Raw genomic sequence first — 48,202 nt, 5'->3', positions numbered from 1 at the left:
ACAACGCCGCTGGGGGTACCCCCTGCTCGAAGAGCTTGGGGGAGTGCGTGCCCTGCCCCGCGACCCGCCACATGATCCAAACGACACGCCCTAGGTCACGTCCGAGCGCCCCGCGCCGTGGGGGCGCGCGGGGCGGACGGCCGGAGCCCCGCGCCGGGCGGTGCTCGCCGGCGCGGGGCTCCGAGGGTGGGCAGGACCGGGTGTCAGAACCCGGCGGGCTCCGTGTACACGCCCCATTCGTCGCGCAGGACCCCGCAGATCTCGCCGAGGGTCGCCTCCGCGCGGACCGCGTCCAGCATGGGGGCGATCATGTTGGAGCCGTCGCGGGCGGCGGCGAGCATCGCGTCCAGCGCACCGCGCACCGCGCCCTCGTCCCGGCCCTGCTTACGGGCGCCCAGCTCCCGCACCTGCTCGCGCTCCACCTCGTGGCTGACCCGCAGGATCTCCAGGTCGCCGGTGACCGAGCCGTGGTGCACGTTCACCCCGACGACCCGCTTGTCGCCCTTCTCGACCGAACGCTGGTACTGGAACGCCGACTCGGCGATCTCCCCGGTGAACCAGCCGTCCTCGATACCGCGCAGGATGCCCGAGGTGATCGGACCGATGGGGTGCCGCCCGTCGGGGTGCGCCCGCAGTCCGCGCTCCCTGATCTGCTCGAAGATCTTCTCCGCGTCGGCCTCGATCCGGTCGGTGAGCTGCTCGACGTACCAGGAACCGCCCAGCGGGTCGGCGACGTTGGCGACGCCGGTCTCCTCCATCAGGACCTGCTGGGTGCGCAGGGCGATCTCCGCGGCCTGCTCGGAGGGCAGGGCGAGGGTCTCGTCCAGGGCGTTGGTGTGCAGCGAGTTCGTCCCGCCGAGGACCGCGGCGAGGGCTTCCACGGCGGTCCGCACGACGTTGTTGTACGGCTGCTGCGCCGTCAGCGAGACACCGGCGGTCTGCGTGTGGAAGCGCAGCCACTGCGCCTTCTCGGTCTTCGCGCCGTACACCTCGCGCATCCAGCGGGCCCAGATCCGCCGGGCCGCCCGGAACTTGGCGATCTCCTCGAAGAAATCGACGTGGGCGTCGAAGAAGAAGGAGAGCCCCGGCGCGAACACGTCCACGTCGAGCCCCCGGGACAGGCCCAGCTCCACGTAGCCGAACCCGTCCGCGAGGGTGTAGGCCAGCTCCTGCGCGGCCGTCGCACCCGCCTCGCGGATGTGGTAGCCGGACACGGACAGCGGCTTGTAGGCGGGGATCTTCTCGGCGCAGTGCTCCATCAGGTCGCCGATGAGGCGCAGATGCGGCTCGGGCTGGAAGATCCACTCCTTCTGCGCGATGTACTCCTTGAAGATGTCGGTCTGGAGCGTGCCGTTCAGCACGGCGGGGTCGATGCCCTGGCGCTCGGCGGCGACCAGGTACATGCAGAAGACGGGGACGGCGGGCCCGCTGATCGTCATCGACGTCGTGACGTCGCCGAGCGGGATGTCCCCGAAGAGGACCTCCATGTCGGCGGCCGAGTCGATGGCGACCCCGCAGTGCCCGACCTCGCCGAGCGAGCGGGGGTCGTCGGAGTCGCGGCCCATCAGCGTCGGCATGTCGAACGCCACGGACAGGCCCCCGCCGCCGTTGGCGAGGATCATCTTGTAGCGCTCGTTGGTCTGCCGGGCGTTCCCGAACCCGGCGAACTGCCGGATGGTCCACGTCCGTCCGCGGTACCCGGTGGCGTACAGCCCGCGCGTGTACGGGTACTCGCCGGGCCAGCCGATGCGCTCGAAGCCCTCGTAGTGGTCCCCGGGCCGGGGGCCGTACACCGGCTCCACGGGGTCGCCGGAGAGCGTGGTGAAGTCGGCCTCGCGCTTGCGCGAGGCGTCGTAGCGGGCCTGCCAGCGTCGGCGGCCTTCCTCGATGGCGTCAGCGTCCATACCCCCGAATTTACTAGGACGTCCTAGTAAATGTCGATGGCAAACCGCCGTACGTTCCCGTACGGCGGTGCGGGTCCGGAAGTGGATCAGGCCTTGGCGACCGCGGGGGAACCGTCCGCGACCCGGGACTCCAGCTCCTGGCTGATCCGGCGCTCCACGAAGAACGCGGCCGTCGGGATGGTCCCCGCGAGCAGCACCCAGAGCTGCTTGCCCACCGGCCACTTGGCCTTCGAGCCCAGGTCGAACGCGAAGACCAGGTACACGACGTACAGCCAGCCGTGGGCGATGGCGACGACACGGGTGAAGTCGGCGGCGCCGTCGACGCCCAGGCCGTACTTGGCGATCATGCCGAGGCACAGCAGGACCAGCAGCACACCGGTGACGTAGGCCATGACGCGGTAGCGGGTCAGCACGCTCTTCTTCATGGCTACGAGGGTAACCACCCCATTTGCGCGATCTTCGCGCACCCCCGCGCATCCCCCGGATGCCGCACAGGCCCCGGCCGCGCGGCCCCAGCGGCGCAGGCCGCGACCGCCCCGGACCGCCCTACGCGTCCTTACTCGTCACGCGTCCTTACTCGTCACTACTCGTCGCTACTCGTCACTACTCGTCCTTGAAGTCGTGGGCGGCCACCCGCAGCGGACGCAGCATCGCGAAGATCTCCGCGCACTCCTCGGCGTCGTACGCCCCCAGCCCGAAGTCCATCTCCATCAGGTCGCGCGTCGCCGCGTCGCACACCTCGCGGCCCTTGTCCGTGATCGAGGCGAGCGTGCCGCGCCCGTCGTTCGGGTTGGGCCGCTTGTCGACCAGGCCCGACCGCACCAGCCGGTCGACCGTGTTCGTGACGGACGTCGGATGCACCATCAGACGCTCGCCGATCTTCGACATCGGCAGCTCGCCCGCCTTGGAGAAGGTGAGCAGCACCAGCGCCTCGTACCGCGCGAAGGTCAGCCCGTACGGCTTGACCACCGCGTCCACCTCGGCCAGCAGGATCTGGTGCGCGCGCATGATCGAGGTGATCGCGGCCATCGACGGCACGGACCCCCAGCGCTGCTGCCAGTGTTCGTCGGCACGGGCGATGGGATCGAAAGCAAGACTGAGCGGCTTCGGCACGCCAAAGACCTTACCGGCCGGTCACATCGTGGTCAGCCCCGTCTCGCGTTTCGGTCCCCCGCCCCACGGACACGGCGGCCGGCGCCCGCTCGGCGGAGCCGTCGGCACCCGGTCCGCGCCCCGCTCTGGCGGGCGGTCCCGTGCGCTCGGTACGCCGTGCCGCCACCGCGAGGGCCACACACAGCGCCGCCCCCAGCACACCCGCGCCCGCCACCGTCGCCCGCACCCCGGCGAACTCCGCGGCCACACCCGACAGGGCCATCCCGAGCCCCTGAACGGTCATCAGGCCGGCCGTGTTCAGCGTCATCGCGCGTCCGAGCAGGTCCTCGGGCACCGACCGCACGAACCACTGGTCCAGGCCGAGCGTGTACGCCGATCCGGCGCCGGCCGCGACCAGCAGCACCAGCGACCAGCCGAGCCCCGGCCGCAGCGCGTAGCCCAGGTACGGGAGCAAGGTCACGCACACCAGCGGCAGGGTGATCCGGTGCCGGGTCGCCGGGCGCAGCCGTGATCCGGCGAACAGTTCGCCCGCGATCGTCCCGACCGGCAGCGCGCACATCAGCAGGCCGAGGCCCGTGGACCCGACGCCCAGGTCCGCCGCGTACGGGGCGGCCAGCGCCTCCGGCACCACCGCGAACGCCGAGGGCACCCAGAACAGCAGGAGCAGCACCAGCACCCTGCGGTCCGCCAGCACGCGACGGGCGCCCCGCAACGAGTCCCGCACCAGCGCCTGGCCGCCGGCCGCCCGCGCGGGCCGGCGCCGCGTGCCGAACCGGAGCGTCAGGGCCGACACCAGGAACGTACCGACCGTCACCAGCAGCGCGTGCCGCGGCGACACCACCGTGAGCAGCAGTCCGCCGAGCCCGTACCCCGTCAGCAGCGCGCTCTGCGACACGATCCGCAGCAGCGACCGGCCCAGCACGAACAGTTCGCCGTCGCCGAGGACGTCGGCCAGGGTCGCGGTCCGGGTGCCCTGGAACACCGGGGACACCACGGCGAGCGCCGCCCGCATCGCCAGCAGCACCGCGATCGGCGCCCCCGGCACCACCATCACGGCCACGCACCCCGCGCACACCAGGTCGCACACCACCAGCACCCGGCGCGCCGGGAAGCGGTCGGCGACCCCGGCCAGGAACGTTCCGCCGACCAGGTACGGGAGGAAGCCCAGCGCGAACGTCAACGCGCTGAGCAGCGGAGACCCCGTCAGGTCGTAGACCAGGACGGACAGCGCGATCTCACTGACGACCAGGCCCAGCAGGGAGAAGGCGTGCGCGGCGAACACGGCACGGAACTCGGGCACGGCGAAGACCGGGCCGTAGCCGGTGCGGGCGGCGGGCGAGGGCGCGGGTGAGGGCGTGTTCGCGGCGGCGGCCCCGGGCGTCGCCTGCCCCGCCGTCAGCTCGGCGGGCAGTCCGGTCGGCGGCGCGGTGGAGGGCCCGGTCGATGGCCCGCTGGAGGACCCGGTGGACGCGGCCGTCGCGGGGTCGGTCGTCCGGCCCGCTGGGGGCTCGGTCGGTGTGTCTGGCATGTGCGGCAGCGTGCCGGGGCGGAGACGGCCGGCGTAGAGTTTCGGCTCCAGCCGAATCTTCGCCACAACTCCGCCCGCCGGGCGCCGGTATCGGCACTGGTGCCGGGTCCGGTCCGGAAACTGGCACCGGCACCGGCACCAGCACCAGCACCAGCACCAGCAGGACCGTCCCACCCCAGCCGCCGCCCCCGGAGCCCGTGCCCATGCCCTCCCTCCTCCACTTCGGCGAGGACGACCTCCTCAACTGCCGCTTCGCGATCTCGCCCCTGTGGGAGACCCAGGAGGCGGTCCGCACCCTCAACCGGCCCGCCCGGCACGGCTATCACGCGCACTGGCTGCGCCGTATCCGCACCGCCGCCGCGGGTCTCGACCTCACCCCGCTCTGGCTCCTCATGCCGCGCACCGGCTACTCCCCCGACTGGCTCGGCCCGCCCCCGATCGGCCCGGCCGCGACCATCGGCGAGGAGATCGCCGCCGTCCGCACCGCCGACCCCGCCGTGGCCCGCGAGGAGATCGCCCGCTCGCTCGCCGACACCCCCGGAGCCCTCGACTCCCCGCAGGGCCGTGCCCTCCTCGCCGACCCGGCGCGCACGGTCGCCCGGCTGTCGGACCTGCTCGAACAGGCCTGGCACACCCTGGTCGAACCCGACTGGCCCCGGTTGCGCGCCCTGCTCGAAGCCGACATCGCCTTCCACTCGCGCCGGCTCGCCGAGGTGGGCCTCGGGGGGCTCCTGCCGGAGATCGACCGGCGGCTCGGCTGGCGCGCCCACACCCTCACCATCGAGGGAAGGGGCCGCCACGAACGCCACCTCGCCGGACAGGGCCTCGTCCTCATGCCGAGCGTCTTCTCCTGGCCGGACGTGATCAGCGGCTTCGAGCCGCCCTGGCAGCCCACCCTCGCCTACCCGGCCCGGGGCATCGGCGGCCTGTGGGCCGAACCCGGCGACCGCGCCCCCGAGGCCCTGGTCCGTCTCCTCGGCCGCGGCCGGGCCGCCGTCCTCACGGCCCTGGACGAACCGGCCACCACCACGGCCCTCGCCCACCGCCTCCGCCTCGCCCCGTCCTCCGTCTCCGCCCACCTCACCACCCTCCGGAACACCGGCCTCCTCACCTCCCGCCGCTACGGCCACCAGGTCCTCTACGAACGCACCCCCCTGGGCATCACGCTGGCTTCGGGCGGCGGGGGTGAGCAGCCGCCGTGACACGGTGAGGTGCGGCGAGGTAAACAGCCCCTTGTGCCACGATTGGTGACCGTTCGTCACCTTCGCGTAAGGAGCGGCATGGCTCGGCTGATCCGCGTTCTCGCGGGGCTTGTGGTGCTCGGGGTCGTCGTGGGGTGCTCCGGCGGGGCCGAGGACGGTGAGGCGGCGCGGACCGTCGTCGCGCCGGGGCGGGGCGGCGGGGGCGGTTCGGCCTTCTGGGTGGACCCCGACGGGCCCGCCGCGGCGCAGATCCGGACGTGGCGGCGGGAGGGGCGTACGGAGGACGCCGCGCTGTTGGCGCGGATCGCCGAGCAGCCGGTGGCGTTGTGGCCGGCCGGTGAGGCCGATCCGGGCCCGGCCGTGCGGGCGGCGGCCCGGGCCGCCGCGCGGGAGGACCGGGTCGCGCTGTTCGCGGCGTACGACATCCCGCACCGGGACTGCGGTCAGCACTCGGCGGGCGGGGCGGCGGACGCGGACGCCTACCGGCGGTGGATCGGGCGGTTCGCGGACGCCCTCGGCGACAGCCGGGCCCTGGTGGTCCTGGAGCCGGACGCCATCGCCCATATCGCCGACGGCTGCACCCCCGGCGAGTACCACGACGAGCGCACCCAACTGCTCAGCGACGCGGTCAACCGGTTCAAGCGCCAGCCGCGCACCAGGGTCTACGTCGACGCCGGCCACCCGGCCTGGATCCGCGACCCCGGCCAACTGGTCGAACCCCTTAGACGGGCCGGCATCGCGAACGCCGACGGGTTCGCGCTGAACGTCTCGAACTTCCAGACGGACGACGCGACCAGGCAGTACGGCGTCGAGCTGTCGCGCAGGCTCGGCGGGAAGCACTTCGTCGTGGACACCAGCCGCAACGGCAACGGCCCCCTCCAGGGCGCCTGGTGCAACCCGCCCGGCCGCGCGCTCGGCACCCGCCCCACCACGACAACCGGCGAACCCGCCCTGGACGCCTTCCTGTGGATCAAACGGCCGGGCGAGTCCGACGGCCCGTGCGCGGGCGGCCCGGCGGCGGGCCGGTGGTGGCCGCAGTACGCGCTGGAGCTGGCCCGCAACTCCGGCGGCTGACGATCCCCCGCCCCGCCCCCACGGCACCCGCCACGCCTTCCGCTACGGCACCCGCACCCACTTCGCCTCGGAGGGCGTCCCCTGGGCGTCCGTCACGAACAGCATGTACCAGCCCGGCGGCACCAGGGTGGAGTCCTTGGGCGCCGTCACGGTGACGGAGTTGCCGGCCTTGGTCACCTCCAGGGCGATGGAGCGTTGTTCGACGTCCGTGGTGTGGGTGACGGCGCTGGGGCGCATCAGGCGGGCCTGTGCGACGCGTTCGGGATGGCCGGTGGTGAACGTCGCCCGGCCGTCCGGGTCCAGGGTGTCGGGTCCCTTCCCCAGGGCGGGCCGGTTCTTCCCGTTGCGGTGCAGCGCGGGCGGCGTGTAGATCTCCATGCGCTGTTCGAAGTGGCCCAGTTTGGTGTTCCGCTGGTCGTCGAAGAGCGGGTCGGAGCCGAAGGTGACGACCCGGCCGTCGGGCAGCAGCAGCGCCTCGGAGTGGTAGTTGCGGCCCACCGTCGGGGAGGCGGCTTCGCGGAAGGTGTTGGACTTGGGGTCGTAGAACTGGGCCTTGAGGATGTTGCTGGCGCTGCGGCCCCGGTAGTCCCGGGAGCCGTTGGTGGTGAACACGGTGTCGTCCGGCATGATCACGCTGTTGAGGTAGCGGGTGCCCTGGGGGAGGTCGGGTCCGTCCTCGAAGACGGGGTTGTCCTTCTTCAGGTCGACCACGGCGGTGCGCGGGGTGGACCTCTTCGACTCCCCGACTCCTCCCCCGCCGAGGATCATCACCTTCTGGTCCTGTGCGGGCGGCAGCAGCAGCGAGGCGGAGGTCTCGGTCTCGTCGGCGTCCCGCAGTCCGGGGACCTTCTGGAAGGTGTTGGTGCCGAGGTCCCACAGGCCGGCGTCGCGGCCCTGGTCGGCGGGCCCGTAACCGGCGTTGGAGGCCGGGTAGAAGAGCTTGCCGCCCTGGGTGAGGAAGAGGGCCGGATAGGTGGGGAAGTAGCGCTTGGGGCCCGGGGTCCACTTCTTGGTGCGGGGGTCGTAGATCTCGTTGTCGCCGGGGTCGATGGTGCCGACGTCGTCGAGGCCGGAGACGGCGAGGACCCGTCCGTCGTCCAGGCCGACGAGGGTCGGGTACCAGCGCGCCTTGTCCATCGGGTCGACGGGGACGTACCTCTCGGCGCGTGGGTCGAACTCGTAGGCGGCCCTGATGCCCTGGAAGTCCTGCTTGTCGAGGGTGATCTTCTCGGAGAGGCCGTAGGTGTTGGCCGCGTCCTCGCCGCGCAGGCCGACGATGGCGTACTGGGCCTGGCCGCCGGTGACGGAGCGGGGGCCCTTCTCGGTGGCCTCCACGAAGACGCGGGCCTCGCCGGCGGTGACGGTGGTCCGCCAGGGCCGCATGACGCCGGCCCGGTCGTAGGTGACGGTCTGGTCGCGCCGGGCCCGCGGCACGGTGACGTCGAACCGGCTGACGTACTCGACACCCGCCGGCGAGCGGAAGACGGTGCCCTTCTTCAGGACGACGTCCTTGTCGGGGTTCTCGTTCTTCACCCGCATGCCGCCGCCGGCCCGCCGCACCTCGCCGTCGAGCTGTTCGTAGCGGGCGGTCCCTCCGGCGACCAGCAGCCGGCCGTCGGGGAGCTGGGCGTGTCCGGAGCAGAAGAAGTCGTCCGGGGTGGGGATCTTCTTGAACGTGTTGTTCCGCGGGTCCCACAGGACGGTGTCGAAGGACCCCTTGTCGAACTTGCGCTGTTCGTTCCCGGACCCGGCGACGATGAGCACTTTCCCGGAGTGCAGCAGGGCGGCGTGGATGGCGTTGGTGCGGTAGGCGCGCGGGATGTCGACGGGCGCCCAGGAGCCGTACGCGGCCTGGTAGGCGGGCCGGGAGATCTTGTACTGGTGGTAGGTCTGGCCGGCGAAACCGACCGCGGCGGGGGCGTTGAGCCCGGCGAGGACGGCGATCGCGGCGACGCCGGCCAGCTTCTTCCTGGCTTTGGCGCCGGTCTTCCCGCTGGGCGCGCCGGTGTTCTTCGAGGGCTGGCGGGCCATGGCCTAGGTACCTCCTGGGGTGCGGCCGGTGGCCGGGGCGGGAGCGGCGAGCGCCGGTTCCTTGGGGACGGGCGCGGGAACGCGGACGCGGGCGGGGTGCGGCCGGCGGGCCCGGTGCCGCGTGCGGAGGGTGGTGAGCCATACGGCGACGGGCGCGAGGCAGACGGCCAGGGCGATCAGGGCCCAGGCGCGCATGGCGGGGTGGGTGTGGCCGAGGACGGCGGAGGCGCCGAGGGAGAGCGCGAGGAGCGCGGCCCAGCCGAGGTGGATACGGAAGGTGCGCGGCCGGTCGGCGCTGGTGTCGCCGCCCTTGGGGGTGACGACGAAACGGCCGGGGCGGCGGGTGACGGCGTCGGCGAGGGCCTTGAGATAGACGGGGGCGGCGAGCGCGGACATGGCCATGCCCGCCAGCCCGGCGGAGCCCTCCGGTTCGTGGGGGGAGACGTTGTGGCGCCGGTTCCACAGGTAGAGGCCGACGCGCAGGGCGGCGGCGTCGCTGTAGAGCATGAGCCACAGGGAGGCGGTGACCTGGGTTCCGGAGGCCCCGAACCAGAGGTAGAGGACGCAGCTCGTGACGCCGAGGAGCCAGTTGAGGGCCGTCATCGGGTAGTAGACGAGCATCAGCGTGTAGTTGAGGAGGCGGCCCGCGGGCATGGTGAGCGGGGCCTTCCCGTACTGCCGGAGGAGGGTTTCGCAGGTGCCGCGGGCCCAGCGGGTCTGCTGGGTGAAGAAGTCGGTCCAGGAGGCGGGGCCCTCTCCGACGGCGAGCACGTCGGGGGTGTAGACGGACCGCCAGTGGTTGCCGGTCCTGGCGTTGCGGTGGCGGTGCAGTTCGAACCCGGTGGCCATGTCCTCGGTCACGGAGTCCTGGAGGCCGCCGATCTGGCGCAGGGCCGCGATGCGTACGACGTTGTTGGTGCCGACGAACATGGGGGCGCCGTAGCGGTTGCCGGCGCGCTGGATCAGGGCGTGGAAGAGGAACTGCTGTGATTCGGCGGCCTTGGTGACGGGGTTGTCGTCGTAGTTCCCGTAGACCTGGGGGCCGACGACGAAGGCGACGTCGGGGTCGCGGAAGTAGCCCATCATGCGGTCGAGGAAGCCGGGCAGCGGGGCGTGGTCGGTGTCGACGGAGGCGAAGTACTCGTAGGCGTGGCCGTGCAGGGTGAGCCAGGCGTTGTAGTTGCCGTGTTTGGTGCGGGCCTTGTGCGGGCCCGTGGGGCGGTTCCACTCGGGGACGCCGTGCCGGGTGAAGTGCCGCACGCCGAGTTCCGCGCACAGGGCCTTGGCCCGCTCGTCGTCGCCCTCGTCGAGGAGCCAGACGTGCAGGAGTCCGGGGTGGGTGACGCGCAGGGCGGCTTCGAGGGTGGCGCGGACGGTGGCGAGGGGCTCCTTGCCGGGGACGTAGGTGGTCAGGAAGGCGACCCGGGTGCCTTCCTCGGGGGTGAGGGGGACGGGGTCGCGGGCGGTGAGGGTGGCGTGGGCGATGCCGAGGACGTTGACGACCATGAAGAGTTCGACGAGGCCGACCGTCACGAGCATGCTGGTGTCGAGGGCGGTCAGCCAGGTCTCGCCGTTCTCCCGGTGGGTCCAGTGGGTGGGCCACAGGAGGTAGCCGAGGAGGGTGACGGTGAGGGCGGGGGCGAGCGTCAGGAGGAGGAGGGCGCCTATTCGCCGCGGTCCGCTGGACAGGAGCCTGGTGTACCGCACCTGCCGGGCCGTGCCGGAGGGGTCGGTCAGGGGTCCCGCGAGTCGGCTGTAGGTGTCGTAGTCGTAGCCCTCGGGCCGCACGTCGCCCTCCGGTCGTCTGGGGTGGTCAAGCTGGCCGATATCCACACACAAGGTGAGTTTCGGGTGCGTGTCGAACGGGGTGCGTCCGATGGGGTGTGGGGGCCGTGCGGGCGGGTGGTCTTTGGTCCGGGTACGCGAGAACCCCGGTCCAGGGGACCGGGGTTCTCGGGTGGTGGCGCGGCGGCCGGGTCAGGCGGACAGGTGCCGTTCGACCGTCTCGACCTTGGCGGTGAGGCCGTCGGTGACGCCGGGCCGGATGTCGGCCTTGAGGACGAGGGAGACGCGGGGCGCGCGTTCCTCGACGACCGCGACGGCGCGCTTGACGACGGCCATGACCTCGTCCCACTCGCCCTCGACGGAGGTGAACATCGCGTCGGTGCGGTTGGGGAGGCCGGACTCGCGGACGACTCGGACGGCGTCGGCGACGTACTCCCCGACGTCCTCGCCGACGCCGAGCGGGGTCACGGAGAAGGCGACGATCATGCGTTGACGATCCCTTCCTGGCGGGCGCGGGAGGCGATCACCGCGTCCTCGGCCTCGCGCTTGAGCTTGCGCTCGGCGAAGAAGCCGCCGGTGGGCAGGACGGAGAGGACGAGGTAGAGCAGTCCGAGGCCCGCGCTCCAGCGGGCGCGGTACCAGGCGTCGGCCCAGAAGATCACGTAGAGGATGAAGAGGACGCCGTGGATCGCGCCCATGACCGGGACGGCGTTGAAGTCCGTGGTCCGCTTCAGCACCGAGCAGACGAGCAGCAGCAGGAAGGAGACGGCTTCGGGGGCCGAGACCAGGCGGAGGCGGCGGAGGGCGCTGGCGGTCTTTATGTCCACGGGTCACCTTCGGTGGGAGTGTCACTGGCGGGGGGACGCTGCTTTGTGAACGCAAGCACAAGCGTCGGTCCCATTGTGGCATCCGGCGCCGGGGACACCGGGCCGAGGGTCCGGCTCGGGGCGTGCCGCCGCTCCCCTAGGGGGCGGGTCGGGGGTGAGATCCACCCGGAGACTCTGTCGGCGGGGGCGGGCTGGGGTTACCTTCGCTTCGTGGCGATGTTCCGACTTCAAGGCAGCAAGGTGCTGGCCGTCGACATGACCGGGGACGCCGTGAAGGCGAAGAACGGCTCGATGGTCGCGTACGACGGGCAGATGGCCTTCAAGAAGCTGAGCGGCGGCGGTGAGGGCGTCCGGGGGATGGTGACCCGGCGGCTGACCGGCGAGCAGATGACGGTGATGGAGGTGCGGGGGCACGGGACGTGCTGGTTCGCGGACCGGGCCTCGGAGATCAACCTGGTGGGGCTTCAGGGGGACAAGCTGTACGTGGAGTCGAGCAACCTGCTGGTGACGGACGCGGGCCTGCGGACCGGGACGACCTTCACGGGCCTCCGCGGCGCGTCCCAGGGCAACGGGCTGTTCACGACGACGGTGGAGGGCCACGGCCAGGCGGCGATCATGTCGGACGGCCCCGCGGTGGTGCTGCGGGTGAGCGCGCAGTACCCGCTGACGGTGGACCCGGGGGCGTACATCGCGCACCAGGGGAACGTACGGCAGTCGCTCCAGTCCGGTGTGACGTTCCGCACGCTGCTCGGCGAGGGCGGCGGGGAGGCCTTCCAGATGCGGTTCGAGGGCGACGGGCTGGTCTATGTGCAGCCCAGCGAGCGGAACACGATCGCGGGGGATGTGTGAGATGCCGTTCCGCGAGGTGAACTCGAAGATGGTCGAGGCGACCGTGGTGCCTGGGCAGCGGCTGTTCAGCCAGCGGGGCGCGATGCTCGCCTACAAGGGCGAGGTGTCGTTCACCCCGAACATCCAGGGCGGGCAGGGCGGGGTGATGTCGATGATCGGCCGCCGGCTGGCCAACGAGGCGACTCCGCTGATGACGGTGGAGGGTTCGGGCACGGTGCTGTTCGGGCACGGCGGCCATCATGTGCAGGTGATCGAGCTGTCCGGGGACACCCTGTACGTGGAGGCGGACCGGCTGCTGGCCTTCGACGGCACGTTGCAGCAGGGGACGATGTTCCTGGGCTCGCAGGGCGGGGTGATGGGGATGGTCCGGGGCCAGGTGACGGGCCAGGGGCTGTTCACCACGACGCTGAAGGGGCACGGCGCGGTGGCGGTGATGGCACACGGCGGGGTGTTCGAGGTGCCGATCACCCCGCAGCGCCCGGTGCACGTGGACCCGCAGGCGTACGTGGCGCACCACGGGGAGGTGCGCAACAAGCTGTCGACCGCGCTGGGCTGGCGGGACATGGTGGGCCGGGGTTCGGGCGAGGCGTTCCAACTGGAGCTGAGCGGCAGCGGTTCGGTGTTCGTGCAGGCGTCGGAGGAGAAGCTGTGAGCGGGTACGGGGCCCCGGGCGGGCCGGTGATCCATGATCCGATGTCGCTGCCGGTCGACGACAACGTGAACAACTACACCTTCTGCGTGGAGCTGCGGGGCAGCCAGTGGTTCCTGCAGAAGGGCAAGATGATCGCCTACTACGGGTCGATGGAGTTCAACGGGATCGGGCACGGCCGGCTGGACCGTCTGGTGCGTACTTCGTTCCATTCGCCTCTGCACGCGAGCGACTGGGTCGTGGCGGAGGGTTCGGGCAAGATGCTGCTCGCCGACCGGGCCTTCGATGTGAATTCGTACGACCTGGACGACGGCAACCTGACCATTCGCTCGGGCAACTTGCTCGCTTTTCAGCCAAGTCTCGCGCTGAAGCAGTCGATCGTGCCGGGCTTCCTGACGTTGATCGGAACGGGCAAGTTCGTGGCCGCGTCCAACGGGCCGGTGGTGTTCATGGAACCGCCGATCCGGGTGGACCCGCAGGCCCTCGTCGGATGGGCGGACTGCCCCTCTCCGTGCCACCACTACGACCATGGGTACATGACAGGCGTGCTGGGCGGTCTACGTGCGATGACGGGGCTCGGCGGGGCCTCCGGCGAGGAGCACCAGTTCGAGTTCGTGGGGGCGGGTACGGTGCTGCTCCAGTCGACCGAGACCCTGATGGCGGAGCAGGCCGTCGGGGCGCCTCCGCAGCAGGCCGGAGTGCCGGGTGCGGGCGGGCCGGCGGGGCAGCACGGGCAGCAGTCGGGGGCACCGCGCCTTCCCGGACAGCTCGGAGACCTCCAGCGTCGCTTCGGGCTGTGAGCGGTAGTCTGCGGAGTGTGACATCGAACGCGTGCGCACCGTCACACCACCCTCACTAGTTCGCCTTTCAACATTTTAGGTAGACTTCATTTATGGAGACCGAGACGGCCACGCGCTGGCTGACCGATGCGGAGCAGTGCGCCTGGCGCACCCACCTGGAGGTCAACAGGCTGTTGACGTATCAGCTCGAAAGGGATCTTCAGCCCTTCGGGCTGACCCTGAACGACTACGAGATTCTGGTGAACCTCTCCGAGTCGGAGGGCGACCGGATGCGGATGAGCGACCTGGCGTCCGCCACCCTCCAGTCCAAGAGCCGCCTCTCGCACCAGATCACGCGGATGGAGAGCGCCGACCTGGTGCGCCGCGAGAACTGCGAGTCCGACCGGCGGGGACTGTACGCGGTCCTCACCGAGCATGGCTTGGAGACCATGAAGAAGGTCTCTCCACACCATGTCGCCTCCGTGCGCAGGCACTTCATCGACCTGCTGTCGCCTGAGGCGCTGGAGGACCTGCACAAGTCGCTGCGGCCCATCGCCGAGCATCTGCGCGGCCAGCGCGGCAAGCCGTAGCACCCGCCGTACCCGCCGGGGAGACCCGGACCGAGCCGCGGCGCACCCACCGGGAGCGCCGCGGCTCTGTCGTGGGCCGGCCCGCTTCCCGGAGCGCCGGACGCCTCAGGACGCCGGGCGGGGCAGCCGCAGCACGAACAGCGCTCCGCCCGAGGGCGCCTCGCCCAGCGTGAGGGTGCCCCCGTGCCGTACGGCGACGTCCCGGGCGATGGCGAGACCGAGGCCCGCTCCCCCGTCGTCCCGGCTGCGGGCGTCGTCGAGCCGTACGAACCGCTCGAAGACCCGCTCGCGCTGGGCGGCCGGGACCCCGTCGCCGTCGTCGGCCACGGTCAGCTCCGCCCAGCCGCCCGCCGCGCGCACCCGCACCTCGACCCGTTCCCGGGCGTGACGCCGGGCGTTGTCCAGCAGGTTGGCCAGCACCCGCGCCACCTGGCCACGGGACCCGGACACCTCCACCCCGTCCTCGACGTCGACGGCGATCCCGGCCCTGCGGCCCGCCTCCTCGGCCGCGAGCGCGCCCAGGTCGAAGCGCCGCCCGTCCGCGGGCCGCTCCCCCGCGTCCAGCCGGGCGAGCAACAGCAGATCGGCGGCGAGCCGCTGGAGCCGTACGGTGTCCTCGACCGCGCCCGCCACATCGAGCAACTCCGGGTGCGCGGCGCCCACTTCGAGCTGGGTGCGCAGCGAGGCGATGGGGCTGCGCAACTCGTGGGAGGCGTCGGCGACGAACCGGCGCTGGCGCTCCACCGACTCCTCCAGCGCGGACAGGGTCTCGTTGGTGGTGCGGGCGAGCCGGGCGACCTCGTCGTGGGTGTCGGGGACCGGGACGCGGCGCGCGAGGTCCTGGGAGGCGGTGATGGCGGCCATCTCGCCCCGGATGCCCTCCACGGGCCGCAGGGCACGCCGGGTGACCCGCCAGGTCACCGCCGCGACCGTCGCGAGCAGCAGGGGCAGGCCGATCAGCATGGCGGTCAGGGCGGTGCGGACGGCGCCCTGTTCGGCGGCGAGCGGGGCGCCGGCCCAGACGGTGAGGGTGACGTCCTGGGGTGTGGTGACCTCGACGGCGGCGAACCGGTAGTCGGCGGTGCCGCCGTCGACGGTGGCGGTGCCCTGGCCGGTGCGGACGTTCTCGGAGATCTCCCCGACGGCGGGATCGTCGTCGCTGTCGCCGCTGTCGTCGTCCCCGCCGCTGTCGTCGTCCCCGCTCTCGTGGTCGCTGCCGCTGCCGCTGCCCTTGCCGCTGCTGTCGTCGTCGCCCTCGGTCTTGCCGCTGCCGCTGCTCCCCTTTCCACTGCCGCTGTCACGGCCGCGCCCGCCGTGGTCGTCCCCGCCGCGGTCGTCGCCGCCGCGGTCGTCGTCCTCGTCGTCGTCCGGGGTGCTCGCGGACGGAGAGGGAGGGGTGGAGCGTAGGGACGGTTTGGTGGACGGGGTGGACGGGGTGGACGGGGCCGGCGCCGGCGCCGGGCGGACGGTGGTGACTCCTGTGCCGCTGATGCTCTCCAGGTCGTCGCTCGCGGCCACGAGGCGTTCCCGCTCGTCGGCGACCTGGACGGGGTGTTCCTCGGCGTCGCCGAGTTCGAGGTCCTGGTAGGCGATGCCCGCCGCGAGCTGCGCGGCGACGTGCCGGGCGGCGGTGTCGGCCTGGGAGTCCGCCTGGCCGACGAGGTCCGCGCGCAGCGAGAGCAGCACGGCGGCACCGGCGACGACCAGTACGACGGCGACGACCAGCGTGGCACCGAGGGTCGCCTTGGCCCGTACGGAACCGAACACCCGCCTCACGGCCGCGCCTCCAGGCGGTACCCGGCACCGCGCACGGTCCGGATGAGGTCGGCGCCGAGTTTGCGGCGCAGCGCGCTGATGTAGACCTCGACGATGTTGGGGTCGCCGTCGTAGGCGAAGTCCCAGACGTGTTCGAGGATGTCGGCCTTGGAGACGACCTCGCCGGGCCGCAGCACGAGGTGTTCGAGGACGGAGAACTCCTTCGCGGTGAGGGCCACTTCGGTTCCGTCGCGCTGGACGCGGCGGGCGGCGGTGTCGACCCGCAGCGGTCCGAGGACGTGCACGGGGGACGCTCCGGCCGGTCCGCGCCGGCGCAGCAGCGCCTTGACCCGGGCGACCAGGACCACGTAGGAGAACGGTTTGGTGAGGTAGTCGTCGGCGCCGGTATCGAGCCCCTCGGCCTCGTCGTACTCGCCGTCCTTGGCGGTGAGCATCAGGATCGGCACGTCGTGGCCGCCGGCGCGCAGGGCGGCGCACACGCGGTAGCCGTTCATGCCGGGGAGCATGATGTCGAGGACGACGAGGTCGTAGCCTCCCCCGGCGGCCCGGTGCAGTCCTTCGAGGCCGTCGTGCACGACGTCCACGGCGTAGCCCTCGGCCCGCAGGCCCGCGGCGAGCGACAGGGCGAGCCGCTTCTCGTCCTCCACGATCAACAGGCGCATGGAGACAGGGTCGCAAACCGAACCTGAAGACGGCTTCAGGTTCTCCTTCCTGAAGCCGTCTTCAGGTTCCTTCAGGCTGGCTTCAGCGTCCGCCCCGCAGATTGGTCCACGTCGTCCCGGTCGCACCGCTTCCGGCGGAGCCTCCGGGACGGGACAGCGTGAACCAGCCGACATCGGGAGGGCTTTCCATGAAGCGCAACATCGTCATCGCCACGGTCGCGGCCGCGGCTCTGATCGCCGGGGGCACGGCGACGTCCCTGGCCGTCACGGGCACCGACACCACGGCACCGGAGTCGGCACCGGCGTCCGCATCGGCGCCGGCGCCGCGGTCGAGCGGGCACTCGGGGGCCGACGACGACCGGGACGACAAGGCCGTACACGGGACGAGCCTGGCCGGCAGCAAGGCCGGCGGTTCGGCCGTCACCGCGCAGGACGCCATCGCCCGCGCCCTGGCCCATACGCCGGGTACCGCCGTCGGCGCCGAACTGGACGCCGAGAACGGCTCCTTGGTGTGGGAGGTCGAGATCATCGGCCGCGCCGGCGCCTGGCACGAGGTCCGGGTCTCCCCGTCCGGCGGCACGGTGCTCGGCTCCCGGACGGGGCACGAGGACGACATCGCCCGGGTGCGGGCGGCCCTGAAGGGGGCCTCCGTCTCGGCAGCCGAGGCCGCCCGGGCCGCCGCCGCGAAGGGCAAGGTCATCGAGATCGACGTGGACGACGACAGCCGGACGCCCGCCTGGAAGGTCGAGACGCTGACCTCGAACGGCGTCGAGCGGGAGTGGCGCGTCGACCTCGGCACGGGCCGGGTCACGGCGGACCGGGACCACAGGTCGGACGACGACGCGGACGACGACTTTGACGACGACGGGGCGCGGTCCGCGCGGGGCTCGGACGACCGTACGGAGCGTGAGCGTGGCTCGGACGACGGGGCCACGCATGCCCGCGGTTCGGGGGACGACGACGGGGCCGGGCACGACGCTCAGCACGGGAACGGGCGTGGACAGGGGCACGGGCAGGGTCACGGTCATGGGTCGGACGACCGGCCGGGCCACGAGGCGGGGGACGACTCCGGACAGGGATCGGGGCACGAGGCGGGGGACGACTCGGGGCACGGGTCGGGGCACGAGGCGGGGGACGACTCCGGGCACGGGTCGGGGCACGAGGCGGGGGACGACTCGGGGCACGGGTCCGACGACGACTGACCGACCGCGGACGGGAGCGGGAGACGGGGACGCGGACGCGAACGGGAACGGGACGGGGACGGGACGGGGACGGGAGTCCGGCCGCGGGCGGGGCGGGGGTGATGCGCACAGGCGTCGCCTCCGCCCCGCCCGCTGCCCGCAGCCCGCAGCCCGCAGCCCGCAGCCCGCTGCCCGCTGCCCGCGGGCAGTCGATCCTCGGACCCCGCACGCGACCCGTCAGACGCGGCTCCGATCGGCCTCCTCGCCCGGGTCCGTCCCCCGCTCCGATACGGCGGCCCGGTGCGCCCCGGCTGCCGTCGGCGGCGTAGATGACCGTGCCGTCCACCCCGTACGCACGGAGACGAGTGCCGCCGTCAGGGAGACCGCCCCCGAGATCACGAAGCACCAGCCCAGCGGCAGACGGCCCACCAGCAGGCCCACCCCGGCCGCGCCGCCCGAACCGCCCGCGTTAACGGCGGTGTTGACCCAGGCGCCGGCCTGAGTACGGATGCCCGGCGGAACGGACGCGTCCGCGATCAGGTAGGCCGTCGTGAGGGCCGGGGCGACGAAGAAGCCCGCGCAGGCGACGGCCACGGTCAGGGCGCCGAGCCCCGGCGCGAGGGCGGCACCGAACAGGGCGAGACCCAGTCCGCATGCCGTCAGCGGCAGCCGTACGCCAGGGGAGAGCCGCCAGTCGACGGCGCCGTTGAGCAGGCCGCCCAGCGCGCTGCCCAGCGACAGGGCGGCGAGCACCCAGGCCACCGCACCGGCGCGGTGGTGGTGCTGTTCGGCGAACGCCAGGACCAGGAGGTCGACGGCGCCGAGGGACAGACCGACGCCGAGCGCGACGACGACGGGTTGCGCGAGGGCCCGGCCACCCTGCCAACGGCGCCTGGAGCGGCACGACTTCACCGGGGCAGGACGCGCGCCCGCGACCACCGGGGACAGGACGAACGCCAGGGTTCCCGACCAGACGAGCAGGGCGCTCAGCAGGACCGCCGCGGCGGGTGGGGCCCACTGGACGACCGCGCCGACGACGAGCGGACCGGAGACGAAGAGGATCTCCTCCAGGACGCCGTCGAGACCGTAGGCGCGCTGCAACAGCCGTTCGTCGGGGACGAGTTGGCTCCACACGGTTCGCATGGTGGGGCCGAGGGGCGGGGTGCAGGCGCCGGCGGCGATGGCGAGCGCGCCGATCACGAGGGCCGGCGCTCCGGGCCGCCAGGCGGTCACGGCGAAGGCGGTGAGGAGGCCGGCGTAGAGCGAGGCCATGGGGATCAGGGCGCGGCGGGCGCCGTGCCGGTCGACGAGGGCCGCCCGGGCGGGCGACAGGAACACGCTCGCGGCGCCGAACAGCGCCATGACGGCCCCGGCCACGGCGAGTGAGCCGGTGGCGTGGCCGGTGGTGAGCATCAGGGCGAGCGAGACGAGCCCGTACGAGAGGCGGCCGGTCAGCGCGGCGGCGACGGTGCGGCGGGCGTGGGGAATGCGGAAGAGCGCGGCGTAGGAAGGCCGCGGGGATGACCCGGACATGGGTGTGGTTCCTCGACTGCGAGGCGGGACGGGGGACGCCGGAGTGCCGCGACGCCCCGGCCTCGAAGCCGCCGGTACGTCACGGGCCTGGGCGGGCCCTACGCCGAGTGGAGGAACATGGGCTCAAGGTAACAGCGACCGCGAGAAGCCGACCAGGGGACAAGCCTGGCTGCACCCGTCACCCCGGCCACCGCGACGGCCCGGGTCACCCCGGCCACCCCGGCCACCCCGGCCACCCCGGCCACCGCGACCGCCCGGGTCACCGAGCCACGGGGACCGCCCGGGTCACCGAGCCACCAGGTCACCGGGCCACCGAGCCACCGAGCCACCGAGCCACCGAGCCACCGAGCCACCGAGCCACCGAGCCACCGAGCCACCGAGCCCAGGATGCCCGCGTGAAGTCACCCCCGCCTCGCGGGCGTCCGGCGCGGACCAGGGGCACCCAGCCCCCCTCCCCCACACCCCCGTCAACCCTCCGTGATCCCCTCCACCAGGGTGTCCGCCGCGCGGTAGGGATCGAGTTCGCCGGCGACGATGCGTTCGGCGAGGGCGCTGAGGCGGCGGTCGCCGTGGAGGTCGCCGATGCGGCGGCGCAGGGCCGTGACGGCGATCGTCTCGACCTCCTGGGAGGCCCGGGCGAGCCGGCGTTCGGCGAGGACGCCGTGCTCCTCCATCCAGGCCCGGTGCTTCTCCAGCGCCTCGACGACCTCGTCGATGCCCTCGGAGCGGGCGGCGACCGTCTTGACGATCGGCGGGCGCCAGTCGCCGGGGCCCCGGGACTCCCCGAGGCCGAGCATGTGGTTCAGCTCGCGGGCGGTGGCGTCGGCGCCGTCGCGGTCGGCCTTGTTGACCACGTACACATCGCCGATCTCCAGGATTCCGGCCTTGGCGGCCTGGATGCCGTCGCCCATGCCGGGGGCGAGCAGCACGACGGAGGTGTCGGCCTGGCGGGCGATCTCGACCTCGGACTGGCCGACGCCGACGGTCTCCACGAGGACCACGTCGCAGCCCGCCGCGTCGAGGACGCGGATCGCCTGCGGGGCCGCCCAGGCGAGCCCGCCGAGGTGGCCGCGGGTCGCCATGGAGCGGATGTAGACGCCGGGGTCGGAGGAGTGGTCGGACATGCGGACGCGGTCGCCGAGGAGCGCGCCGCCGGAGAACGGGGAGGACGGGTCGACGGCGAGGACGCCGACCCGCTTGCCCTGCCGCCGGTAGGCGGTCACCAGCGCCGAGGTCGAGGTGGACTTGCCGACGCCGGGCGAGCCGGTGAGCCCGACGACGTAGGCGTTGCCGGTCAGCGGGGCCAGGGCCGCCATGACCTCACGGAGCTGCGGTGCCGCGCCCTCCACCAGGGAGATCAGCCGGGCCACCGCCCGCGGTCGCCCTTCTCTGGCCTGGGACACCAGCGTGGAGACGTCCTGCATCACAGCTCCGTTCACGAGAGATCAGGATCGGCGGATCAGGCCTCGGCCATCCGGAAGATGTCAGGCCTCGGCCACCCGAACGATCTCAGGCCTCGGCGACCCGGACGTTCTCAGACCTCGGCCACCCGGACGTTCTCAGGCCTTGGCGACCCGGACGATCAGGGCGTCGCCCTGGCCGCCGCCCCCGCACAGGGCCGCCGCGCCGACCCCGCCGCCGCGCCGCTTCAGTTCGAGGGCGAGGTGCAGGACCAGGCGGGCGCCGGACATGCCGATCGGGTGGCCGAGGGCGATGGCGCCGCCGTTCACGTTGACCTTGTCCGTGGAGACCCCGAGGTCCTTCATGGACTGGACGGCGACGGCCGCGAACGCCTCGTTGATCTCGATGAGGTCGAGGTCGCCCACCTCCAGGCCCTCCTTCTTCAGGGCGTGCAGGATGGCGTTCGAGGGCTGCGACTGGAGGGAGTTGTCCGGTCCGGCCACATTGCCGTGGGCGCCGATCTCGGCGATCCAGTCCAGGCCCAGCTCCAGCGCCTTGGCCTTGCTCATCACGACCACGGCGGCGGCGCCGTCGGAGATCTGGGAGGCGCTGCCGGCGGTGATGGTGCCGTCCTTGGTGAAGGCGGGGCGCAGCTTGCCGAGGGACTCGGCGGTGGTCTCCGCGCGGATGCCCTCGTCCTTGCTGAAGACGACGGCCTCGCCCTTGCGCTGCGGGATCTCGACCGGGGTGATCTCCGCCTCGAAGACGCCGTTCTTCTGGGCGGCGGCGGCGCGCTGGTGGGAGAGGGCGGCGATCTCGTCCTGCTCGGGGCGCTTGATGCCGAGGCGGGTGTTGTGCTTCTCGGTGGACTCGCCCATGGCGATGTTCTCGAAGGCGTCGGTGAGGCCGTCGTACGCCATGGCGTCGAGCATCTCGATCGCGCCGTACTTGTAGCCCTCGCGGGACTTGGGGAGCAGGTGCGGGGCGTTGGTCATGGACTCCTGGCCGCCGGCGACGACGACGTCGAACTCGCCGGCGCGGATGAGCTGGTCGGCGAGGGCGATGGCGTCGAGGCCGGAGAGACACACCTTGTTGACGGTGAGGGCCGGGACGCTCATGGGGATGCCCGCCTTGACGGCGGCCTGACGGGCCGGGATCTGCCCCGCGCCGGCCTGGAGCACCTGGCCCATGATCACGTACTGCACCTGGTCGCCGCCGATGCCGGCACGGTCGAGGGCGGCCTTGATGGCGAATCCTCCGAGGTCGGCCCCGGAGAAGGACTTCAGCGAGCCCAGCAGCCGTCCCATGGGCGTCCGGGCGCCCGCGACGATCACCGAGGTCGTGCTGTTCGATCCAGACATGAGGTGCGATCCCCTTACCGGCTTGCACAGCCGAGGAGTGAACGAGGGTTTACTGAGAATGTACTGAGCGGTAGTGCCACCCGTCATCCGGCCCGCAGTGTGATCGCGCGCACGTTGCGTAACCACGCCGGGAGCGCTGCACTGGCAGCATGCTGACGCGAATCGACCACATCGGGATCGCCTGTTTCGACCTCGACACGACTGTCGAGTTCTACCGTGCGACGTACGGCTTCGAGGTGTTCCACACCGAGGTCAACGAGGAGCAGGGTGTGCGGGAGGCCATGCTCAAGATCAACGAGACCTCCGACGGGGGTGCCTCCTACCTCCAGCTGCTGGAGCCGACCCGGGAGGACTCGGCCGTCGGGAAGTGGCTGGCGAAGAACGGCGAGGGGGTGCACCACATCGCTTTCGGCACCGCCGATGTCGACGGCGACGCGGCGGACATCCGGAACAAGGGCGTCCGAGTCCTCTACGACGAGCCCCGCACGGGGTCGATGGGGTCCCGGATCACCTTCCTGCACCCCAAGGATTGTCATGGAGTCCTGACAGAACTGGTCACTTCGGCGACGGTTGAGTCACCTGAGCACTGACCTCCGTATATCTGGGCCGGTAGGGTTGGGGGCGGCCGTCGCCTTCACGGGGGAACGGCCGGGTCCTGCCGCTTTCGGGCGTGCGGGACCAAGGGCCGGGGTCCAGGTTTCGGGGGGCGAGCGTCGGGGCAGCAGCCCGTGCTCCGCCGTTGATCTGACACCATTCCCCGGGGGCCCCGTTCGGCGGATGGACGGTGCTCGTTCGGAAAGACTTGCGACCAGGGGACGGATGGGACCGCGCAGTGCGGGGCTACGAACGCCAGGAGCGAGAGCCGGCGGCTGACGTCGACCACCTCTCTCGGTTCGAGGCCGAGATGGAACGGCTGAAGACCGAGCGGGAGAAGGCCGTCCAGCACGCCGAGGACCTCGGCTATCAGGTCGAGGTGCTGCGCGCCAAGCTGCACGAGGCGCGCCGCAGTCTGGCGACCCGTCCTGCCTACGACGGGGCGGACATCGGCTATCAGGCCGAGCAGTTGCTCCGTAACGCCCAGATGCAGGCCGACCAGCTTCGCACGGACGCCGAGCGGGAGATCAGCCAGGCGCGCGCGCAGACGCAGCGCATCCTCCAGGAGCACGCCGAGCAGGCCGCCCGGCTCCAGGCGGAGCTGCACCAGGAGGCGGTGACCCGCCGCCAGCAGCTCGACCAGGAGCTGGCCGAGCGCCGGCAGACTGTCGAGGCGCACGTCAACGAGAACGTGGCGTGGGCTGAGCAGTTGCGGGCCCGGTCCGAGTCGCAGGCCCGCCGGCTCCTCGACGAGTCGCGCGCGGAGGCCGAACAGGCGCTGGCCGCCGCCCGCGCCGAGGCCGAGCGGGTCACGGCGGAGGCCCGCCAGCGGCTCGCGAACGACGCGGAGGCGGCCCGCGCGGAGGCGGAGGCGCTGCTGCGCCGGGCCCGCGCGGACGCCGAGCGGCTGCTGAACGCGGCGTCGACGCAGGCGCAGGAGGCCACCGACCACGCCGAGCAGCTGCGCAGTTCCACGGCGAGCGAGTCGGACAACGCCCGCCGGCAGGCGGCCGAGCTGAGCCGGGCCGCCGAGCAGCGGATGAGCGCCGCCGAGACGCGGCTGCGGGAGGCGCAGGCCGAGGCGGACAAGGTGCTGTCCGAGGCCAAGGAGGCGGCGGCCAAGACGCTGTCGGCGGCCGAGTCGGCCAACGAGCAGCGCACCCGGACGGCGAAGGAGCAGGTCGCCCGGCTGGTCAGCGAGGCCACGAAGGAGGCCGAGTCCACCAAGGCGGAGGCCGAGCAGCTTGTCGCGGAGGCGCGGGCGAAGGCCGAGACGATCGTCGCGGAGGCCGAGGAGAACGCGCGCAGTCTCACCGCCGAGGAGACCGCCTCGCAGCTCGCGCAGGCCGCGCGGACCGCCGAGGAGGTGCTGAACAAGGCGTCCGAGGAGGCCAAGCGGACCACGAAGGCGGCGGCCGAGGAGGCCGAGCGGATCCGCACGGAGGCGGAGACCGAGGCCGACCGGCTGCGGGCCGAGGCGCACGACATCGCCGAGGAGCTGAAGGGCACGGCGAAGGACGACACCAAGGAGTACCGCGCCAAGACCGTCGAACTCCAGGAGGAGGCGCGGCGGCTGCGCGGTGACGCCGAGCAGCTGCGGTCGGACGCGGTCGCCGAGGGCGAGCGCATCCGTGCCGAGGCCCGGCGCGAGGCCGTCCAGCAGATCGAGGAGGCGGCGCGGACCGCCGAGGAGCTGCTCGCGAAGGCGAAGGCCGACGCGGACGAGCTGCGGCAGGCCGCGACGGCGGACAGCGAGAAGGTCCGCACCGAGGCGATCGAGCGGGCGACGAGTCTGCGCCGGCAGGCCGAGGAGACGCTGGAGCGGACCCGCGCGGAGGCCGAGCGGCACCGTGCGGAGGCCGTCGAGCAGGCCGAGACGATCACCGCGGACGCGGAGCGGGCCGCCGAGCGGCAGCGCGAGGAGACCGAGCGGGCCATAGCGGCCCGGCAGGCCGAGGCCGCGGAGAACCTGGCACGGCTGCACACGGAGGCCGAGGAGCGGCTGACCGCCGCCGAGCAGGCGCTGACGGACGCGCGCGCGGAGGCCGAGCGGATCCGCCGGGAGGCGGCCGAGGAGACGGACCGGCTGCGGTCGGAGGCCGCGGAGCGCATCCGCACCCTCCAGGCGCAGGCGGAGGCGGAGGCCGAGCGGCTGCGCGACGAGGCGGCGGCGGACGCGTCGGCGTCCCGCGCCGAGGGCGAGGCCGTCGCGGTGCGGCTGCGGTCGGAGGCCGCGGCCGAGGCGGAGCGGCTGAAGTCGGAGGCGCAGGAGAGCGCGGACCGGGTGCGCACCGAGGCGCAGACCGCGGCGGAGCGGCTGGCCGCCGAGGGCGCGGAGACGCTGGCCGCCGCTCAGGAGGAGGCCGCTCGGCGGCGCCGGGAGGCCGAGGAGACCCTTGGTTCGGCGCGCCAGGAGGCCGACCAGGAGCGGGAGCGGGCCCGCGAGCAGAGCGAGGAACTGCTCGCCTCGGCGCGCAAGCGCGTGGAGGAGGCGCAGGCCGAGGCCGTACGGCTGGTCGAGGAGGCCGACCGGCGGGCGAGCGAGATGGTCGCCGGCGCCGAGCAGACCGCGCAGCAGGTGCGGGACGCGGTGGCGGGGCTGCACGAGCAGGCGCAGGAGGAGATCGCCGGGCTGCGCTCGGCCGCCGAGCACGCGGCGGAGCGTACGCGCACGGAGGCGCAGGAGGAGGCGGACCGGGTCCGTGCCGACGCGTACGCCGAGCGGGAGCGGGCGTCGGAGGACGCGTCGCGGCTGCGCCGGGAGGCGTCCGAGGAGACGGAGGCGGCCACCGCGCTCGCCGAGCGGACGGTCGCGGAGGCGATCGCCGAGGCGGAGCGGGTGCGTTCGGACGCCGCGGAGCACGCGCAGCGGGTGCGGACCGAGGCGTCGGACACGATCGCGAGCGCCGACCAGGACGCGGCGCGGACCCGCGCGGACGCCCGGGAGGACGCGAACCGGATCCGTTCGGACGCGGCGACGCAGGCGGACACCCTGATCACCGAGGCGGCGGCGGAGGCCGAGCGGCTTCAGACGGAGACGGCGGCGGAGGCCGAGCGGGTCCGCGCCGAGTCGGTCGCCAAGGCGGAGAAGCTCATCGAGGACGCGACCGGGGACGCGGAGCGGCTGCGTGCCGAGGCCGCGGAGGCGGTCGGGTCGGCGCAGCAGCACGCCGAGCGGGTGCGCACCGAGGCGGAGCGGGTCAGGGCGCAGGCGGCCGAGGAGGCCGAGCAGGTCACGGCGGCGGCGCGCGAGGAGGCGGAGCGGACGCTCGACGAGGCCCGTCAGGAGGCCAACAGGCGGCGTTCCGAGGCGGCCGAGCAGGTCGACACGCTCATCTCCGAGACGGCGGCCGAGGCGGACAAGCTGCTCGCGGAGGCCCAGCAGAGCGCGCAGAAGACGACGGCGGACGCCGAGTCGCAGGCCGACACCATGGTCGGGGTGGCGCGGGGCGAGGCGGAGCGGCTGGTCTCCGAGGCGACCGTCGAGGGCAACACCCTGGTGGAGCGGGCGCGTACGGACGCGGACGAGCTGCTGGTCGGCGCGCGCCGGGACGCGACCGCGATCCGGGAGCGGGCCGAGGAGCTGCGGGACCGGATCACCTCGGAGATCGAGGAGCTGCACGAGCGGGCCCGCCGCGAGTCGGCCGAGGCGATGAAGAACGCGGGCGACCGGTGCGACGCGCTGATCAAGGCGGCGGAGGACCAGCTCGCGCAGGCCGAGGCGAAGGCCAAGGAGCTGGTGTCGGAGGCGAACTCCGAGGCGAGCAAGGTGCGGATCGCCGCGGTGCGCAAGGCGGAGGGTCTGCTGAAGGAGGCCGAGCAGAAGAAAGCGTCCGTCATCGCCGAGGCCGAGAAGATCAGGTCCGAGGCCATCCAGGAGGCCAAGGCGGCCGTCGAGGAGGGCAAGCGGGATCTGGAGGTGCTGGTGCGCCGGCGGGAGGACATCAACACGGAGATCTCCCGGGTCCAGGACGTGCTGGAGGCGCTGGAGTCCTTCGAGGCGCCGGGCGGCAAGGACGGCGGCGTCAAGGCCGGTGCGACGGTGGGGGCGCCCCGATCGGGTGGCAAGTCGTCGGACAGCTAGCCAGAACCGCCCATTCCGTGCTTTGAGGGGACCTTTGGTGCGGGCTCTGGCAAGCCATCCGGCGGCTAGCCACCCAAAAGGAGTGTCATTCTCCAGATCAAACACGTATCCGCTCGATGACACACCGCTTTGACCCCTAGGATTCCACCTATCACCTCACCGGTCTCATTCGACAGGAACCCCATGAGCGACACTTCCCCCTACGGCTTCGAGCTTGTGCGGCGTGGGTACGACCGCGCTCAGGTGGACGAACGCATTTCGAAGCTCGTCTCCGACCGTGACAGCGCTCTGGCCCGTATCACCGCCCTGGAAAAGCGCATCGAGGAGCTGCACCTCGAAACGCAGAACGCCCAGGCCCAGGTCAGCGACGCAGAGCCGTCGTACGCCGGTCTCGGCGCGCGTGTCGAGAAGATCCTCCGCCTCGCCGAGGAGGAGGCCAAGGACCTGCGCGAGGAGGCGCGTCGCGCGTCCGAGCAGCACCGCGAGCTGGCCGAGTCGGCCGCCCAGCAGGTGCGCAACGACGCGGAGTCGTTCGCCGCGGACCGCAAGGCCAAGGCGGAGGACGAGGGCGTCCGGATCGTCGAGAAGGCCAAGAGCGACGCCTCGCAGCTTCGTTCCGAGGCGCAGAAGGACGCGCAGTCCAAGCGCGAGGAGGCGGACGCCCTCTTCGAGGAGACCCGCGCCAAGGCCGCCCAGGCCGCCGCCGACTTCGAGACGAACCTCGCCAAGCGCCGTGAGCAGTCGGAGCGGGACCTGGCGTCGCGTCAGGCCAAGGCCGAGAAGCGTCTCGCGGAGATCGAGCACCGCGCGGAGCAGCTCCGCCTGGAGGCCGAGAAGCTGCGGACGGACGCCGAGCGCCGCGCCCGCCAGACGGTGGAGACGGCCCAGCGCCAGGCCGAGGACATCGTCGCCGACGCGAACGCCAAGGCCGACCGCATCCGTTCGGAGTCCGAGCGCGAGCTGGCCGCCCTCACCAACCGCCGCGACTCGATCAACGCGCAGCTCACGAACGTCCGCGAGATGCTCGCGACGCTCACGGGCGCCGCGGTGGCCGCCGCCGGCACGCCGGCCGAGGACGAGCCGATCTCGCGCGGGGTTCCGGCGCAGCAGTCCCGCTGAGCACGCGGTACCGGCAAGCGGTTCGACACCAGGGCCCGCTCCCTCACCGAGGGTGCGGGCCTTGTCGTACGGTCCGTCAGGTGGCAGGCGGCGAGGGGCGGTCTTAGCGTGGCCGCATGATCGAGCTTGAGGGGCTGACCAAGCGGTACGGCGAGAAGGTGGCGGTGAACAACCTGAGCTTCGCCGTCAGACCGGGCATCGTGACCGGCTTCCTCGGTCCCAACGGCGCGGGCAAGTCCACGACCATGCGGATGATGCTGGGGCTCGACCGGCCCACCTCGGGCGACGTACGGATCGACGGGCAGCACTACGACCGGCTGAAGGACCCGCTGAAGTACATCGGAGCGCTGCTGGACGCGAAGGCCATGCACGGCGGGCGCAGCGCCTTCAACCACCTGCTGTGCCTCGCGCAGAGCAACGGCATCCCGAAGGCGCGGGTCCACGAGGTCCTCGACACGGTCGGGCTCACCGGGGTCGCCCGGAAGAAGGCGAAGGGGTTCTCGCTCGGCATGGGCCAGCGGCTCGGCATCGCGGGCGCGCTGCTCGGCGACCCGCGGATCTTGATGTTCGACGAGCCGGTCAACGGGCTCGACCCCGAGGGCATCCACTGGATCCGCAACCTGATGAAATCCCTCGCCGCCCAGGGCCGTACGGTCTTCGTCTCCTCGCACCTGATGAGCGAGATGGCGCTGACCGCCGACCATCTCGTCGTCATCGGCCAGGGCCGGCTGCTCGCCGACACCTCGATGGCCGACTTCATCCGGCAGAACTCGCGGTCCTACGTCCGTATCCGCACCCCGCAGCGGGAGCGGCTGCTCGACGTGCTGCACGGGGAGGGGATCACCGTCATCGAGACGGGCGGCGGCCCCCTGGAGGTGGACGGCGGGAAGCCCGAGCAGATCGGTGAGCTGGCCGCGCGGCACCAGATCGTGCTGCACGAGCTGAGCCCGCAGCAGGCCTCGCTGGAGGAGGCGTTCATGCAGCTCACGGCGGAGTCGGTGGAGTACCACGCGCACACGGGCCCCGAACCGGGCGGCCCGCTCGCAGCGCCGGGCGGTCTCGGCGCACCGGACCCGCGGGACCCGGGGGGCCTTTCGGCGTCTCCGGGTGCGCCGGCGTCACCGAATCCGCCCCCGGCCCCGCAGTGGGGCAGCGACTGGAAGAAGGGCTGACATGGCGGCCACCCAGGTCCTCCGGTCCGAGTGGACGAAGATCCGCTCCGTGTCGTCCACGGTGTGGACGCTCGGTCTCGCGGCGGTCGTCACCATCGCGCTCGGCATCCTGATCTCGCTGCTGTCGAAGAACGAGTTCGACAAGATGAGCACGCGCGACAAACTCTCCTTCGACCCGACCTTCATCAGCTTCGCGGGCATGACCCTCGGCCAGCTCGCGATGATCGTCTTCGGTGTGCTGGTGGTCGGCAACGAGTACAGCACCGGCATGATCCGCACCTCGCTCGCCGCGGTCCCGCAGCGCGGCACGTTCCTGTTCAGCAAGGTGGCGGTGGCGGCCGGGCTCGCCTTCGTCGTCGGCATGGTCACCAGCTTCATCACGTTCTTCCTCGGGCAGGCCGTGCTCGGCTCGCACAAGGCGTCGATCGGTGATCCGGGCGTGCTGCGCGCGGTGATCGGCGGCGGGCTGTACATGACGCTCATCGCGATGTTCTCGATGGGGGTCGCGGCGATGCTGCGCAGCCCGATGCTCTCGCTCGGCATCCTGATGCCGTTCTTCTTCCTGATCTCCAACATCCTGGGCGCGGTGTCCGCGACGAAGAAGGTCGGCCAGTACCTTCCCGACCAGGCCGGCAGCCGGATTCTCCGGGTGGTCACCCCGCTCGACGACGACACGCCCTACGGCCCCTGGGGCGGCCTCGGCATCATGGTGCTGTGGGTGGCGGTGGCGCTGGTCGGCGGGTACGCGCTGCTGAAGAGGCGGGACGCGTAGCCCCGGCCCGCCGGACTGCCCGGGGTGCGGGGGGGGGTCGGCTCGGCTATGGAGCCCCGTCGGCGTCCGGGCGGGCGCCGGCAGAGGGAGCAGCGTCGGCGTCCGGGCGGGCGCCGGCAGAGGGAGCAGCGTCGGCGTCCGGGCGGGCGCCGGCAGGGAGAGTCCCGTCGGCGTCCAGGCGGGCGCCGGTCAGGCCGTCGAAGTCGGTCCAGCCCTCCCAGTGCCAGACGTCCCGGCCGGGGTCGGGCTGGAGCGGCACGAACCGGCCGAGTTCGAAGTCGCCGCCCTCCAGGTCGAACCAGCGCTCGTCGGCGACCTCGGTGCCGAGGCCGACGGTCCGCGCGGTGAGCCGGACGAGCAGCTTCACGCCGTGCGAACTCTCCAGGTCCTTGCCCTGGATGCGGCGGAACGGCAGCTCGGTCACCGGCGCCTCGACCGGTATCCACACGGTGAAGGGCGCCCCGCGCTCGACCGCGAGCCAGCTCCGCTCCTCGGCCGGCTCGCCCTGCCAGTCCAGCACCTTCAGCGACTTCCGATAAATGACGAGGCTGCCGTCATGCGGAGACCGTTCCAGGTAGCGCAGGAGGGCGCGGGCCCGCAGGTCGACGACGGAGAGGTTGTCGAAGCGGTTGTAGAACCGTACGGCGATGATCGCGTCGTCGCTGCCGGCGTGGCGGCGCGAGTAGCCGGGGAAGTCGGCGGTCCAGGCGTGCGAGATGCTGGCCCGGCGCCGCCAGACGAAGGGGCGCAGCGCGAACATCTTGATCAGGACGATGCCGAGGAGCACGGCGGGGACCAGCGCGCCGGTGACGGAGGAGACCGTGGCGAGCAGCTGGTGGGCGGTGCTGTCCGGTTCGGGTTCGAGGTTGTCGGTGCCGACGCAGACGCGCAGCACGGTCAGGGTGAGGTCGAAGAGCGCCTCCCCGTCGGAGAACCGGTCCGCCAGGGAGCGCGGCGAGTGCTCGGTGAGCGTCCACGCCGTCGCGATGGCAACCGCGAGGCCGGTGAGGGCGCCGAGGGCCATCAGCAGCAGGGCGTGAACGGTCCGGCCGGCGATCCACCAGCGAACGGAGGTGCGATAGCGCGGATGTGTCCAGGTGTCGGCGGACCGCCCCGGCCACCGCACCTCGCGTCCCATGAGTCTCAACTGGCTTCCCCCGTAACCGACTTGGCGCCCCCTCGTACACTGGGGACGGCATGATTCCCGGCGCCGGTTCCGGCCAACCCCGCCGCGGCGGGGAGACGGGGCCCCGTCCCGGGTAGACATCGCGTGAAAAGCTGTGCCCGTATGCGCGCGACCACCCCCGAAGGGCGTCACCGTGACGACGAAGGACCGAAGCCTCGAGGCGCTGGGCCTGGACGACGTGCCCGCGAAGAAGCCCCTCACCTATCCCGGCCGGCCCACCACCGAGCCGTCCCTGCTGACCGGCGGCGAGCTGCTGCACCTGGACGTGCGGCCGCTGCGGCTCGGCGAGTGGTGGGTGGAGGAGCGCCAGGAGCAGCAGCGCCTGGACGAGGCCCTCACCGATCTGGGCCAGGTGGTGACGGGCCGCCGCCATCCGGTGATCGCGGTCGGGTCGAACGCCTCCCCCGGCCAGGTCGCCCACAAGCTGACCCGGCTCGGCATCCCGGCGACGGTGCCGATGGTCCCGGTGCGGGTGCGCGGCATCGGCGTGGGCTGCTCGGGACACATCAGCCCGGCGGGCTACGTGGCCGGGACGCCGTACGTGGACCGGGCGGCCGAGACGACGCTCGTGGTGACCTGGCTGGACTCGACGCAGCTCAAGGCGGTGGACGACACCGAGTTCCCGGACTACCGGCGGGCGATACTCCCGGGCGACACCTTCGCCATGACGATGCCCTCCGGGGAGCGGCTGGGCGGCGCGTACATCTACTTCAGCGCGCACGGCGTGCTCGCCGAGCCGTCGAGCGGGCGGCCCCGGCCGGGCGGCGGCGACCAGTCGGCGCTGCTGGCCTCGCTGCTGGCCGGCTCGGCGCGGCTGCGCGAGCTGCTGGGCCCCGACCCGGACTCCTGGGTGCGGGCCGCGGGCGCCGACCGGTCGCTGCGCGAGCGGGGCACGCTGATCTTCGGCGAGGAGGGCTGGGTGCTGCCGCAGACCGACTTCCTGCCGTACGTCGACGACTCGGCGGAGCTGCGGCTCTACGACGACCTGCCGCCGCTGGACGACTCGCTGCCGCCGGGCCCGTGAGATCACGCCATCGCGCGGGGGCGGCGGATTCCGTTTTCCGGCCTGATCAGGCACGACGGGTACCTGACAGTCCGAACGGCCGAAACCGGTGTCCCGGCTGGGCTCTCACCCCCTTTGACCGGCGCGGTTTTACTTTCTCTTGAGTGGAACCGTCAGTGCCCGGATATCCTCCTAACCCTTACGGGGGCGTGCGCCCCGACGTCCTGAACCTTTCGATGGGTGCGGAGCATGATCGAGGCAGTCGGCCTGACGAAGCGCTACGGCGCCAAGACGGCCGTGTACAACCTTTCCTTCCAGGTGCGGCCGGGTGCCGTCACCGGCTTCCTCGGGCCCAACGGCTCCGGCAAGTCGACGACGATGCGGATGATCCTCGGCCTCGACAACCCCAGCTCCGGGCGGGTGACGATCGGCGGCTTCCCCTACCGCAAGCTGCCCAACGCCCCCCGCCAGGTCGGCGCGCTGCTCGACGCCAAGGCGGTGCACGGCGGCCGGCACGCCCGTAACCACCTGCTGTGCCTGGCGCAGCTCTCCGGCATCCCGGCCCGCCGGGTGGACGAGGTGCTCGGCGTCGTCGGCCTCCAGGACGTGGCCCGCAAGCGTTCCAAGGGCTTCTCGCTCGGCATGGGCCAGCGGCTCGGCATCGCCGCCGCGCTCCTCGGCGACCCCCAGGTGCTGCTGTTCGACGAGCCGGTCAACGGCCTCGACCCCGAGGGCATCCTCTGGGTGCGCAACCTGATGAAGTCCCTCGCGGCGGAGGGCCGTACGGTCTTCGTCTCCTCGCACCTGATGAGCGAGATGGCGCTGACCGCCGACCACCTCATCGTGATCGGCCGCGGCCAGCTCCTCGCCGACTCGAACATCAAGGACTTCATCTCCCACAACTCGGCCGACTTCGCCCGGGTGCGCACGCCGGACACCGAGCCGCAGCAGCGCGAGAAGCTGACCGCCGCGCTGACCGAGGCCGGCGGCCAGGTGCTGCCCGAGCAGGACGGCGCGCTGCGCGTCACCGGCCTGCCGCTCCCCCGCATCAGCGACCTCGCGCACTCCGCCGACGTCCGCCTGTGGGAGCTGTCGCCGCACCAGGCCTCGCTGGAAGAGGCGTACATGCGGATGACGCAGGGCGCCGTCGACTACCGCTCGACCATCGACCAGAAGGCCGGCCTCCAGCAGCAACTTCCGCCGGGCGCCGTGCCGCAGCCGCAGCTCCCGGTCGCCGGGCAGGGCCAGCCGGGCTGGTACGCCCCGCCGCCGCCCCAGCACGGCGGGCAGCAGCCCTTCGCGATGCCGCAGGGACAGCCCCCGGCCGGCCCCTACGCCGCTCCCGGCGCCCAGCCCGGCCCCTACGGCACCCCGGGCGCCCAGGGTGCTCCGGGCGCCGCGGACGTCAACCCGTACGCCCAGGCCGCTCCCCAGGCCCCCGCGGGGCCCCCGGCGCCCGCCGCCGCCCCGGCCCCCGCGCCCGCCGCCGACCTGACCAAGCCCGAGGACGCCCGATGAGCACGCCCCAGCCCCCGCTGCCGCAGCAGACCGCCGCTGCCCCCGACTGGCACCCGGCGCCCGGCACGTCGTACACCTCGCCGATCCCCGTCACCCGCACTCACCTCGGGCACGCGCTCAACTCCGAGTGGACGAAGATCAAGTCGGTGCGCTCCACGCTGTGGACGCTCGGCATCTTCCTGCTGCTGGTGATCGGCATCGGCTTCCTGGTCGCCGCGCAGACCACGAACGAGGACTTCGGCGACGTCCCGTACACGATCCCGGCGTTCTTCGGCCTGATGCTCGGGCAGATCTGCCTGATCACCCTGGGCGTGCTGGTCGTCTCGTCCGAGTACGGCACCGGCATGATCCGGACCACGTTCACCGCCTCGCCGCAGCGGCACCGGGTGCTCGCCGCGAAGCTGATCATCTTCTTCGTGGTGGCCTTCGTCGTCTCCGCCTTCTCGATCGGGCTGGTCGGCCTGATCACCGAGGGGATGCACAGCGAGCCCTCCCCGGTGCCGTGGGGCGGCACCGTCGTGATGGGCGCGCTGTACGTGTCGCTGCTCGGCGTCCTCGCGCTCGCGGTGGGCTCGATGCTGCGGCACTCGGCGGGCGCGATCACCACGATGCTCGGCGTCGTGCTGGTGCCCGCGATCATGCCGGCGTTCCTGATGATGTCCGAGAGCATGCGCACGCTCGGCGAGAAGATGCAGGAGTACAACGCCCCGAACGCGCTCGCCCGGATCTTCCAGGTCGACAGCGAGAGCGGCCACGGGGGCGCGCAGCTCGGCCTGCTCGCCGGAGTGACGGCGGCGGCCATCGCCGGCGCCTTCGTCCTCCTGGAACGCCGGGACGTATGACGCCCCGGGCCTCCGGAATGCCTGAAGTCGCCTAGAACCTGGGCGCGTTACGGGACCGCTGCACCCGCGAGGTGCGGCGGTCCTTCGCGTTCCAGCAGGCCTTGTGCCAGTGCCGCCGCTCGTCGACGCCGGAGTGCTCCGGCCAGGCCACCACGTGCGGCACCCCGGAGGGGATCAACTGGTCGCAGCCCGGGCAGCGGTAGGTCTTGCCCTGCGCGCTGGCGCCCGCCACATGGCGCACGCTCCACTCCTCGCCCTGCCAGCTCTCCGTGGACTGCCAGCCGCCGTACCGGTCCGACGGGTCCGCCTCGGCGCTCCTGCCGGACGAGCCGGCGTCCTTCGGACGGTTGCGACGCGGGGACAAGGGACACCTCACGGAGCTATACAGGGAGCAGGGGCCGCGTCCAGCCTACGCGGCGCGCAGGGGGGTACGCGTACACCGCCAACCCGCACAGATCCCCCATCGGACGGCCCATTTCCCCGACAATCCGCAAATCTCTCCGGCAGGCCGTGACCTCGGCACGTGTCAGGAGGTTATGCCGGGTGGGGGAGCTCCCTGTCGGAGCCGAGGAAGCAGGAAAGTTCGATGCGCGTAGGAAGTTTTGTACTCGCCGCCCAGTTCCCGGGACAGGGTCAGGGGGAGGCCCTGCACCGCGCGGTGCGGTCCGCCGAGGTCGCCGAGGAGGCCGGGCTCGACGCGGTCTGGCTGGCCGAACACCACTTCGTGCCGTACGGGACCTGCCCGTCGGCCGTCACGCTGGCCGCGTATCTGCTGGGCCGCACCCGCCGTATCCGGGTCGGCACGGCGGTGAGTGTGCTGCCCACCGCGCACCCCGTGGCGCTCGGCGAGCAGGCCGCGCTGCTGCACCTGACCTCCGGCGGGCGGTTCTCGCTCGGCGTCGGCCGGGGCGGCCCCTGGGTCGACCTGGAGGTGTTCGGCGCGGGCCTCGAAGCGTACGAACAGGGGTTCCCCGAGTCACTCGATCTGCTGCTGCGCTGGCTGCGCGAGCCGTCCGTGGCGAGCGCCTCCGAGCGGTTCCCGTTCCGTGAAGTGCCCGTCGTGCCGCGCCCGTCGGAGGCGCTGTGCGAGACGCCGGGGCCCGAGGTCGTGGTCGCCTGCACCTCACCGGCGAGTGTGCGGCTCGCCGCCGAGCGCGGTCTGCCGATGCTTCTCGGCATGCACGTGGGGGACGAGGAGAAGGCCGAAATGATCGGGCTGTGGCGCCGGCACGCGCGCGCCGCGGGCCGCTCCGGCGAGGAGATCGGCTCGGCCGCCCATGTGTCGGCCGGCGTCTGCCAGATCGCCGACCGCCGTACGGACGCGGTGGAGACGCTCGTGAAGGCCATGCCGGGCTGGCTGAAGCAGGGGCTGGACGCGCATGTGACGGTCGACGGCCGGGCCCGCTCGATGCGCGACCCGGTGGCGTACACCGAACTGCTCTGCGGGCTGCACCCGGTGGGCACCCCGCGGCTGTGCGCGGACCGGCTCGCGGCCACTTCGGAGCGGACCGGCATCACGCGCTTCGCGCTGCTCGTCGAGGGCTCGGGCGATCTGGCGGCGACCGAGGAGAACGTACGGCGGCTCGGGGCCGAGGTCCTCCCGCACCTCGGATGACCGGACGGAACCCGGCCCGGCGCGCCGGTGGGAACCCGGCCGGGCAGACCGGACGGAACCCGGCCCGACTGGCCAAAGGGAACCCGGCCCGGCAGGCCGGACGGAACCCGGCCGGACGGGCCGGGTACGCGGGGAGCTTGCCGCCCCAGTACCAAAGCACCTCCCGCGGACGGAGCGGCAAGCCAAGCGGCGTCAGCGCGTCAGCAGTCCCTGAACTCCGGTGACTGGTTCAGCAGTTGACTGCGCACCGAGGTGAAGCGTGTCAGCGTGTCGTCCACCGAGTCGTCCAGCGGGAACACCGCCACCCGGTGGCAGTTCTGGAAGGCCAGCCGCACGCCGAAGTGCCGCTGCAGCGCGCCGCGTATCGCGTCACTCGCGAGCGCGCGCAGCAGTTGGCCACGCGCCTGCTCGTCCGGCGGGGGCGTCTGGTTGTCGGCGAAGCTGCCGCCGTCCACCTTCAGCTGGGCCACCAGGGAGCTGATCATCTCCCACGCATAGGGCAGGGAGGTCCGGACGCAGTCGACGAAGTCAGCTTCGTCGACCTCGCCTCGCTCGGCCTGTTGGAGTAGGGCCGGTGAGACGTCGAGCGACATGGGTTCTCCTCTCGCACCCCCAGACCTCGGGGGTTGCCGGACAGGGATGGGGAGTTGGCGATGCCGGACACGCTCAGTACACGCGTCACGACCTCCCGCTTATACGGTAAGCAACGCCAGGTGGCGGCACCAGGAGAATGGGCACATAGCGAACCGCGGGTAGGCCGACTATCAGCCACACCCCAACACGGAAGCTTCAGGATCAATGGGATGGCCCGCCCCCGGCCGGCAGGCCGGAATCCGGCGATCACGAGGAGCACGCGGAGACAAAAGCCGCGTAACTCCCTTACCGGGTCGATCAGTGGGGCCGGTGGGGCGGGAGAATCGCGTGCACCACCGCCGGTCGAGTAGCGTTGCCGACCATGCGTCTCGTCATTGCCCGCTGTTCCGTGGACTACGCGGGCCGGCTCACGGCCCACCTCCCGTCGGCCCCCCGCCTCATCCTGGTGAAGGCGGACGGAAGCGTCTCGATCCACGCGGACGACCGGGCCTACAAGCCCCTCAACTGGATGTCACCGCCCTGCACGCTGAAGGAGGGCTCCGGCGACGAGGAAGGCGTCTGGACCGTCGTCAACAAGGCGGGCGAGAAGCTCATCATCACGATGGAGGAGGTCCTCCACGACTCCTCGCACGAACTCGGTGTCGACCCCGGCCTGATCAAGGACGGCGTGGAAGCACACCTCCAGGAACTGCTCGCCGACCGCATCGAGACGCTCGGCGAGGGCTACTCGCTCATCCGCCGCGAGTACATGACGGCCATCGGCCCGGTCGACATCCTGTGCCGGGACGCCGAGGGCGCGACGGTCGCGGTGGAGATCAAGCGGCGCGGCGAGATCGACGGCGTCGAGCAACTGACGCGCTACCTGGAGCTGTTGAACCGCGACCCGCACCTCGCGCCGGTCCGCGGCATCTTCGCCGCCCAGGAGATCAAGCCCCAGGCCCGGGTCCTCGCCACCGACCGCGGCATCGGCTGCACGATTCTCGACTACAACGCCCTGCGCGGCATCGAGGACGACAAACTCCGCCTGTTCTGACCTGCGGCGCGGGGGCGCGCGGGGCCGTCGTACGACGAGGGAGGGCCGGGTCCGTCACAGGACCCGGCCCTCCCTCGTGTCGTACGGCCGACGGTCAGATCACCGTCCCACTCGGCAGACCCCCAGGCTCCTCGGCCGGGCCGCTGCTCTCCGGGGCGGCCGACGTGCTCACGGGAGCGCCGCTGGTCACCGGGCCGCTCGCCGAGTCGGAGGTGGAGGGCTCGGTCGACTCGTCCGGCGGGGTGGACGTGGGGTCCGAGGGGGAGGTGGACGGCGAGGCCGGGGTGCTCGGGGTCTTGGACGGACTCGACGAGGGCCTGGTCGACTTCGAGGGTGACGTGGACGGGGTCGGCGACTTCGAGGGCTTGTGCGAGGGGTGGGTGCCCGTCGGGCTCGCGGAGGGGCTGCCGGAGGACGTGGCGGCGGGCGTCGGGTCGTCCGTGGTGCCGTACGTGCCGTCGGGGCCCGGGTCGGTGGGGGCGGCCGGGGCGCCGGCGGTCGGCTTGGAGTCGCCGGCCTTCTTCGCCTTGTCCGCGCCGAGGCTGTCGTCGTCGCCGCCCTGACTGGCCGACGGGTTGACGCCGACCTTCTCGGACGGGGTGTCGGTGTCGTGGTCCGAGGTCGCGCCGAGGGTGACCACGGTCCCGAGCACGGCGACGAGGAGCGCGCCCGCGCCGGCGGCGACCAGGTTGCGCCGGGTGCCGGTGACGAGGCGCCCGGCGACGCTGGGGCGCTTTCGCGCGGGCAGACCGGGTCCGCCGGGGTGGGCGAGCACCGTCACGGCGCCGCCGGAGGAGTCGACCACCGTCGGGAAGGGGGCCGGGACACCGCCGGGCGGCGACACCGACTCGTCGTGCCGCGCGTCGGGCACCTCCTCCCCCGCGGTGCGCCCGCCGATCGCGTACGGGGTTCCCGAGCGGTCGGCGACCAGGGCGAGGGCGCGGCGGCCCGCGGTGGTGCCGCGCTTGTCGGCCAGGGCGCCGCGCAGGCCGATGGACGCCTCCAGTTCGGCGCGGGCCCGGTCGAACTGGCCCCCGCAGAGCGCGAGGACGCCCAACTCGTGGTGGAAGTAGGCCTGTTCGCCGACCTCGCCGGAGAGCCGGGAGGCCTCGGCGCCGGAGCGCAGGGCGCGTTCCCAGGCGCTCCAGTGCAGGCCCGCGGCGAAGGCGGGCGCGGCGGTGCGGGCCAGTTGGACGGCGGCGCTCTCGTCGTCCTCGTCCAGCGGGGCGGTGGTGGCGGGCACGAGGACGGTGAGCGCGGCGAGCACGGCGTCGGCCTCGGCGCAGACCCGCTCCGGGGTGACGGAGGGGTGCCCGGCCCACCAGGTGTAGTGCCGGGCGGCGGCGAGGGCCTGCTCGTCCAGGGTCTCCGCGTATCCGGAGGCCTCCAGTTGGGCCTGCACACCGGCGGCGAGCCGGTAGCGGGAGCCGACCGGGGAGATCAGCGCGCAGCCGGCGAGTTCGGAGAGCGCGGCGTCGGCGTGGGTGTCGCCCACCAGGGCGGGCAGGTGCGCCTGGTGGGGCACCTCGCCGCCGAGCGCGACGGCGAACCGGAGGGTGGCGCGGGCCGACTCGCTGAGCCGGGAGGCGAGCAGGGCGGCGGGCGCGGCGCCCTCGGCGAGGGAGGGCAGCGGTACGTCGTGGGCCTCGACGGCCTCGACCGGGGCGTCCTCGGGGACCTGCTGGAAGACGCCGTAATCGTCCAGGGCGTCCTCGCCGGCCTGGAGCCGGTCGCGCTGCCGCAGCAGGGCTCCGGCCTGCATGAAGCGCAGGGGCAGCCCCTCGGACTCGAACCAGAGGTCGCCCGCCCAGTTCGACTCCTCCTCGGTCAGGACGCGTCCGACGCAGCGCTCCAGGAGTTCGAGGCCGCCGCTGCGGTCGAGGCCGCCGAGGACGACCTCTTCGAGGAGCGACTCGGAGGACGGGGCGGGGACGTCGGGGGTGGCGGCGATGACGAAGGCGCACTCGGGGGTGGCGTCGAGGAGTTCGTCGAGGGCGCTGCCGCCGATCTCCACGTCGTCGATGACGACGACGGCGCCGATCTCGCGGACCAGGCGCAGCAGTTCGTCGCGGTCGGGGCGGTACAGCGGGGCGTCGTAGACGGCGGTGAACAGGTCGTGCAGCAGGTCGGTCGCGGTGCGCCGGTGGCCGCAGAGGCGGACGACGCCGTCGGGGGCCAGATCCGCGCAGTCGTCGGCGACGGCGTCGAGCAGGACGGTACGGCCGGATCCGGAGGGTCCGGTGAGCCGTATGGAACGGCCGCGGGCGAGGAGCCGGACCAGCCGCTCGCGTTCCTCCGCGCGCTCCAGGAGGGGCGGCCGGGACTGGGCGGGGCCGGGCGGCACGGGCGGCTTGGCGGCGCGGGCCAGTTCGGCGCGGGCCGCGGCGGTGTGCTTGACCGGCGGGTCGGGACGCTCGCCCGGCGGACAGTTCTCGATCTCGCTGCCGTCGACGGGGTTGACCGTGAGCAGGAAGTCGCCGGTGACGAGCCGGACCGTGCGGACGAGCGCGGGTGTGTGCTGGCCCAGGTCGGTGGCGAGCGGGTCGCGCGGCGGGCGCGGGCGAGGCGCCTGGCCGTCGTCGTCATGGCCGTACTCTTCGGGTCCCCGGTTGGTCGGGTCCATGTTCCAAGCCCCCCAAAAGCGTCGTGTGCCGAGCCCTCCCGGCCGTGCTGCACACCGCGCTGTCGCTTCTGGTCCGGTGCCCGCTCGTAGGGTTTCGGGCGGCGGGCAGCCGAACCCTAAACCTTCGCACAGTATCTACGAACAGGCGGGGTACCGCGCGGTCCGAACCGTCACAGCTTCGTGAGGATTGTGCACGTGATGCGTGGCGTGATGCGTGGCGTGACATCTGGGGGGGCGCGGCGTGACGCGTGGCGCGGCCCGGAAGGGGCACCGCCGCGGCCGGGCGGGGGCTCGCCGAGTGGCCGCCGGGGCGGTGGCGGGGTGGCCGTGCGGGCCGGCGCCGGGGTGGCCGCCGGGGGTCAGACGCGGGGCAGGGACTCGACCCCGATGCCGCCCTCGATCGCCAGGATCCGGTGCAGCCGGGTGGCCACCAGCAGGCGCTGCATCTGCGCCGGGACCCCGCGCAGTACGAGCCGTCTGCCGCACCGCCCGGCGCGTCGGTGGGCCCCCATGATGACACCGAGGCCGGTGGCGTCCCAGGAGTCCAGCTCGGACAGGTCCAGCACCAGGTCGCCGACTCCGTCGTCGACGGCCGTGTGCAGGACCGTGCGGGCGTCCGCCGCGCTGCGTACGTCGAGGCGGCCCCCGACGACCAGCTCGGCGTGGTCGCCCCTGATGTACATATGCGCTCCCCGAGAATGCGTCTCGTGACTCCGCGTGTGTCTTGATGCGCGTCTTGTCGTCGTGTCGTCTGTGAGTTGTGCACCGTCTGACTGCCTGAGGGCCGCCGAGGTTGCCGTCCGTAAGCGAACCGATACCGAATTCACCTCATGGGGTGACACCCGGGAGGTTCGTGCGGTTCCGTGCCGAACGCGGCGACGGGGTGGCCGTCGCCGCGGTGATCGTTCAGTGCTTGTAGAAGCCCTGCCCGCTCTTGCGTCCGATGTCACCGGCGTCAACCATCCGGCGCATCAGCTCGGGCGGAGCGAACTTCTCGTCCTGGGTCTCGGTGTAGATGTTGCCGGTGGCGTGCAGCAGGATGTCGACGCCGGTGAGGTCGGCGGTGGCGAGGGGTCCCATCGCGTGGCCGAAGCCCAGCCGGCAGGCGAGGTCGATGTCCTCGGCGGTGGCGACACCCGACTCGTACAGCTTGGTCGCCTCGACCACGAGGGCCGAGATCAGACGGGTGGTCACGAAACCGGCGACGTCGCGGTTGACGACGATGCAGGTCTTGCCGACGGACTCGCTGAACTCCCGTGCGGCGGCGAGGGTTTCGTCGCTCGTCTTGTAGCCGCGGACCAGCTCGACGAGCTGCATCATCGGCACCGGCGAGAAGAAGTGCACGCCGACGACCCGCTCCGGGTGCTCGGTGGCCGCCGCGATCTTGGTGATCGGGATGGCGGAGGTGTTCGAGGCGAGCACGGTGTCGGGGCGGACGATCTTGTCGAGCGCCCGGAAGATCTCGTGCTTGACGTCGAGCTTCTCGAAGACGGCCTCGACCACGATGTCGGCGTCGGCGGCGGCTTCGAGGTCGGTGGTCGCGGTGATGCGCGCGAGCGCCGCCTTCGCGTCGGCCGCCGCCAGCTTGCCCTTGCTCACGAACTTGTCGTACGAGGTCCGGATGCCGTCGAGGCCACGGCCGAGCGCCTCGTCGGTGACATCGCGCAGGACGACGTCCCAGCCGGCCTGCGCGGAGACCTGGGCGATACCGGACCCCATGAGTCCGGCTCCGATGACGGCGAGCTTCCGTGCCACTCCGACTCCCTTGACGCGCTGATTGAGTTGCCTCTTCGGCGGACCCTAGCGTCCGGGTGGGCCTGTGTGACCGGTAAGTAACGCGCGTCACGTCTCATCTGACGGACATCACACCGGCACGGGTCATTCGACCGCCCGTACGGCGTAGTTGAGCGCCTTGGGCTCAGCAGGTCCTCCGTGTCGTCCAGCAGCAGCACCACCTCGCGTGACACTTCGGCCGGATCCCGGCCGGCCGTCATCTCCCGGCCGATGACCGACCTGGCGGTCTGGTGCACCCAGTTGATCCGACCGGCGACGAGCCCCGGCAGCGGGTCGCCTGGGGCCGCGCCGGGTTCGTCCCGCAGGGCGTCCTCCAGGTTGACGACGATCCCCTGGCCGATCACCCAGAGGCGCGAGCAGGGCACCGCCACGTCCTGGACGACCTCCATGAAGCGGACGTATCCCGTCATGAGGCCGAGCCGCGGGAAGACCGCCTCGACCTCGGCGCGCAGTCCGCGCAGGACCGCGCCGACGGTCGACTCGCCCTTCACCCGGCCGCGCACCCAGCCAGCCAGCCGGCCAGCCGGTCGACCACACGCGCTGACCATGCCGTCCATGCTGCCGTCCGGGCTGATGCTGCCGATGTCCCTGGCCCCCGGCCGGCTGGACGCGCTCTCGCACTTCATGCCGTTCCGCCATCTGGTGGACGCGGTACGGGACGCCTGCGTCGGCTCGTACGCCACCGCGCACATGCCGTACGGCGTTCTGGTGGCCCTCGGCTTCGCCGCGCTCGCCGTGACGGTGGGCACACGGGTCTTCCGCAGGGCCGGCGCATAACTACGCTGGCCCCATGGTCAATCTGACGCGCATCTACACCCGGACCGGCGACCAGGGCACCACCGCCCTCGGCGACATGAGCAGGGTCGCCAAGACCGACCTGCACATCTCCGCGTACGCCGACGCCAACGAGGCCAACGCGGTGATCGGCACCGCCATCGCGCTCGGCGGCCTGGAGGCGGAGGTTGTCGAGGTCCTCGTCCGCGTCCAGAACGACCTGTTCGACGTGGGCGCGGACCTGTCCACGCCGGTGGTCGAGAATCCGAAGTTCCCGCCGCTGCGCGTGGAGCAGTTCTACGTGGACAAACTGGAGGCGGACTGCGACCGCTTCAACGAGCGGCTGGAGAAGCTCCGTTCCTTCATCCTGCCCGGCGGCACGGCCGGCGCGGCCCTGCTCCACCAGGCGTGCACGGTGGTCCGCCGCGCCGAGCGCTCCACCTGGGCGGCGCTCGAAGTCCACGGCGAGGCGATGAACCCGCTCACCGCGACCTACCTCAACCGTCTCTCGGACCTCCTGTTCATCCTGGCCCGCACCGCCAACAAGGACACCGGCGACGTGCTGTGGGTCCCGGGCGGGGAGCGGTAGCGGTAGCAGTAGCGGTGGGCGGCAACAGCGAGCTGTAGCAGGGAGTCCCGGCCGGGAGCGTGAGTTTTTTCCTGCCGTGGCGAGGGGCCCTCGACCGCCCGGATCGAGCCCCGGCCCGGCAAGGCCCCCGCGACGACGAAGGCGCACGTCAGCCCCCTGCCGGGCCGCCCGGGACCACGCGCCCGCCCGCAAGCCACGCCCCTCGCGGGGGAGTTGAGGGCCACAGGGATTGCACAGTGCACTGGTCCAGACCTATTGACCCGTGGTCCAGACCTTTCTATTCTCGCCGCACTGCGCTTGGCCATGCCCACGACACCCCCGGCCGAGGGGGCGCGAGGGCGGCGGGAGCGCGAGCGCGCGCACGCCCGCCGGGCTGAGCACGGTCGCGGTCCCCCCGCTCGTCACGGCGCCCCGGAGGCACCAGACGAAAGAGGAGAGGCATCATGCGCTTCCGGCAGAGAGCCAGACACCGAGCAGTGGCGGGGCTCACCACCCTGCTCCTCCCCCTCGCCGCACTCGTCGGCCTCGCGGGTACCGCCCAGGCGGCCTCCACCGCCACCGCGACCTACACCAAGACCCAGGACTGGGGCACCGGCTTCGGCGGCCAGTGGACCGTCAAGAACACCGGCACCTCGGCCATCAGCTCGTGGACCATCGAGTGGGACTTCCCCACCGGTACCTCCGTCACCTCGGCCTGGGACGCGGACGTCACCAACTCCGGCAACCACTGGACCGCCAAGAACAAGTCCTACAACGGCACCCTCGCCGCCGGCGCCTCCATCTCCTTCGGCTTCAACGGCGCGGGCTCCGGCTCGCCCACCAACTGCAAGCTCAACGGCGGCAGTTGTGACGGCGGCCCGACCGTCCCCGGCGACAGCGCCCCCTCCGCGCCCGGTACGCCCACCGCCTCCGCCATCACCGACACCTCGGTGAAGCTCACCTGGAGCGCGGCCACCGACGACAAGGGCATCAAGAACTACGACGTGCTGCGCGGCGGCACCAAGGTCGCGACCGTGACGACGACCTCGTACACGGACACCGGTCTGACCGCCGGCACCGACTACTCGTACACGGTCCAGGCCCGTGACACCGCCGACCAGACCGGTCCGGTCAGCGGCGCGGTCTCCGTGCACACCACCGGCGGCGGCACCACTCCCCCGCCCACCGGCAAGACGGTCAAGCTCGGCTACTTCACCGAGTGGGGCATCTACGGCCGCAACTACAACGTCAAGAACCTGGTGACGTCCGGCTCCGCCGCCAAGATCACGCACATCAACTACGCCTTCGGCAACGTGACCGGTGGCAAGTGCGCGATCGGCGACTCCTACGCCGACTACGACAAGGCCTTCACCGCCGACCAGTCGGTCAGCGGCGTAGCCGACACCTGGGACCAGCCGCTGCGCGGCAACTTCAACCAGCTCCGCGAGCTGAAGGCCAAGTACCCGAACATCAAGGTGCTGTGGTCCTTCGGCGGCTGGACCTGGTCCGGCGGCTTCGGTGACGCGGCCAAGAACCCGGCGGCCTTCGCGCAGTCCTGCTACGACCTGGTCGAGGACCCGCGCTGGGCCGATGTCTTCGACGGCATCGACATCGACTGGGAGTACCCGAACGCCTGCGGTCTGACCTGCGACACCAGCGGTGCCGCGGCCTACAAGAACCTCATGCAGGCGCTGCGCGCCAAGTTCGGCACGGGCAACCTGGTCACCGCCGCCACCACGGCCGACGGCACCTCGGGCGGCAAGGTCGACGCCGCCGACTACGCGGGCGCCGCGCAGTACGTCGACTGGTACAACGTGATGACGTACGACTTCTTCGGCGCGTGGGACGCCAAGGGTCCGACGGCCCCGCACTCCCCGCTCACCTCGTACAGCGGCATCCCGCAGGCCGGGTTCACCACGGCCGACGCGATCGCCAAGTTCAAGTCGAAGGGCGTCCCCGCGAGCAAGCTGCTCGTCGGCATCGGCTTCTACGGCCGCGGCTGGACCGGCGTCACCCAGGACGCCCCGGGCGGCACGGCCACGGGCCCGGCGGCGGGCACCTACGAGCAAGGCATCGAGGACTACAAGGTCCTGAAGACGTCCTGCCCGGCCACCGGCACCATCGCCGGCACCGCGTACGCCCACTGCGGCAGCAACTGGTGGTCGTACGACACCCCGGCCACCATCGCCGGGAAGATGTCGTGGGCCAAGACCCAGGGTCTCGGCGGCGCCTTCTTCTGGGAGTTCAGCGGAGACACCAGCAACGGTGAGCTGGTCAGCGCCATCAGCAGCGGCCTGAGCTGACCTCCCGCACCACCTCGCACGTCGCACGTCGCACCTCGCACCTCGCATCTCGCATCTCGCATCTCGCACGAAAGCCGCGGGCAGACCTCAGGTCTGTCCGCGGCTTTGTTCTGCGGGGCGTTCTTCCGGCCCGATCCCCGGGCTACCCTCCGACCGCCCGGCGCCGGCAACCGTAGGGGGCGGGGTGGGGCCGGGCTCGGAGGTCAGGCGACGTTCACGCGCTGGCCGGGCGGGGCCGCCTCCAGCCAGGCGAGGAAACCGGTGAGCGCGTCCTCGCTCATCGCCAGCTCCAGGCGCGTCCCCCGATGGAGACAGGTCAGGATGATCGCGTCGGAGAGCAGCGCTAGTTCCTCCTCGCCCTCCGCGGCACGCCGGCCCGCCACCTCGATCGCCGACCGCTCCAGGGTGCGGCGCGGACGGGGGGCGTAGGAGAAGACGCGGTACCACTCGACGCGGTCGCCGTTGTAGCGGGCCACCCCGTAGCTCCAGCCCTTGCCGCTGGGGTCGCCCTTCTCGGAAACGTCCCAGCGCAGGCTGCAGTCGAACGTTCCGCCGGACCGCTGGATGAGCCGGCGGCGGAGACCGAAGACGAACAGCCCCACCACGACCAGGGCCACTACCAATCCGCACACAGTCAGAGCGAGGACCATCGACACCGACCTCCTCGTCTCCTAGGTAACGGAAAAGAAAAAACGTCCGGATTCGCCTCAGCCGCGGCCAGGGCCGGAGTGATCCGGTCCCAGCCGCGGCTGAGGCAAAGCTTCACACAGTGCGGCCCCAACGCCTAAGGGCCTGGGGTCGCACCGTCGTCAGCGCGTCGACACCGCGCGCAGACGGACGTCCGCGCGACGCTCGGCGGACGCGTCGGCGTCCGACTTCGCGCGCTCGAGCGCCCGCTCCGCGCGCTGGACGTCGATCTCGTCCGACAGCTCGGCGATCTCGGCCAGCAGCGACAGCTTGTTGTCGGCGAACGAGATGAAACCGCCGTGCACCGCCGCGATGACCGTTCCGCCATCGCTCGTACGAATCGTCACCGGGCCCGACTCCAGCACACCGAGCAGCGGCTGGTGACCGGGCATGACGCCGATGTCGCCGGACGCGGTACGCGCGACGACCAGGGTGGCCTCGCCGGACCAGACACTGCGGTCCGCGGCGACGAGCTCGACGTGCAGCTCAGCAGCCAAGGTGGGCTCCTCGGGTCACCACCCGGCGTTGCTGCCGGGTGTTGGGTCAAAGTCTAGTAGGCGTACGGAGGGGGACGGACCGCACCCCGTGAGGCGCGGCCCCGCCCCCCTCACTGAGAACACGAGGTTCAGGAGACGCCGAGTTCCTTGGCGTTGGCCTTGAGGTCCTCGATGCCACCGCAGAGGAAGAACGCCTGCTCCGGGAAGTGGTCGTACTCGCCGTCGATGATCGCGTTGAAGGCCGCGATCGACTCGTCCAGCGGGACGTCCGACCCGTCGACGCCGGTGAACTGCTTGGCGACGTGGGTGTTCTGGGACAGGAAGCGCTCCACACGACGGGCCCGGTGGACGGTGAGCTTGTCCTCTTCGCCCAGCTCGTCGATACCGAGAATCGCGATGATGTCCTGGAGGTCCTTGTACTTCTGGAGGACCGACTTCACCCGCATGGCGGCGGCGTAGTGGTCCGCCGCGATGTAGCGCGGGTCCAGGATGCGGGACGTGGAGTCCAGCGGGTCCACGGCCGGGTAGATGCCCTTCTCGGAGATCGGACGGGAGAGCACCGTCGTCGCGTCGAGGTGGGCGAACGTGGTGGCCGGGGCCGGGTCGGTCAGGTCGTCCGCGGGGACGTAGATCGCCTGCATCGAGGTGATCGAGTGACCGCGGGTCGAGGTGATGCGCTCCTGGAGGAGACCCATCTCGTCGGCCAGGTTCGGCTGGTAGCCCACCGCGGAGGGCATACGGCCGAGCAGGGTCGAGACCTCGGAACCGGCCTGCGTGAAGCGGAAGATGTTGTCGATGAAGAACAGCACGTCCTGCTTCTGCACATCGCGGAAGTACTCCGCCATGGTCAGACCCGCGAGGGCCACGCGCAGACGGGTGCCCGGGGGCTCGTCCATCTGGCCGAAGACAAGCGCGGTCTTGTCGATGACGCCCGACTCGGACATCTCCTCGATGAGGTCGTTGCCCTCACGGGTGCGCTCGCCGACACCGGCGAACACGGAGACACCGTCGTGGTTGTTGGCGACGCGGTAGATCATCTCCTGGATGAGCACCGTCTTGCCGACACCGGCACCACCGAACAGACCGATCTTTCCACCCTTGACGTACGGGGTGAGAAGGTCGATGACCTTGACGCCGGTCTCGAACATCTCGGTCTTCGACTCGAGCTCGTCGAAGCGC

41 protein-coding genes and 1 pseudogene (1 of these 42 cut by a window edge) are annotated in these 48,202 nt (G+C 72.2%); 20 read left to right on the top strand and 22 right to left on the bottom strand.

The window, feature by feature from the left end; genetic code table 11:
- Positions 1 to 203 precede the first annotated feature (203 nt).
- The 4 genes from AB0912_RS19915 to AB0912_RS19900 all read right to left on the bottom strand — a co-directional run bounded on the left by AB0912_RS19915 (position 204) and on the right by AB0912_RS19900 (position 4,545).
- Positions 204 to 1,904, bottom strand: coding sequence for a methylmalonyl-CoA mutase family protein (locus AB0912_RS19915; RefSeq protein WP_366701416.1), 1,701 nt, complete (start codon positions 1,902 to 1,904; stop codon positions 204 to 206).
- A gap of 86 nt (positions 1,905 to 1,990) precedes the next feature.
- Complete coding sequence (locus AB0912_RS19910) at positions 1,991 to 2,329, bottom strand: DUF3817 domain-containing protein (RefSeq protein WP_366701414.1); 339 nt, start codon at positions 2,327 to 2,329, stop codon at positions 1,991 to 1,993.
- Positions 2,330 to 2,507: 178 nt separating this feature from the next.
- Positions 2,508 to 3,017 carry a MarR family transcriptional regulator gene (locus AB0912_RS19905; RefSeq protein ID WP_366701412.1) on the bottom strand — a complete coding sequence of 170 codons (510 nt, stop codon included), beginning with the start codon at positions 3,015 to 3,017 and terminating at the stop codon, positions 2,508 to 2,510.
- 10 nt (positions 3,018 to 3,027) lie between these two features.
- A complete protein-coding gene (locus tag AB0912_RS19900; RefSeq protein ID WP_366701410.1) occupies positions 3,028 to 4,545 on the bottom strand; it encodes an MFS transporter in 1,518 nt (505 codons plus the stop codon).
- A 203-nt stretch (positions 4,546 to 4,748) separates the two neighbouring features.
- Here AB0912_RS19900 and AB0912_RS19895 point away from each other — a divergent pair, with 203 nt between their 5' ends.
- Entirely contained in the window at positions 4,749 to 5,747 is a 999-nt protein-coding gene (locus AB0912_RS19895; RefSeq protein WP_366701408.1) for a DUF5937 family protein, read from the top strand.
- A gap of 78 nt (positions 5,748 to 5,825) precedes the next feature.
- The gene (locus tag AB0912_RS19890; RefSeq protein ID WP_366701406.1) at positions 5,826 to 6,821 is read left to right on the top strand and encodes a glycoside hydrolase family 6 protein; all 996 of its coding nucleotides are present in this window, start codon (positions 5,826 to 5,828) and stop codon (positions 6,819 to 6,821) included.
- A 42-nt stretch (positions 6,822 to 6,863) separates the two neighbouring features.
- Here AB0912_RS19890 and AB0912_RS19885 read toward each other — a convergent pair whose 3' ends face one another.
- From AB0912_RS19885 to AB0912_RS19870, 4 genes are all read right to left on the bottom strand, one after another.
- A complete protein-coding gene (locus AB0912_RS19885; protein ID WP_366701404.1) occupies positions 6,864 to 8,852 on the bottom strand; it encodes a kelch motif-containing protein in 1,989 nt (662 codons plus the stop codon).
- Positions 8,853 to 8,855: 3 nt separating this feature from the next.
- Entirely contained in the window at positions 8,856 to 10,640 is a 1,785-nt protein-coding gene (locus AB0912_RS19880; protein ID WP_366701428.1) for a cellulose synthase catalytic subunit, read from the bottom strand.
- Positions 10,641 to 10,829: 189 nt separating this feature from the next.
- On the bottom strand, positions 10,830 to 11,123 hold the full coding sequence (locus AB0912_RS19875) for an MTH1187 family thiamine-binding protein (protein WP_366701402.1): 294 nt from the start codon (positions 11,121 to 11,123) through the stop codon (positions 10,830 to 10,832).
- A complete protein-coding gene (locus AB0912_RS19870) occupies positions 11,120 to 11,464 on the bottom strand; it encodes a DUF3817 domain-containing protein (RefSeq protein WP_366701400.1) in 345 nt (114 codons plus the stop codon). Before AB0912_RS19870 ends, AB0912_RS19875 begins: the two co-directional genes overlap by 4 nt.
- A gap of 216 nt (positions 11,465 to 11,680) precedes the next feature.
- Between AB0912_RS19870 and AB0912_RS19865 the strand changes: the two genes are divergently transcribed.
- The 4 genes from AB0912_RS19865 to AB0912_RS19850 all read left to right on the top strand — a co-directional run bounded on the left by AB0912_RS19865 (position 11,681) and on the right by AB0912_RS19850 (position 14,331).
- The gene (locus AB0912_RS19865; protein ID WP_366701426.1) at positions 11,681 to 12,313 is read left to right on the top strand and encodes an AIM24 family protein; all 633 of its coding nucleotides are present in this window, start codon (positions 11,681 to 11,683) and stop codon (positions 12,311 to 12,313) included.
- A 1-nt stretch (position 12,314) separates the two neighbouring features.
- Positions 12,315 to 12,965 carry an AIM24 family protein gene (locus AB0912_RS19860; protein ID WP_366701424.1) on the top strand — a complete coding sequence of 217 codons (651 nt, stop codon included), beginning with the start codon at positions 12,315 to 12,317 and terminating at the stop codon, positions 12,963 to 12,965.
- Complete coding sequence (locus AB0912_RS19855; protein ID WP_366701398.1) at positions 12,962 to 13,762, top strand: AIM24 family protein; 801 nt, start codon at positions 12,962 to 12,964, stop codon at positions 13,760 to 13,762. Before AB0912_RS19860 ends, AB0912_RS19855 begins: the two co-directional genes overlap by 4 nt.
- A 92-nt stretch (positions 13,763 to 13,854) precedes the next feature.
- Positions 13,855 to 14,331: a MarR family transcriptional regulator gene (locus AB0912_RS19850; RefSeq protein WP_366701396.1), complete on the top strand. Its 477-nt coding sequence runs from the start codon at positions 13,855 to 13,857 to the stop codon at positions 14,329 to 14,331.
- A gap of 105 nt (positions 14,332 to 14,436) precedes the next feature.
- Here the strand turns inward: AB0912_RS19850 and AB0912_RS19845 are convergent, their stop codons facing one another.
- Both AB0912_RS19845 and AB0912_RS19840 read right to left on the bottom strand, forming a co-directional pair.
- Complete coding sequence (locus AB0912_RS19845) at positions 14,437 to 16,107, bottom strand: HAMP domain-containing sensor histidine kinase (protein WP_366701394.1); 1,671 nt, start codon at positions 16,105 to 16,107, stop codon at positions 14,437 to 14,439.
- Positions 16,104 to 16,769 carry a response regulator transcription factor gene (locus tag AB0912_RS19840; protein ID WP_366701392.1) on the bottom strand — a complete coding sequence of 222 codons (666 nt, stop codon included), beginning with the start codon at positions 16,767 to 16,769 and terminating at the stop codon, positions 16,104 to 16,106. Before AB0912_RS19840 ends, AB0912_RS19845 begins: the two co-directional genes overlap by 4 nt.
- A gap of 188 nt (positions 16,770 to 16,957) precedes the next feature.
- Here AB0912_RS19840 and AB0912_RS19835 point away from each other — a divergent pair, with 188 nt between their 5' ends.
- Entirely contained in the window at positions 16,958 to 17,971 is a 1,014-nt protein-coding gene (locus tag AB0912_RS19835) for a PepSY domain-containing protein (protein WP_366701390.1), read from the top strand.
- Positions 17,972 to 18,187: 216 nt separating this feature from the next.
- Here the strand turns inward: AB0912_RS19835 and AB0912_RS19830 are convergent, their stop codons facing one another.
- The 3 genes from AB0912_RS19830 to AB0912_RS19820 form a co-directional block, all read right to left on the bottom strand.
- Positions 18,188 to 19,483, bottom strand: coding sequence for an MFS transporter (locus AB0912_RS19830; RefSeq protein WP_366701388.1), 1,296 nt, complete (start codon positions 19,481 to 19,483; stop codon positions 18,188 to 18,190).
- Positions 19,484 to 19,950: 467 nt separating this feature from the next.
- Positions 19,951 to 20,907: a methylmalonyl Co-A mutase-associated GTPase MeaB gene (meaB, locus tag AB0912_RS19825; protein WP_366701422.1), complete on the bottom strand. Its 957-nt coding sequence runs from the start codon at positions 20,905 to 20,907 to the stop codon at positions 19,951 to 19,953.
- 135 nt (positions 20,908 to 21,042) lie between these two features.
- The gene (locus AB0912_RS19820; protein ID WP_366701386.1) at positions 21,043 to 22,245 is read right to left on the bottom strand and encodes an acetyl-CoA C-acetyltransferase; all 1,203 of its coding nucleotides are present in this window, start codon (positions 22,243 to 22,245) and stop codon (positions 21,043 to 21,045) included.
- Positions 22,246 to 22,394: 149 nt separating this feature from the next.
- Here AB0912_RS19820 and mce point away from each other — a divergent pair, with 149 nt between their 5' ends.
- From mce to AB0912_RS19795, 5 genes are all read left to right on the top strand, one after another.
- Positions 22,395 to 22,835, top strand: coding sequence for a methylmalonyl-CoA epimerase (mce, locus tag AB0912_RS19815; protein WP_081219478.1), 441 nt, complete (start codon positions 22,395 to 22,397; stop codon positions 22,833 to 22,835).
- A gap of 242 nt (positions 22,836 to 23,077) precedes the next feature.
- Entirely contained in the window at positions 23,078 to 26,923 is a 3,846-nt protein-coding gene (gene scy / locus AB0912_RS19810; RefSeq protein ID WP_366701384.1) for a polarized growth protein Scy, read from the top strand.
- Between the two features lie 183 nt (positions 26,924 to 27,106).
- A complete protein-coding gene (locus AB0912_RS19805; protein WP_121406020.1) occupies positions 27,107 to 28,042 on the top strand; it encodes a cellulose-binding protein in 936 nt (311 codons plus the stop codon).
- 116 nt (positions 28,043 to 28,158) lie between these two features.
- Positions 28,159 to 29,214, top strand: coding sequence for an ABC transporter ATP-binding protein (locus AB0912_RS19800; RefSeq protein ID WP_366701382.1), 1,056 nt, complete (start codon positions 28,159 to 28,161; stop codon positions 29,212 to 29,214).
- Between the two features lies 1 nt (position 29,215).
- Positions 29,216 to 29,986 (top strand): ABC transporter permease, encoded by a 771-nt coding sequence (locus AB0912_RS19795; RefSeq protein ID WP_366701380.1) that lies wholly within the window; start codon positions 29,216 to 29,218, stop codon positions 29,984 to 29,986.
- Positions 29,987 to 30,032: 46 nt separating this feature from the next.
- Here the strand turns inward: AB0912_RS19795 and AB0912_RS19790 are convergent, their stop codons facing one another.
- Entirely contained in the window at positions 30,033 to 31,133 is a 1,101-nt protein-coding gene (locus AB0912_RS19790) for a hypothetical protein (protein WP_366701378.1), read from the bottom strand.
- Between the two features lie 172 nt (positions 31,134 to 31,305).
- Between AB0912_RS19790 and AB0912_RS19785 the strand changes: the two genes are divergently transcribed.
- The 3 genes from AB0912_RS19785 to AB0912_RS19775 all read left to right on the top strand — a co-directional run bounded on the left by AB0912_RS19785 (position 31,306) and on the right by AB0912_RS19775 (position 34,535).
- Positions 31,306 to 32,196, top strand: a complete 891-nt coding sequence (locus AB0912_RS19785) for a hypothetical protein (protein ID WP_366701376.1) — start codon at positions 31,306 to 31,308, stop codon at positions 32,194 to 32,196.
- A gap of 228 nt (positions 32,197 to 32,424) precedes the next feature.
- The gene (locus tag AB0912_RS19780; protein WP_366701374.1) at positions 32,425 to 33,693 is read left to right on the top strand and encodes an ATP-binding cassette domain-containing protein; all 1,269 of its coding nucleotides are present in this window, start codon (positions 32,425 to 32,427) and stop codon (positions 33,691 to 33,693) included.
- Complete coding sequence (locus AB0912_RS19775; RefSeq protein ID WP_366701372.1) at positions 33,690 to 34,535, top strand: ABC transporter permease; 846 nt, start codon at positions 33,690 to 33,692, stop codon at positions 34,533 to 34,535. The genes AB0912_RS19780 and AB0912_RS19775 overlap by 4 nt, the downstream gene beginning before the upstream one ends.
- Positions 34,536 to 34,566: 31 nt before the next feature.
- On the opposite strand, the gene AB0912_RS19770 is transcribed toward AB0912_RS19775, so the two are convergent.
- A complete protein-coding gene (locus AB0912_RS19770; protein WP_366701370.1) occupies positions 34,567 to 34,899 on the bottom strand; it encodes an ATP/GTP-binding protein in 333 nt (110 codons plus the stop codon).
- Positions 34,900 to 35,121: 222 nt separating this feature from the next.
- Here AB0912_RS19770 and AB0912_RS19765 point away from each other — a divergent pair, with 222 nt between their 5' ends.
- Positions 35,122 to 36,150 (top strand): LLM class flavin-dependent oxidoreductase, encoded by a 1,029-nt coding sequence (locus tag AB0912_RS19765; RefSeq protein WP_366701368.1) that lies wholly within the window; start codon positions 35,122 to 35,124, stop codon positions 36,148 to 36,150.
- A gap of 200 nt (positions 36,151 to 36,350) precedes the next feature.
- Here the strand turns inward: AB0912_RS19765 and AB0912_RS19760 are convergent, their stop codons facing one another.
- The gene (locus AB0912_RS19760) at positions 36,351 to 36,743 is read right to left on the bottom strand and encodes an SCO5389 family protein (protein WP_366701366.1); all 393 of its coding nucleotides are present in this window, start codon (positions 36,741 to 36,743) and stop codon (positions 36,351 to 36,353) included.
- A 362-nt stretch (positions 36,744 to 37,105) separates the two neighbouring features.
- Here AB0912_RS19760 and nucS point away from each other — a divergent pair, with 362 nt between their 5' ends.
- Complete coding sequence (gene nucS / locus AB0912_RS19755) at positions 37,106 to 37,777, top strand: endonuclease NucS (RefSeq protein WP_366701364.1); 672 nt, start codon at positions 37,106 to 37,108, stop codon at positions 37,775 to 37,777.
- Between the two features lie 94 nt (positions 37,778 to 37,871).
- Here the strand turns inward: nucS and AB0912_RS19750 are convergent, their stop codons facing one another.
- The 3 genes from AB0912_RS19750 to AB0912_RS19740 all read right to left on the bottom strand — a co-directional run bounded on the left by AB0912_RS19750 (position 37,872) and on the right by AB0912_RS19740 (position 42,155).
- Positions 37,872 to 40,400 (bottom strand): ATP-binding protein, encoded by a 2,529-nt coding sequence (locus AB0912_RS19750; RefSeq protein WP_366701362.1) that lies wholly within the window; start codon positions 40,398 to 40,400, stop codon positions 37,872 to 37,874.
- 359 nt (positions 40,401 to 40,759) lie between these two features.
- A complete protein-coding gene (locus AB0912_RS19745; RefSeq protein ID WP_366701360.1) occupies positions 40,760 to 41,083 on the bottom strand; it encodes an STAS domain-containing protein in 324 nt (107 codons plus the stop codon).
- 223 nt (positions 41,084 to 41,306) lie between these two features.
- Positions 41,307 to 42,155 carry a 3-hydroxyacyl-CoA dehydrogenase family protein gene (locus tag AB0912_RS19740; protein ID WP_366701358.1) on the bottom strand — a complete coding sequence of 283 codons (849 nt, stop codon included), beginning with the start codon at positions 42,153 to 42,155 and terminating at the stop codon, positions 41,307 to 41,309.
- Between the two features lie 573 nt (positions 42,156 to 42,728).
- On the opposite strand from AB0912_RS19740, the pseudogene AB0912_RS19735 reads away from it, so the two are divergent.
- The 3 genes and pseudogenes from AB0912_RS19735 to AB0912_RS19725 form a co-directional block, all read left to right on the top strand.
- A pseudogene (locus AB0912_RS19735) lies at positions 42,729 to 42,971 on the top strand (ABC transporter permease); the annotation flags it as partial.
- A 13-nt stretch (positions 42,972 to 42,984) separates the two neighbouring features.
- Entirely contained in the window at positions 42,985 to 43,557 is a 573-nt protein-coding gene (locus AB0912_RS19730; RefSeq protein ID WP_366701356.1) for a cob(I)yrinic acid a,c-diamide adenosyltransferase, read from the top strand.
- Between the two features lie 443 nt (positions 43,558 to 44,000).
- A complete protein-coding gene (locus tag AB0912_RS19725; RefSeq protein WP_366701354.1) occupies positions 44,001 to 45,839 on the top strand; it encodes a glycoside hydrolase family 18 chitinase in 1,839 nt (612 codons plus the stop codon).
- 203 nt (positions 45,840 to 46,042) lie between these two features.
- On the opposite strand, the gene AB0912_RS19720 is transcribed toward AB0912_RS19725, so the two are convergent.
- From AB0912_RS19720 to atpD, 3 genes are all read right to left on the bottom strand, one after another.
- Complete coding sequence (locus AB0912_RS19720) at positions 46,043 to 46,489, bottom strand: DUF2550 domain-containing protein (RefSeq protein WP_366701352.1); 447 nt, start codon at positions 46,487 to 46,489, stop codon at positions 46,043 to 46,045.
- Between the two features lie 159 nt (positions 46,490 to 46,648).
- On the bottom strand, positions 46,649 to 47,023 hold the full coding sequence (locus AB0912_RS19715; protein WP_081219455.1) for a F0F1 ATP synthase subunit epsilon: 375 nt from the start codon (positions 47,021 to 47,023) through the stop codon (positions 46,649 to 46,651).
- Between the two features lie 128 nt (positions 47,024 to 47,151).
- Positions 47,152 to 48,202, bottom strand: the 3' portion of a protein-coding gene (atpD, locus tag AB0912_RS19710) for a F0F1 ATP synthase subunit beta (RefSeq protein ID WP_366701350.1). Its footprint extends 386 nt past the window's final position; the window shows 1,051 of its 1,437 coding nt (coding positions 387–1,437); the start codon falls outside the window, past its right edge; it ends in the stop codon at positions 47,152 to 47,154.

Source organism: Streptomyces sp. NPDC007084 (assembly GCF_040703595.1).
Lineage (GTDB): Bacteria > Actinomycetota > Actinomycetes > Streptomycetales > Streptomycetaceae > Streptomyces.
The sequence above is the reverse complement of the archived record's forward strand: the minus strand, read 5'-3'. Positions and strand labels throughout refer to the sequence as shown.

Excerpts from the sequence above, each read along its gene's own strand:
- AB0912_RS19830 (WP_366701388.1), bottom strand. The coding sequence starts at position 19,483 with ATGTCCGGGTCATCCCCGCGGCCTTCCTACGCCGCGCTCTTCCGCATT.
- meaB (WP_366701422.1), bottom strand. The coding sequence starts at position 20,907 with ATGCAGGACGTCTCCACGCTGGTGTCCCAGGCCAGAGAAGGGCGACCG.
- AB0912_RS19760 (WP_366701366.1), bottom strand. The coding sequence starts at position 36,743 with ATGTCGCTCGACGTCTCACCGGCCCTACTCCAACAGGCCGAGCGAGGC.
- AB0912_RS19835 (WP_366701390.1), top strand. The coding sequence starts at position 16,958 with ATGAAGCGCAACATCGTCATCGCCACGGTCGCGGCCGCGGCTCTGATC.
- AB0912_RS19745 (WP_366701360.1), bottom strand. The coding sequence starts at position 41,083 with ATGTACATCAGGGGCGACCACGCCGAGCTGGTCGTCGGGGGCCGCCTC.
- AB0912_RS19910 (WP_366701414.1), bottom strand. The coding sequence starts at position 2,329 with ATGAAGAAGAGCGTGCTGACCCGCTACCGCGTCATGGCCTACGTCACC.
- AB0912_RS19795 (WP_366701380.1), top strand. The coding sequence starts at position 29,216 with ATGGCGGCCACCCAGGTCCTCCGGTCCGAGTGGACGAAGATCCGCTCC.
- AB0912_RS19840 (WP_366701392.1), bottom strand. The coding sequence starts at position 16,769 with ATGCGCCTGTTGATCGTGGAGGACGAGAAGCGGCTCGCCCTGTCGCTC.
- AB0912_RS19780 (WP_366701374.1), top strand. The coding sequence starts at position 32,425 with ATGATCGAGGCAGTCGGCCTGACGAAGCGCTACGGCGCCAAGACGGCC.
- AB0912_RS19865 (WP_366701426.1), top strand. The coding sequence starts at position 11,681 with ATGTTCCGACTTCAAGGCAGCAAGGTGCTGGCCGTCGACATGACCGGG.
- AB0912_RS19890 (WP_366701406.1), top strand. The coding sequence starts at position 5,826 with ATGGCTCGGCTGATCCGCGTTCTCGCGGGGCTTGTGGTGCTCGGGGTC.
- AB0912_RS19885 (WP_366701404.1), bottom strand. The coding sequence starts at position 8,852 with ATGGCCCGCCAGCCCTCGAAGAACACCGGCGCGCCCAGCGGGAAGACC.
- AB0912_RS19720 (WP_366701352.1), bottom strand. The coding sequence starts at position 46,489 with ATGGTCCTCGCTCTGACTGTGTGCGGATTGGTAGTGGCCCTGGTCGTG.
- AB0912_RS19915 (WP_366701416.1), bottom strand. The coding sequence starts at position 1,904 with ATGGACGCTGACGCCATCGAGGAAGGCCGCCGACGCTGGCAGGCCCGC.
- AB0912_RS19900 (WP_366701410.1), bottom strand. The coding sequence starts at position 4,545 with ATGCCAGACACACCGACCGAGCCCCCAGCGGGCCGGACGACCGACCCC.
- nucS (WP_366701364.1), top strand. The coding sequence starts at position 37,106 with ATGCGTCTCGTCATTGCCCGCTGTTCCGTGGACTACGCGGGCCGGCTC.
- AB0912_RS19820 (WP_366701386.1), bottom strand. The coding sequence starts at position 22,245 with ATGTCTGGATCGAACAGCACGACCTCGGTGATCGTCGCGGGCGCCCGG.
- AB0912_RS19895 (WP_366701408.1), top strand. The coding sequence starts at position 4,749 with ATGCCCTCCCTCCTCCACTTCGGCGAGGACGACCTCCTCAACTGCCGC.
- AB0912_RS19850 (WP_366701396.1), top strand. The coding sequence starts at position 13,855 with ATGGAGACCGAGACGGCCACGCGCTGGCTGACCGATGCGGAGCAGTGC.
- AB0912_RS19800 (WP_366701382.1), top strand. The coding sequence starts at position 28,159 with ATGATCGAGCTTGAGGGGCTGACCAAGCGGTACGGCGAGAAGGTGGCG.
- AB0912_RS19860 (WP_366701424.1), top strand. The coding sequence starts at position 12,315 with ATGCCGTTCCGCGAGGTGAACTCGAAGATGGTCGAGGCGACCGTGGTG.
- AB0912_RS19725 (WP_366701354.1), top strand. The coding sequence starts at position 44,001 with ATGCGCTTCCGGCAGAGAGCCAGACACCGAGCAGTGGCGGGGCTCACC.
- AB0912_RS19750 (WP_366701362.1), bottom strand. The coding sequence starts at position 40,400 with ATGGACCCGACCAACCGGGGACCCGAAGAGTACGGCCATGACGACGAC.
- mce (WP_081219478.1), top strand. The coding sequence starts at position 22,395 with ATGCTGACGCGAATCGACCACATCGGGATCGCCTGTTTCGACCTCGAC.
- AB0912_RS19805 (WP_121406020.1), top strand. The coding sequence starts at position 27,107 with ATGAGCGACACTTCCCCCTACGGCTTCGAGCTTGTGCGGCGTGGGTAC.
- AB0912_RS19730 (WP_366701356.1), top strand. The coding sequence starts at position 42,985 with ATGGTCAATCTGACGCGCATCTACACCCGGACCGGCGACCAGGGCACC.
- AB0912_RS19775 (WP_366701372.1), top strand. The coding sequence starts at position 33,690 with ATGAGCACGCCCCAGCCCCCGCTGCCGCAGCAGACCGCCGCTGCCCCC.
- AB0912_RS19875 (WP_366701402.1), bottom strand. The coding sequence starts at position 11,123 with ATGATCGTCGCCTTCTCCGTGACCCCGCTCGGCGTCGGCGAGGACGTC.
- AB0912_RS19765 (WP_366701368.1), top strand. The coding sequence starts at position 35,122 with ATGCGCGTAGGAAGTTTTGTACTCGCCGCCCAGTTCCCGGGACAGGGT.